Source organism: Streptomyces sp. NPDC049887, from assembly GCF_040656535.1.
Classification (GTDB): Bacteria; Actinomycetota; Actinomycetes; order Streptomycetales; family Streptomycetaceae; genus Streptomyces.
Map to the genome: position 1 here is coordinate 172,235 of NZ_JBFAMM010000008.1, position 45,121 is coordinate 217,355.

Consider the following 45,121-nt stretch of genomic DNA (forward strand, 5'->3'; position numbering starts at 1 on the left):
CTCCACCGACGGCGCCGGCAAGCTGCCGCGGGCCGTGGCGGACAACGTCGCCCAGGGCCTGGAACTCCTGGGTTCCACGACGGGGGTCGACCTCGCCGAGCTGCTGCGGGGCATCACGCAGAAGGGCCCGAAGCAGGAGACCGGCAGGACCGCGGAGAACGGGGCGGTCGAGATCACCGGCTAGCGCGGGCAGTCACCGCGGGCGGGACCGAGGGCCGGGGAGCATCGTGCTCCCCGGCTTTCCCTCACGGCGGTCCTGGTCCTGCGATCGCGGCCCGCCCGCAGGGTCAGCCCGGGGGCACCCGGCCGGGTCCGACGGGATCGCGTACGCCGGGGAGCATCGGCAGCGGCGAGTTCCCCGAACATCTCCCTGCCGAGCCCAGGTCGGGTTCGCTGCGACCAGGTCACCGCGTGGCCTCGGCCACGGCCCGGCCGGGGAGGAGGGCGAGGAGCTGTCGCGTGTGGCCGGGCAGTTCTGCCTCCGCCAGTCCGGTGACGATGTCGCGCAGCGGCATGGGCTGATCCGCCAGGAGGGTGCCGTTGGACAGGAGCCGGGCGGGTGCCGGGGTACTGAGCTCGGCGTCGCTGAGCGCCGCACCTGCGGCGAGTGCGCACAGGGCGGCTGCCTGGCCGCGGATGCGGTCCCGCAGCCCGGCGTTGCCGCCGGCGTGCGCGATGGTTCGCTCGATGGTCCAGGCGTCGAGGGCGATGCGGTTGTCGTACGTCGTGTTGGCCCCCGCTGCGACGCTCGCGACGGCGGCGATCGTGGCGGCGCTGACGAGGGAGACGTGCGCAAGGATCTGGTCGGCGTTCCACTCCCCGTCCGGCGGGGCGGGGCTGGGGTCGTCGGCATTGGCCACGGTGGCGGCGGCGTCGAGCAGTGCCTGGTAGGCGTCCTGGAGCGGGGTCGCGTCCAGCATGTCTTGCACCTTTCCGTGCGGGCGGGCGTCATGCGCAATGAAGACCAGGGGCGCGAAGGAGCGCCTCAGGTGTGGGCGGGGGACATCTCCCAGGGCGCCTGCGGCAGGACCTCGCCGGTCTCCAGCATCGACTTGAGGTTCGCCAGCACGGCCGGCCAGCCGGCCGAGATGCCGCGCAGCATCTCCCGGTCGGGGAGGTTCTCGTGGGTCACGGTGAGACGCACGATGTCCTGATGCGGTTCGACGAGGAAGGTGACGACAGACGGCTCTCTCGGCGATCCGGTATCGGGGGCGTCGTCAAAGGTGACGACCAGCCGGGTCGGGGGCTCGGACTCCAGGACGCGGCCCACCACGTCGATCCGGCCCGACCCGTCGGCTCGCCGGTGTTCCCAGGCTGAGCCAGGCTGCCAGTCGGAGACGTTGGCGTGTCCCCAGTAGCGCGCTGTCAGGTCGGCGTCGGTGAGGGCCTGCCACACCTGCTCCGCACCGGCGCGGATGTAGGTGACGTATACGTAGTCCGGCACCGGTGTGGGTGCGTCCGTCATGGTGTACTCCTCTGCCTGGTGCTTGATGGCGCTGATCGCTTGCAGGCGGGGTCTGTCGAAGCCGGAGATCCAGCGCTCCTCGATCTCGTGGATCGGGGCCGGGTTGAGGTAGTGCAGCCGCTCCCGGCCGCGCCGTACCACGGTGACGAGGTTGGCGCGCACGAGCACGTCCAGGTGCTGCGTCGCCGACTGGCGCGCCATGTCGAGGCGCTCGCACAGTTCGCGGAGCGTCTGCCCGTTGTGCTCGCGCAGCCGGTCGAGCAGGAGCCGCCGGGTGGGATCGGCCAGCGCCTTGAACACCGAGTCCATCGCCGTAGCTTCGAGGCTCACATCAACATTATGCAGGCATTCACCTGCCTATCGTCAAGCGGCGGGCCGGCCCGGCCGAGCGCAGCGAAGGAGCCGTGCGGGCGCCTCATCACCCCCGCACGTCTGCGACGAGGACGCGGTGCACACCGAGGCCCGCACGGCGTGCGCAGCCGCCCGCGAGCGCGATGTTCATACGGCGGGCGGGTGGCGGTCCACGACCACCGCGACGAGGGCGCCCACGAGGACCGCCCAGGCCACCGCACCGGGGCCGGCGTGCCGCCAACCCACGAGACCGAGCACGACCGCCGTCACGGCCCCCGCGGTCACGGCCCGGAGGTTGGAGACGAACGCCCACCGGGCACGGGCGCTCCCCGGGTCCCGCAGCTCCGCCAGGGCGGCCCTGATCACGAATACGGCGGCCACGACGGCGACGGTCAGAAGCGAGGCGGCGCCGTCCACACGGTTCCTCCCTCACATTCCGTCGATGACGTGGAGGGGCAACGCGTGACCGGGCGCGGAGGGTTCCCGCATCCGTGTCGCCGCCCGCTGCCGTCGGTCTCGGGCGCTTCCCGGACCGCAGACCGGCGCCTGCGGAGCCCGGGGACGGCAGGCGGAGTGGTCGTCGTGCGCCGGAGTCCAAGTGCCCGGCGGAAGGCCGGGACCGCCGTTGGTGCGGTCGTCGTTCACCGGGGAGGAGGGCCTCGAAGGGACCCGCCGTTGGGAGCGGACGCGTCCTACCGCATCCGGGGCCCGAGAAGTTCCGCCAGACCACGGCGCGTGGCCGCGACGACCACGCGGTCACCGGGGCGCAGCAGGTGTCCCGGGTGGAGGTCGAAGAGCAGGCCGCCGGCGTGGTGCGTCCCGTCGTCGGGCGGGGCGGCGGAGAGGTCCGGAAGCCGGTCGCCCGGTGCCGTCATGTCCAGGGCGAGCACCCGCCATCTGCCCGGACTGACCGCTTCTGCGATGGTGTGGCCCTCCAGCTGCGGAAGGTCGGCCACTTCGAGTGCGGCGAAGAGGAGCACCCGTCGCTCGACGGAGACGGCCCCGAGCACCTGACGGCCCATCATGGCACCGGCGAAGGCGGGGGCGGAGAGCGACGTCACGCTCCTGCTGCGGGTGAGCGCCCCGGGATGCGCGGCACGCAGCGTCCGGTAGACGGCGGTGGCGAAGTCGTCGTCGTACAGCCGGAGTGCCACCCGGAGGTCGGAGGCGATCGAGCGCGCGTAGAGGGCGGCTTCGAGATTGGTGGTGTCGGAGCTGGTGAGGGCGAGCAGCGCGTGCGCCCGGTGGGTCCTGGCGGCTTCGAGCACGCCCTCCTGCGTGACGTCCCCGATGATCACGGGCACGCGCAGCCGACGGGCGAGGGCCACGCCACGCGCCTCGGGGTCGTTCTCGACGCAGACGACCGGCGTGCCCAGTTCACGCAGCCGGCCGAGGACACGGGTGCCGACCTTGCCGAGGCCCAGCAGGACGACGTGCCCGGTCAGACCGCGTGGGGGACGGCGCAGTGCGGTCGCCGAACGGAAGGAGCTGAGCGCTTCCAGTACGGCGGCGACGAGCAGGGGCAGCAGGAGGAGTCCCACGAGCCCGGTCAGCAGTTGCAGGACCTGGCGGTCGGGCTCCTCGTCGACCGCGGGGTCGTTGATGGAGAAGAGGTCGAGGAGCGTGATGTAGGCGGCGTGGAGCGGGTGGCCGCCCCCGGTGAGCCAGGACGCGACGGCCAGGGCGGTGACGGCCGCGCCGACGCCCGCGAACGACCAGCGCACCCGACGGGAGAAGAGCTCCCGGAACGGCAGTGCGGGGCCGCTCAGACGGCTGCCGGGCCCGGCCTCCGGGCCGGTGACGGCTTCGAGCACGATCCTCCCGCGGCCGGTCGCCGCGGCCACGGCCCCGTCGCCGGGCAGCAGCAGCGGTCCGGCGGAACCGCTGCCGTCGGTTCCCTCCACGCCGGCGGGGTCGCTGCTGGTGGAGGACAGCAGCGCCAGGGTGCACAGACCCCGGTCCGCGGTCCCACCGTGTCCCGGCGGTGGCCTCTCGGCGGTGCGCAGAAGCAGTCCGCCGGCTTGGACGATCTTGCTGGTTCCGGTGACGGCGGTCGCGGCGAGTGCCGGAGCGGCGGTGTCGGCGTCCGAGAGGACGGTGGTGGAGGAGTCGATGTCGTCGGCGTCCATCCCGGGTACGGCGAGGGCGGCCGCCTGGTCGAGCAGCTGCTCCAGGTGCTGGCCGAGCTTGCGGTTGTAGAGGCGGATGACCAGACGCAGGCGGGGGTTCAGCCGGCGGGCGGTGAGCGCGGCGCGGATGTTGGTCTCGTCGTCCTCGTGCACCAGGGCGAGCGCCTGCGCGGTCTCGACCCCGGCGTCCCGGAGCGCGACGTCGTCGGGATCGTCCGTCTCCCTGACGGACACGGACACCTCCTCCGGTCGGCCGGCTCCGTCGTTCACGGCCGCACGACCCGCTCCCGTACGGACGATGCCCGCCGACACCCTGCCGAGGAGGGCGAGGGCCCGGCCGCCGGACGGAGCGTCCGCGTCTGCGGGCGGGCTCGTGGACGAGCGGCTGGGCGGGACGAGGAGCGTCACCTGCTGCCGGTAGACATCGCGGAGTTCGGCGGCGAGCCGATGGGCGAGGGCGTCGTCTCCGCTGACGAGCATGTGGCCCGCGGCGGGCCGCGCCTGGTGAGGAATGGGATGCACATGCCATACATTGCCGTGCCGTTCCCACGCGGCGCACCTCAACACGGCGGCGGATCGGGTCCGTTGGCCTGCCCGGGGCGTCCCCGCGCGGGCCGGACCGTCGAGTGCGGTCGTGACGGAAGTCTTACGTCCTGGCGTGGGAGCGGGCAGGCGGTGGAGGCGCCCCCTAGCGTCGGCGGCATGCGCGTACTCGTCACAGGAGGCGCCGGCTTCATCGGCGCGCAGATCGTCTCGGCACTCATCGCGCGGGGCCACGAACCGGTGGTCCTGGACGCCTTGCTGCCCACCGCGCACCACGGGCCTCCGTCGCCGCCGGAGACCGGGTTCGTGCACGGAGACGTCCGCGACACGACGGTTCTCGCCGCGGTCCTGAACGGCGTGGACGCGATCTGCCACCAGGCGGCCATGGTGGGGCTCGGCAAGGACTTCGCCGATGCCCCGGGCTACGTGAGCTGCAACGACCTGGGGACGGCGACGCTCCTCGCCGCGGCCGCTGAGGCACGGGTGCGCCAGGTGGTGCTGGCGGGTTCGATGGTGGTGTACGGGGAGGGGCGTTACGCATGCCCCCGCCACGGAGAGGTGCGGCCGGGGCCGAGGTCGGCGGCCGATCTGGCGGCGGGCCGCTTCGAGCCGCCGTGCCCGCGGTGCGGCGCCGCACTGACCCCGGGCCTCGTCGACGAGGACGCCCCGTGCGACCCGCGCAACGTGTACGCCGTGACGAAGCTGACGCAGGAGCACCTGACGGCCGCCTGGGCACGTGCGACGGACGGCAGGGCCGTTTCTCTCCGCTACCACAACGTCTACGGGCCGGGGATGCCCCGGGACACCCCGTATGCGGGAGTGGCCTCCTTCTTCCGGTCGGCGCTGGCCCGGGGCGAGGCGCCCCGCGTGTTCGAGGACGGGGCCCAGCGAAGGGACTTCGTCCACGTCCGGGACGTCGCCGAGGCGAACGTCGTGGCCCTGGAGGCGGTCGCGGAACGGGAGGCGGGCGTTCTCACCGCCTACAACACGGGCAGCGGGGACCCCCGCACCGTCGGTGAGATGGCGGCGGCACTGGCGGCCGTGTGCGGCGGGCCCGAGCCGGTCGTCACCGGTGAGTTCAGGCTGGGGGACGTCCGGCACATCACGGCGGACTCACGCAGATTGCGGCGCGACCTCGGCTGGTCGGCCCGCACGGGATTCCGCGCGGGCATGGCCGAGTTCGCCCGCGCGGCGCAGCGCGCACCCGGCGCCGCGCACACCGCCGGCGCTCCGCCGTCCTGACTTCCGAGGCCCGGGAGCGCGAAGGGGCCGGGCGCGGCGGCGAGCAGGGCGGGGTGCGTTGGGGACCGGGCCTCGGCGACACGCCGGGGTGACCGACGTGCGTCGGCTGCCGGCATCCACACGCGGTCCTGCCGGCTGCGGCGCGGGCGACCCGCCCGACAGCGCAACTGCCCCGCCTGCCCGAGGCGGGCCGGGCGATGTGCGGATCCACACCCCGCCCGGCAGGGCCCCCGCGCCCGCGTACGCACGGGCGGACGGCCGGGGCGCGTGCGCCCGCCTCCCGCACGGTCCCCGAACGCCACCGGGGCAGGCCCGCGGCTCCGCCACCGGTCGGCGACGGCGCACGGCAACCGCGCGCCGTCGAGTCCGGCCAGGACGGCGACCCGCTCCGACCTTTCGCGCGGGCGCCGGTCCGGGACCGGCCGCTGCCGGTACGCGGAACACCGCGCCGGGGTCCCGGGACCCCGGCGGGGCCGGATCCGACGCTCACGCGGCCCGGCGACGTCGCGCCGCGGACGCCTCCCGGAACCCGCACCGCGACCGGCCACAAGAACACCACCGCCAGCGACACCGCCGGGCCGCCGCCCCCGACGCGGACACCACCGGCAGCGGCGCGGAACACCCGGTCACGGCATCGCTCCGCTCCGGCCCGCGGGCCGGGGCACCGGGCGGGAAGGGCGGCGGGCGGGGTGCGTTCCGGCGGCACGGTACGGCACCGCTGCTCACGGAGGATGACGTCCGCGTTTCGTAAGGGGTCGATGTCCGCTTTGTTCGCCGCCGATTCGTACGGTGAAAGTCGTGACCACTGACGTCGTACTTCCCTGTCTGAACGAGGCCGGGGCGCTGCCCTGGGTCCTCGAACGCGTTCCCGCCGGATGGCGCGCCATCGTCGTCGACAACGGCTCCACGGACGGTTCCGCCGGAATCGCCGGGGAGTTGGGGGCGACCGTCGTGCGCGAGGAACGGCGCGGCTTCGGGGCGGCCTGCCACGCGGGGCTGCTGGCCGCGGAGGCGGACATCGTGTGCTTCTGCGACTGCGACGCGTCCCTGGATCCCGCACTCCTCGTCCCCTTCGTCCGTGCCGTGGCGGAGGGCGAGGCGGACCTGGTGCTGGGGCGGCGACGGCCCGCCGGCCGGGGTGCCTTCCCGGCGCACGCCCGCGCGGGGAACCTCGCGCTGTCCTGGATGCTGCGCCGGCGGACCGGTCTGAGGCTCCACGATCTGGGCCCGCTCCGGGCGGCGCGCCGCGAGGAGCTGCTGGAGCTGGGTCTGACGGACCGTCGCAGCGGCTATCCGCTGCAGATGGTGGTGCGCGCCGCGGACGCCGGCTGGCGGGTGCGGGAGGAGGACGTGCCCTACCTGCCCAGGACAGGGAAGTCGAAGGTGACCGGAACCTGGCGGGGCACCTGGCAGGCGGTGCACGACATGCGCCGGGTGCTGGGCGAGGCCGGTGGTGCACGGTGACCACACTTCTCGTCATCGCCAAGGAACCGGTACCGGGCCGGGTGAAGACACGGCTGTGCCCTCCCTTCAGCCCGGCGCAGGCGGCGCTGCTCGCCGAGGCCGCGCTCGCCGACACCCTTGCGGTGGTCGCCGGACTTCCCGCGGAGCGGCGCGTGCTCGTCCTGGACGGGACCGCCCGCGACTGGCTGCCGTCGGGCTTCGACGTGGTGCCCCAGGGCACTGGCCGGCTCGACGAGCGGCTGGCCGCGGCGTTCGCCCTGTGTGCGGGTCCGGCGCTGCTGGTCGGGATGGACACCCCGCAGCTCTCGGCGGACCTCCTCGCTCCTGTGCTCGCGCCGCGGGCGTGGCACGAGCACGACGCCTGGTTCGGGCCCGCGGCCGACGGCGGGTTCTGGGCGCTGGGACTGGCCGCACCGGACCCGGAACTGCTGCGCGGAGTACCGATGTCCGTGCCCGGGACCGGGGCCGCGCAGCGTCGCCGGCTGGTCGACGCCGGACTGCGCGTGGGCGACCTGCCGGCCCTGCGCGACGTGGACACCGCGGCGGACGCGCGGCTGGTGGCCCGGGAGGCGGCGGGAAGCCGGTTCGCGGCCGTGTACGCCCGGCTGGTCCCGGCGTCCGCCGTACCGGACCGCGCGGACCGGTCCCGGACGCGGCCCGGCGCCGCGCGGCCCGGAGACGGTCCTTCGCCGGCGGGTCCGCGATGACGTCGACCGCGTGGCGCGCCGACCCCTACACGGACGCGCTGCGCACCGGCCGCGGGCCGCTCTTCCTGCGTCGTCGCGACGGGTGGCTCCTGCCCCTGGAAGTGGAGCGCTGGTGCGAGGGACCCGATCCGGCCGATCTCACCGTGCTGCGGCGCTGCCACGGACCCGTCCTGGACATCGGCTGCGGTCCCGGACGGCTCGTCGTCGCGCTCGGGGCGAGCGGACGCCGCGCCCTCGGCATCGACGTGAGTCCGGAGGCGGTGGCCCGGACCGTCCGGGCGGGCGGAACGGCCCTGCTCCGGTCGGTCTTCGAGCCGGTGCCCGACGAGGGCCGCTGGGGAACGGCTCTGCTGATCGACGGCAACATCGGCATCGGCGGAGACCCGGCCGCGCTCATGCGGCGCGTGTCCGAGGTAACCGCCCCCGGAGCGGTGCTGATAGCCGAGACGTCCGCGGAGGACGCGGACGCCGACGAACGCGTCGAGGTCACCGTCGTCAACGGCAGGGGGGAACGCGGGGCCCCGTTTCCCTGGGCGCGCCTCGGGGCCCGCGCCCTGTGCGAGCACGCGGCGGGCGCCGGCTGGACCCCGGCAGGGCAGTGGACGGCGGCCGGACGCGGCTTCGTCGAGCTGCGCGGCCCCGCTCAGCGTCGCGGGGACTGACGCGCCCGCCTGCCGTCGTCCTCGGTGTGGCGCGGCCTGCGGCGAAGCCACCGGACGAGGAGGACCAGGCAGGCGGCACCGGCGACCGCTCCCAGCACGATCACCAGGTTCCGTCCGTAGGGCAGGGGCAGGGCCGACGGATTGGGCGGGGTGCCGGGGCGGAGCAGCAGCGGCAGTGTGATCAGCACCAGCGAGCCGCCCACGACGAGCGCCCCGCGCACCACCCCCCGGGCGGGCAGGGCGGCGACCAGCATCCCCGCACCGAGGACCAGCGGAGCGAGCACCGCGTCGTGCAGTACGAGCGCTCCCCCCAGCCACACCACGACTCCCCAGGCGTCGCGGGCGGAGAGGACCAGCCCCGTGCCCACGGCCATCAGCACCACCCCCAGACCTCCGGCGGCGTACCGGAGCAGCGCGGGGCCCGGACGCCGGGGCATCACAGGACCTCCAGCCGGGTGACCCATTTCGTCTGCAGCACACCGGGGCGGTTCGGGGCGATGATGCGTGCCGGGAAGCCGTGGTCGGCCGACAGCACCTGGCCGTTGAGGGTCAGGGCCAGGAGGGTCAGCGGGTCGTGGGCGTACTCGCGGCCCATCTCCATCACGCGGTAGGCGCCGCGCACCTCCATCGAGATCACGCGCAGCCCCGCGTCCGGGGCGGCACCCGCGCGCTCCAGGAGGTCCCGGACCCGTACGCCTCCCCAGTGCGCCGAGGCGCTCCATCCCTCCACGCAGGCGATCGGCAGTACGGCCTCGGCCTGCGGAAGTGCCCGCAGCTCGTCCAGGGTGAGCGTGCAGCGGCGCGGCCCCAGCACCTCCAGGCGCCAGTCCCGGACCATCGCGGCGGTGACGCCCGCGGCGGCGGCCGTCCGGTTCACCGGCAGCCCCTGCGGGCCGATCCCGGGATGTCTCGGTGCCAGCAGATCGAGTCTCTTCAGCGGGGTGAACGCCTGACCGACGGTGGTGAGGGTCACGGCGGTGACCGCCGCGCCGACGGCCACGAGCAGCGACCTGCGGTCCGGGGCGTCGGCCGGCGGCAGGGTGAGCGTGCCGGGCGACCTGCGACTCCAGTGGTCCCTGATCTCGGGCGCCTTGACGGCCACGTGCAGCAGCACCGCTCCGGCGAGCAGCCAGGCGACGGCGAAGTGGACCGGTACGAACGAGAACGGCCACGGATACCACTCGGCGATGTTCAGCAGCCCGGTGAACAGCTGGAACACGGCCGCCGCGACCAGGACCCCCACCGAGAGCCGTTCCAGGCCGTGCTTCAGGGAACGCACCGGCGGCCACACCCAGAGCCGCGGGTACACCGCCCAGAGCTTCGCCAGCAGCAGCGGGACGGCCGCCAGGCCGGAGGCGACATGGAGCCCCTGGGTCAGCCGGTAGCCCCACACCGGCCGCGGCGGCAGTTCGTTGGCGAGCCATCCGGGCGGGTGCTGCAGGTAGTGGCTGATGAGGCCGGTGAGGAAGCACACGGCGATCGCCGCGCCGAGCCAGCGGCCGATCGCCGTGGCCGTTCGGGCGTCGTGGAGTCTGCCGGAGAAGGACGGTGGCCGTAGTCGCGGTCTCATGTGTCCATGAGACCGCCGGGACGGCCCGGACGGCGGCTCGGACACCTTACGAAACGCGGACGGCGCATCCGGCGTACCGTTCCGGCGTGCGCAGCGCTGCCAGGCTGGGCGCCATGACCAGCCGACGCACCGCCGTGACCGTCCTGCTCCTCGCCGGCCTCGTCGCCGTGCTCGTCGGCACCGTGCGCGCGGACGACTACCACTCCGCCCCCGGGCGTCTCTCCCTGTGGTACGGGGCCGCCTGGCTGCTCTTCGCGGCGGGTGTGTGGGTGCTGCGGAAGGTCCCGGACCGGACCGCGGTGGTGCTCGTCATGGCCGGCGCGGTCGCCGTCGCCGCGACGGGTCTGGTCGCACCGCCGCGCACCAGCACCGACTCCTACCGCTACGCCTGGGACGGGCGGGTGCAGGCCGCCGGGATCTCTCCGTACGACCACGTGCCCGCTGCCCCCGAACTCCTGCCGCTGCGCGACGCCTGGCTCTTTCCCGAGGGCCGTGCCGCCTGCGCCGGGCCCGACCGTGCGCCCGTGGACGACGGCGTGTGCACCCGGATCAACCGGCCCCGGGTGAACACCGTCTACCCGCCGGTCGCGGAGGGCTACTTCCTCCTGGTGGAGACCCTGTCGCCGGACGGCGCGCGGCACAAGCCGCTGCAGACCGGCGGGGCACTGCTCTCGGTCGCCACCGCGGCCACGCTGCTGCTGTTGCTGCGTCGCCGCGGTGCGCCGTGGCGAGCGGCGTACTGGGCCTGGTGCCCGGCGGTGCCCGTCGAGGCCGTGAACAACGCCCACGTCGACGTCCTCGGCGTGCTCTTCTCCGTCGCCGCCCTGGCCGCCGTCGTCCGGCACAGGGCGGCGGGCGGGGTCCTGCTGGGCGTGGCCGTCGCGACGAAGCTGCTGCCCGCCGTGCTGATCCCGGGCGCGCTGTCCGGTGTGCGGCGGGCCCGGGACGCCCTGGCCGTACTGCTGCCCGCGGCCGGTGTGATCGCCGTGCTCTATCTGCCGTACGTGCTGGTGTCGCGGGGCTCGGTCCTCGGTTTCCTCGGCGGCTACGTCCGGGAGGAGGGTTACGACGACGCCTCCGCCAGGAACCGCTATGCGCTGCTGCGGCTGCTCCTGCCGGACGACTGGACGCTGCCGGTCGTGGCCGCGGCGATGCTGGCCGTCGTGGCGTACGTGGTCCTCCGCGGGGATCCGGAACGGCCGTGGAGCGGTGCCCTGGTGGTCACGGGAACCGCCTTCCTGCTCATGACGCCCGGCTATTCCTGGTACGCGCTGCTCCTCGTCGCCCTGGTCGCCCTCGACGGCCGCTGGGAATGGCTCGGCATCGCCGTCGCCGGAGCGGCGAAGTACGTCACCGGCCCCGCCTTCCCCGGGCACGGCGACACCGTGGGCACCATCGCCTACGCGACTGCTGCGGCCGCCGTCCTCGCCGGGTGGGCGCTGCGCGGGCGGGCCGTACGTGGCCGGCCCTCAGCGACACCTCCGGCCGGCCTTCCGGCCTCCACGGAGCCGTCGGGAGACAACGGCAGGAGCGCCTGACCCGGCGCGCCCCTCCTGACGGGGCGCCGGGCAGCGGTCCGAGCGCGGACACGACGGCGTGACGGCAGGTGCCGGGGACGCCGTGGGGCGGCCCGGCACCTGCCGTGACGGGGAGGAGCCGCGTCAGCTCTTCAGCGGCACGATCGCGGTGGGGGCGTGGCCCGGCTCCGTCGCGATCTCCTCGAACTCGGTGACGTCGCTGATGTCCGCGGTCCGGCTCATCGCGATGTTGGTGATCCGTTCCAGGATCGCCTCGACGACGACCGGCACCCGGTGCTCGGCGGCGAGCTTCCGGGCCTGCTCGAAGGCCGCACCGAGTTCGCTCGGGTCGGTGACGCGGATCGCCTTGCAGCCGAGCCCCTCGGCGACCTTGACGTGGTCGACCCCGTAGACGCCCAGCTCCGGGGAGTTGATGTTCTCGAACTCCAGGTTGACCTGGAAGTCGAGGTCCAGGCCGAGCTGCGCCTGCCGGATCAGGCCCAGGTAGGAGTTGTTCACGAGGACGTGGACGTACGGGATCCTGTGCTGCGCGCCGACCGCCAACTCCTCGATGAGGAACTGGAAGTCGTAGTCGCCGGAGAGGGCGACGACCGGGGTGCCGGGGTCGGCCGTGGCCGCGCCCAGGGCTGCCGGGATGGTCCAGCCCAGCGGGCCCGCCTGACCGCAGTTGATCCAGTGGCGCGGCCGGTAGACGTGCAGCATCTGGGCGCCGGCGATCTGGGAGAGGCCGATGGTGGTGACGTAGCGCGTCTCCGGTCCGAAGGCCTTGTTCATCTCCTCGTAGACGCGTTGCGGCTTCATGGGGATGTCGTCGAAGTGGGTACGCCGCTGGAGGGTGGTCCTGCGCTCCTGTGTGGAGGCGGCCCACGCGGAGCGGTCGGGCAGCCTTCCGGCCGCCTTCAGCTCCTTGGCGACCTCCACGAAGAGCCGCAGCGCGGCCCCGGCGTCGGAGGTGATTCCGTAGTCGGGGGCGAAGATCTTGCCGATCTGGGTGGGCTCGATGTCGACGTGGACGAACTTCCGGCCGCGGGTGTAGACGTCGAGCTTGTAGCCGGTGTGACGGTTGGCCCAGCGGTTGCCGATGCCGAGGACGAAGTCGGACTCCAGGAAGTTCGCGTTGCCGTAGCGGTGGGAGGTCTGCAGGCCGACCATGCCGGCGTTGAGCTCGTGGTCGTCCGGGATCGTGCCCCAGCCCATCAGGGTCGGGACGACCGGGGTGCCGGTGACCTCGGCGAACTCGACCAGCAGAGCGGATGCGTCGGCGTTGATGACGCCGCCGCCGGCGACGATCAGTGGACGCTCCGCCTCCAGGAGGAAGGAGAGCGCCTTCTCGATCTGGGCGCGGGTCGCGGCGGGCTTCCAGACCGGAAGCGGCTCGTACGTCTCGGGGTCGAACTCGATCTCGGTGAGCTGGACGTCGATCGGCAGGTCGATGAGGACCGGGCCGGGGCGGCCGGAACGCATCAGGTGGAAGGCCTGCTGGAAGACACCGGGGACCTGCGCGGCCTCCAGGACGGTGGTGGCGGCCTTGGTGACCGGCTTGGCGATCGACGCGATGTCGACGGCCTGGAAGTCCTCCTTGTGGATCACGTTCGTCGGCGCCTGACCGGTGATGCACAGGATCGGAATCGAGTCACCGATGGCGGAGTAGAGACCGGTGATCATGTCGGTGCCGGCGGGACCCGACGTGCCGATGCAGACACCGATGTTGCCCGGCTCGGCGCGGGTGTAGCCCTCGGCCATGTGCGAGGCGCCCTCGACATGGCGGGCGAGGGTGTGGTCGATACCGCCACCCTCCTTGAGTGCCTTGTAGAAGGGGTTGATCGCCGCGCCCGGCACACCGAATGCGTGGCTGACGCCTTCACGCTTGAGGATCTCAACAGCCGCTCGGGCGGCGGTCATACGGGGCATGGAGTGCTCCTGCTTCGGCCTGGCGGATCGGGCTCTGTCGCGCCACCTGAGAGCGTCGATTCCGTGCTGGTTCCCTGATCGTCTTCCGCAGCCTCGCGGCTTCTTCCGCAATACGGAAGACATCTTCTACTATTCGGAAGTAATGTAGGTGGCGTGCCGGACAGCGTCAAGGGAGGGGCGGGCCGCCGATGGCCGAACTCCCTCCCCATGGGGTCGCGGTTGGTGGACGATGGAGCACGAGGCGTGCCCGGAAGCGCCGAAGGGGGACGGACATGGGAGATCACGTACCGGTGCGCTGCCCGGTGTGCCGCCGCTCGCACACGTTCGCGTCGCCGGTCTATCCCTGTGCCTGCGGGGCGCCACTGGCACCGCCCCTGCTGCACGGGGCACCGGCCGAACCGATCCGCCACCGCACCTGGACCGACGACTGGGTCACCGTGCGCTGCCTGGCGTGCGGGCGACAGGACCAGTGGCCGCAGCCGGAGCTCGGCTGCCCCTGCGGCACGGTGCTGCGGATCCCCGTACGACCGGTGACCGCCACTCCGGAGTCGTCGGAGGGCGCGGCCGCGGCGCACCGGACCACGACCGCCGCGTCGGGCGCCGGCGGCACCTTCGCGGCCTCCGGGACCGGCGGGCCGGGTGGGGTGGGCGACCCGGACGGACCCGGCGCCTCCGGCTCGGGCATCTTCGCCTCCCGGGAGGCCCGGCCCACGGACACGGCCGGTCCGGTCGTCCCGCCCGCCAAGACCCCGCTGCCGTCCGGCTCCGCGGAAGGGACGGCGGAGGACCGCCCCCTCTCCGAGCCGCCGCACACCGCTCCGGCGCCCCGCCCCGCCTTCCGTCCGGTCACGATCCGCACGGCACGCGACGCGGTCACGGCCGCCGCCCTCTATCTGCGCTGGCTGGGGTTCCAACAGGTCGTCCAGCCCGAGGAGCGGACCACGTCCGGCATCGACCTGCGCGCGCGGGGACTGGTCGCCCAGGTGGACCCGACCACCCGGCCCGTCACCCTGCGCGCGGTGGAATGCCTCTGGCTGAACGGGCTGAGCTCCTCGGCCAGGAGCCTCGTCTTCTCGCTCGCCGGCTACTCCGCGGACGCCCGTGCACGCGCGGACGACCTCGGAATCCCCCTGTTCGTCATGGATCTCACGGGCGCGCCCGAGCCGGTGAACGGCCCGGCGAGGGACCTGATCTCCACGGGCGCCTGACCGGGCCGCCCGGAGCCGACGGCCGGGGATTCGGGGCTCAGCGTCCGTACCTCGTACGCAGTTCCACCTTCCGCACCTTCCCGCTGACGGTCATCGGGAAGGTGTCGAGGATCTCCAGCCGCCGGGGGATCTTGTAGTGGGCGAGCCGTTCGTGGCAGAACGCGGTGACGTCCTCCAGCGTCGGCGGATCGGCCGGGTCCCGGGGAATGACGCAGGCCAGGATCTCCTCGCCGTACCTCTCGTCCGGGACGCCGACCACCTGGACGTCCGCGACCTTGGGGTGGCCGTACAGGAACTCCTCGATCTCGCGCGGATAGACGTTCTCCCCACCACGGATGATCATGTCCTTGATCCGTCCGACGATCCGGACGTATCCGTCCTCGCGGATCACGGCGAGGTCTCCCGTGTGCATCCAGCGTCCGGCGTCGACCGCCTCGGCGGTCTTCTCCGGCTCGTTCCAGTAGCCGAGCATCACGCTGTACCCGCGGGTGCACAGCTCCCCCGCCTCGCCCCGGGGAACGGTGACCCCGCTGACCGGGTCGACCACCTTGACCTCGAGGTGCGGGAGCACCCGGCCGACGGTGCCGGTGCGCCGCTCCAGGTCGTCCTCGCGCCGGGTCTGGGTGGACACCGGGGAGGTCTCCGTCATCCCGTAGCAGATCGACACCTCCGCCATGTTCATCTCCGAGACGACCCGTTTCATCACCTCCACCGGGCAGGGGGAGCCGGCCATGATGCCGGTGCGCAGCGAACTCAGGTCGTACGTCGCGAAGTCCGGGAGGTTCAGTTCGGCGATGAACATCGTGGGGACGCCGTAGAGCGAGGTGCAGCGCTCCTGCTGCACCGCGCGAAGCGTTGCGGCCGGGTCGAAGGAGGGCGCCGGGATGACGATGCAGGCACCGTGCGTGGTGGCCCCGAGGTTGCCCATGACCATGCCGAAGCAGTGGTACAGCGGCACGGGAAGGCACACCCGGTCCTGCTCGGTGTAGGCGATCATCTCGCCCACGAAGTAGCCGTTGTTGAGGATGTTGTGGTGGGAGAGGGTCGCCCCCTTCGGGAATCCGGTGGTGCCCGAGGTGTACTGGATGTTGACCGGGTCGTCGCAGGACAACTCCGCTGCGCGGACGTCCAGTTCGTCCGGCCCGACGGCGGACGCCGACGACACCAGTGCGGTCCAGCTGTCGTCGCCGACGTAGTGCACCGACCGCAGCGCCGGGCAGTTGCCGCGGACCTCCTCGACGATCGCGCGGTAGTCGCTCGACTTGTGGGAGAGCGAGGCGACCAGCAGGGAGATCCCCGACTGGTTCAGCACGTACTCCACCTCGTGGGCGCGGTACGCGGGGTTGATGTTCACCATGATCGCGCCGATGCGTGCCGTGGCGTACTGGACGAGCACCCATTCCGGGCAGTTCACCGCCCAGATGCCGACCCGGTCGCCCTTGGCGACCCCGCGTGCGAGCAGGGCCCGGGCCAGCTCGTCGACGTCCGCGCCGAACTCCGCGTATGTCCAGCGGCGTCCGGACGGGACATCGACCAGCGCCTCCCGCTCCGGGTGCGCCTCGATCACCCGGGCCAGGCTGCGGCCGATCGTGTCGCCCAGCAGCGGGAGGGCACCCGTGCCGTGCGTGTAGGACAGGGTCATCGGAAGTCCCCCTCGTCGTACTCGGCCGTGGAGCCCTGGGCGGTGCGCTCACGGAGCTCGATTCTGCGGATCTTCCCGGAGACGGTCTTCGGCAGCTCGGCGAACTCCAGCCGCCTGACGCGCTTGTACGGCGCGAGCACGGCCCGGCAGTGCTCGAAGATCTGCCGTGCGGTGCCGGCGTCCGGCTCCCAGCCCTCGGCCAGCACCACGTACGCCTTGGGGACGGCGAGCCGCAGCGGGTCGGGCGCGGGCACGACCGCGGCCTCGGCCACCGCGTCGTGCTCCAGGAGGGCGCTCTCCAGCTCGAACGGCGAGATCTTGTAGTCGGACGCCTTGAACACGTCGTCGGTGCGGCCGACGTAGGTGATGTAGCCGTCTGCGTCGCGCGCACCGATGTCACCGGTGCGGTAGTACCCGCCTGCCATCACCTCGGCCGTGCGGTCGGGGTCCCCCCGGTAGCCGGTCATCAGCCCCACCGGGTCGGCCGAGAGGTCCAGCGCGATCTCCCCCTCCTCCGCGCCGGGCTTTCCGCTGACGGGGTCGAGGAGTTCGACCCGGTACCCGGGGCTGGGGCGGCCCATCGAGCCGGCCTTCAGCATCTGTCCGGGGCTGTTGGAGACCTGGACGGCCGTCTCGGTCTGCCCGAAGCCGTCGCGGATGGTCACGCCCCAGGCCCGCCGCACGGCCTCGATGACCTCGGGATTGAGCGGTTCACCTGCGGCGACGACCTCGCGCGGCGGGGTGCGCAGCTGGGTCAGGTCCGCCTGGATCAGCATCCGCCACACCGTCGGGGGCGCGCAGAAGCTGGTCACACCCGAGCGGTCCATCTCCGCCATCAGCCGGCCGGCGTCGAAGCGGGCGTAGTTGTGGATGAACACGGTCGCCTCCGCGTTCCACGGGGCGAAGAGATTGGACCAGGCGTGCTTGGCCCAACCGGGCGAGGAGATGTTCAGATGGACGTCCCCGGGCTTCAGCCCGATCCAGTACATGGTGGCCAGATGGCCGACCGGATAGGACACGTGCGTGTGCTCGACGAGCTTGGGCCGGGCCGTCGTACCGGAGGTGAAGTAGAGCATCAGGGGCTCGTCCGCCCGGGTGGGACCGTCGGGCGCGAAGCTCGCCGGCGCCGCGCAGGCGTCCTCGTACGGCAGCCAGCCCGCGGCGCCGCCGCCGACGGCGATCCTGGTGTAGGTGCCCGGCACCTCGTCGAACTTCGCCGTGTCGTCGGTGCGCGCGATGACGTGCCGCACCCGGCCGCGCTCGATGCGGTCCCGCAGGTCGGCGGGGCCGAGGAGCGGGGTGGCGGGGATGACGACCGCCCTGAGCTTCATCGCCGCGAGGGCGGTCTCCCACAGCTCGGCCTGGTTGCCGAGCATCACCAGGACGCGGTCGCCGGCGCCGACGCCCTGCTGCCTCAGCCAGTTCGCGGCCCGGTCCGAACGGGTCCGCACCGCGTCGAAGGAGAGCACGGTCGCGGTCCCGTCCTCCTCGGCGATGTGCAGTGCCGGGCGGACGTTGCCGTCGGCGATCACGTCGAACCAGTCCAGGGCCCAGTTGAACCGCTCGAAACGGGGCCAGGCGAAGCCCTCGTACGCCGCCGCGTAGTCCTCCCGGTGCCGGAGCAGGAAGTCCCGCGCCGCCCGGAACCTCGCCGTCTCGTCGCCTGACGTCATGTGTCCTCCTTGTTGCGGGACCGCCCACAGGCATCGTGTAATCAGTGACGCAGGTCTCACTACCCCCGTACGGGGGTGCTCCTCCCCCCTCGTGGGGGTGGTGTGCCATCGGGAGGACCGGAACCCATGACATCGGCGAGCTCGGCCGCACCGCGGCCGGACGCGGTGGAGATACAGGCCGCCCTGCTGCGCCTCCGCCGTTCAACCGGCCTGCAGATGGCGTTCGGCGGGCTGCTGCAGGAGCCGTTCAGGATGCGGATAGCGGAGCTGAACGGCGCGGTGACCGGAGCGCTGCGCGGGTTGGCCGTCCGGTCCGGCAGCGGTCTCGGCGGCAAGGCCATCGCCCTCTCCCGCCCGTGTGCGGTGACCGACTACCGCGAGGCCCGGCACATCAGCCACGAGTACGACGTACCGGTGGCGGCCGAGGGCCTGCGCTCGGTGCTCGCGGTGCCAGTCGTCGTACGCCGCAAGGTGCGCGGCGTGCTGTACGGGGCTGTGCGGCAACCGCTCGCCCTGGGCGACCGCACGCTGGACGCGGCGGTCGCGGCCGCGCGGGATGTGGAGCAGAACCTGGTGGTGCGCGACGAGGTCGAGCGGCTGGTGGCCCTGCAGCGTGCGCCGGAGCCCGACGGGCGCGCTCCACTGCGCGAGGAGGTGCGCGAGATCCACTCGGAGCTGCGCACGCTCGCTCCGAGGGTCATGGACCCCGGACTCCGTGCGCAGTTGCTCTCCCTGTGCGACCGGCTCACGGCGGCGGGCCCGGGCGCGCCCGTCCACGACACGGGCGTCGCCCTGGCGCCGCGCGAACTGGATGTGCTCGCCTGCGTGGCGACGGGTTCCACCAACGCGGCCGCCGCCGACCGTCTGGGACTGCGCCCGGAGACGGTCAAGGCCTATCTCCGGTCCGCGATGCGCAAGCTGGGCACGCACAACCGCCTGGAGGCGGTGGTGGCGGCGAGGCGCGCAGGGCTGCTGCCGTGACGTCGGCCCAGGGAACGCCGAGGTGGGGGACACCGCTTGCGCCGCACGCGCAGGGCACCCGGCGCACGCACCGCGGTGGTGTTCGCCGCCGAACGGCGCCCGACCGGCGCCCTCGGCGCGAAGACTCCGGGGCAGGCCGGCGCGGCACGCGTCCGCTTCCTGCCGTACGGCCCGCCGAACGCCCCCCGCACTCCCGGCGGTGACACGGCGGTGACCGGGGTGTCCCCCGCCGCCCGCCCGGGTGACGTCGCACCCGGCGGCATCGGGCCCCGCGCGCCTCAGTCCGTGAACTCGCCGAAGCGCACGTCGTGGTCGGCCCCCGGAGCGACGATCACCAGCAGGCGTCCCGCCTCCGCGGCCACGGCCGTGCGCTGCGCCGAGGTGAGGCGGACGAAGCTCCGCACGGTGAGCGTCCCGGCACCGCCGGCCTCGGCATCACGTTCCCGCTTCCGTTCGCCGCTCCATCCCCGCCCCCCGGTCCGCCAGATCCCGGCCACGCGACCGTCGACCAGGAGGACGCTGCGGGCCTGGTTGCCCTTCCACGTACGGTCCTTGAAGCCCGGCGGGACGAAGCGGGAACGGTCCGCGTGCGAGAGCAGGAGGTTGTCGAACTCGGGGAGCAGCCGTGGCGGTGCGGGGGTGTCCGGGTCGGGCCGGGGACCTTCCGGGAGGTCGAAGAGTTCGACACCCTTGTCGTCCCGGAAGGCGGCGAGTTCGGGGCGCAGCCGCTCGAACGCCCCCCGCAGCCGGGTCAGCCCGGACCAGGTCTGCATGTCCTTGACGGAGGCGGGTCCGAAGGCGGCGAGATAGCGCCGTACGACCGCCTCGGGCTCGGGAGCCGGGGCGAGCGGCCGGCCGAACCACCGCTCCGCGGTGGTGAGTGTGACCTGTCCGCTCTGGCCCCACAGCCCGCGCGGGGTCGTCTGCACCAGCGGCAGCATGCAGCGCACGGCGGTGGTGAGCGCGAGCGGATCGGCGCCCGGCCACTGCCCGAGCAGCGCGTCGCGGAGTTCCCCGAGCGGCCTGGGCCGTTCCTCCAGCAGTTCCCTGCCCACGGCGGCGAGCCGGTCCGGGTCGACCCCGCCGAGGCGCTTCGCGAACATCCGCAGTTCCCGCTCGGGACCGCCGGGCTGCACGAAGGGCCGCAGGCCGAGGCAGTCGCGCGCACTGTGGGTGTGGAGGGTGGAACGCATCGTGACCATGCGGGCGACGGTGCGGGACTCCATGAGCCCCGACAGCTCCTGCGGGCGGAAGCCGTGCAGCCGGGCGGCGAGGGCGTGGTACGGGGGTGTGACGTTCTGCGCCTGGAGGCCGATCAGATGCTCTACGGCCGCCTCGGCGGTCATTCGGTCCCCGGGGTCGCGGCGCAGCAGCAACTGGCGGTCCAGGGTGGCGCGGCCGAGGGCGCGGAGGTCGAGCACGGGCGGTGTCTTCGGGGCCATACCGGGACGCTACTCACCCTTGCGGTCACCGGGCGTCCGCGTCGAAGGTCCCGGGTGCGGGAGGGTGCCGACGAGTCCGGTTTCCGGGCCGGGCCGAGCGGGGCACGCCGCAGCGGCCCCGGGCGCGGACGCAGTGGCGGTCCGCCATGCCGCCGCCGGTGAGCCCGGATATCCTGCCCGTGCCGGTCAGGAACGCATGTACACGGCGTGAACGCGGGTAGAGGGGCGGGTACGCAGAAGCGCGGCGTGCGCCTCGCTCGCCTCGCTCGCACGGGAGGTGACCCAGGATGCCCCGACGAGCCCGTTCCGCCCCGGCCCCGAAGCGGCAGTCGTGGCGCCGCCGGGTCTCCCCCACCGCTTCCCCGCCGCGGCCCCCGGAGCCCGCGGCGCCGGCGCCGGCCGAACGGGCACCCGAGGAGCAGGACCGGCGCAGCATCGTCCAGGCAGTGCTCTACCGGGACGGGCGCCGGGTGTCGTCGCCGTCGTCGCTCGCCGAGACCTTCCGCCTGCTGAGGGACGACCCGGCAGGGATGGCCTGGATCGGCCTCCACCGGCCGACCGATGCGGAACTACGGGCCCTGGCGGAGGAGTTCGACCTGCACGAGCTGGCCGTCGAGGACGCCATGGAGGCCCACCAGCGGCCCAAGCTGGAGCGGTACGGGGAGACCCTCTTCGTCGTCCTGCGCGCCGCCCGCTACCTCGACGCACTGGAAGAGGTCGACTTCGGCGAGCTGCACGTCTTCGTCGGCCGCGACTTCGTGATCACGGTCCGGCACGGGGCGGCGCCGGACCTCTCGGCGGTCCGCCGCCGCATGGAGGCCGATCCCGAACTGCTCGCCCTCGGCCCCGAGGCGGTGCTGTACGCCATACTCGACGCGGTCGTGGACGGGTACGCGCCCGTCGTCGCCGGTGTGCAGAACGACATCGACGAGATCGAGACGGAGGTCTTCGGCGGCGACCCCGCGGTGTCCCGCCGCATCTACGAACTGTCCCGTGAGATGGTCGAGTTCCAGCGTGCGACCCGGCCGCTGGTCGGCATGCTGCACGGCCTGATGGCGGGTTTCGCGAAGTACGGCACGGACGAGGAGCTCCAGCGCTACCTCCGCGACGTCGCCGACCACGTCACCCACATCAGCGAGCGCGTCGACGGCTTCCGCCAGGCCCTGGCGGACATCCTGACGGTCAACGCGACACTGGTGACGCAGCAGCAGAACGCGGAGATGCGGGCGCTGGCGGAGGCGGGCTTCGAGCAGAACGAGGAGATCAAGAAGATCTCCGCGTGGGCAGCCATCCTGTTCGCACCTACGTTGGTGGGCACCATCTACGGCATGAACTTCCAGAACATGCCCGAGCTGAACTGGGGGTTCGGCTACCCCTTCGCGATCCTGCTGATGGCAGCGGTGTGCCTGACCCTCTACTTCGTCTTCAAGCGGCGGGACTGGCTGTAGGAGCCGGGCCGGACATGCGGATCGGATTCGCGTTCCGATTTTCATGAGAAGGCCGTTCCGGCCCTCTGGGGGTGATCCGGGGAGAATGCGCCGGGGACGGACGGGGAATGGGGGCGGCGGGAGTCGTCACGGTGTCCGCGGGTTCGGCGGGTTCGGCGCTCCCAGCCGGGGCGCGCCGCGCTTGTGGGGGCGCAATCCGTACCTCCTGCTGTGCGTGGGTCATCACGATTCGGCGGAGGTCTCGCCCCAATGCGTGACCGACTGCTTAGCATGTGGATTCCTTGAAGGTGCGCCGCCGCCGCACGCCGATCGCGGACCGGTGGAGCACCCGCGTCTGCGACCCACGCAGCACAAGACATGGCGACCCGCCGTGGTGTCCCAGCACGTCCCGTCCGTCTGGAGGGCCCATGCACACCAGTTCCGTCCGTGGCTCGGTCCGCCCCCGCGTCTCCACCGTCGGTCCGCTGCCCCGAGCCGCCGCCGAGCCCCTGCCGCTCCAGCTGTTGGACCACGCCTGCCGGCGCCTTCTCGGGCGGGGCACCTCCTTCACCGACTCCGTGGTGCACCAGATCCGCACCGAGGTGCCGTACTACGCCGACCCCGTGCTCTCGCCGCCCGACCTCATGCAGTCCGCGGACACCGGCATCCGCTTCGCGCTGGAGGCCGCCCTCGACCCGGGACGCATCGTGGACATCGAGCGCTACACCCGTGAGCTCGGCACACGCCGTGCCGAGGAGGGCCGGCCCCTCGACGAGGTGATGCACGCCTTCCGGGTGGCCGGCTCGGAGGTCTGGAGCGGGATCGTCGGCGTCGTGGAGCGGGACCGGCTCGGCGACCAGCGCCATCTCGTGCACGTGGCGGAGCTGGTGTGGAAGATGAACGACCGGGACGCCGTCCTGGTCGCCGACGCCTACCGGCAGGTCGCCAAGGGCGTGGCCAGCCGGCACGACGAGCGGGTGCGTCTGATCCTCGCCGCCGTCCTGGAGAGCCGTAGCGACCCGGCGTTCATCCAGGACGCGGCGTCGATCCTCGATCTGCCGCCCGACGGACGCTTCGCGGTGGCGGAGCTGCGGGCCACGCCGCCCTTCGGCCGAACCCCCGACGCCGTTCCGGAGATCCGTGGCATGCGCGTCCTGCGCCACGTCGGCGCACAGCGCGACGTGCTCGTCGCCCACCTCGGCGACCGCCCACTCGACGCGCTCACCTCCGCCCTCGACGCCGGGCCCGGCATGCGCATCGGCATCAGCCCCGTCGTCCACGGCCTGAAGAACCTGCCCCGGGCGCGGGACATGGCCGGACTCGCCCTGCGCACCTGCCGCGGGGACGGGGAGGTCGCCCAGCTCGACGCCCGTCTACCCGACGGTCTGCTGGTCTCACGGCCCGACCTGTCCGCCGAGCTGGCCCTGCGGGTACTCCGGCCGCTGTACGAACTGGAGCCCGCCGACCGCGAAACGCTGATCGACACGCTCGGGGTGTGGATCGAGAAGGGTGGCTCCGCGGTCCAGGCGGCACGGCACATGCTGTGCCACCGCAACACGGTGCTGAACCGGCTGCGCCGCTTCGAGCAGATCACGGGTCTCGAACTGTCCCGCCCCCGCGACCTCGTACGGCTCACGCTCGCCTTCGACACGCTCCAACTGCTCGGGCCGGCTGCCGTCCTCGGCTGCGGGGACGCCTGGGACCGCGCCCCGGAGAGCTGAAGCCGCACGGCGGTCACGCCCGTCCGGCACGAGCAGTCCGCACGGGAGTGCGGCCGCCCGGCACGAGCAAGGCTCCACGACAGTGAGCAACTCCCCGCACAGGCAAGGCTCCACGACACCGGGCAACTCCCGGCACCGGAAAGGGCCGCACGGTGGTACGCCCCTCCCGGCACGCCTGTCACCACGGCCGGATTCCTTACCGCGAATGGCCGAATGGGCATCAGCACAGTCGCACCCCTGCCGCGTTGGGAGCGGACAACGGGGTGCCCGAAGCACATGGACTGACCGGTCGGTACGTGCTCTGGTGAGCCCTCGTCAAGGGGCGATGCCCGGCCAGGCATCGCCCGAGCGAAGCGATGCGCGCGCATCCCTGCCCGCCAGGAGAGCTCCATGGCCCATCAGCACGCCCATCCCCACAACCCCCGGTTCCGTCAAAGACCCCGGCCCCACCGGCCGAGCAGATCCTTCGCGCTCGTCAACGGACTGACCTTCGTGGTCCATCTCCTGCTTGCCTGCGCCGCAGAGGACCTGCTGGTCACCCGTGTCGCCGGAGAGATCAGCCTCGGCGTCGTCGCCCTTCTCGCGCAGGGCTCGCTCCTGTTGTGGACGGCGGCGCGTTACGACCGCGCCGCCCACGAGGAGGCCGCGTACGAGTCGGCGGAGGGGCACTGATGCTTCCTCGGATCCTGCTCGCGGCAGGGGGTCCCGGCACCCTCGACCTGGACACGGACATCCGCGCCTGGGTTCTCGTCGGCTTCCTCACCTTCATCGTCCCGATCCTGCTCATCTGCGTGCTCAACGGACCCGAGCGGGACCGGGTCGACGACTTCTACACGGCGGGCCGCAGGCTGGGGCCCTTCCAGGGCGCCCTCGTCCTCACCGGCGTCTACCTCTCCGCCGCGACCGTGCTCGGCACGACGGGAACCGTCGCGGTCTTCGGCTTCGACGGTCTGTTCATCGCCCTGTGCACCGTGCTGTCGCTCGGCGTCCTGCTCCTGCTGTCCGGCCCGCTCCGGGAACGCGGCAGCTACACCCTCGGCGACACGTTCGCTCTGCGGGCCCCGGGGCCCTCGGCCAGGGTCGCGGTCGCAGTCGTCACGCTGAGCGCGTGCGTCCCGTATCTGATCGTGCAGCTCTCCGGCGCGGGCAGAACCACCGCCATGCTGCTCGGACTGTCCGGTCCCGGCGCCGAGCAGACCGCCATCGTCATGATCGGCGCCCTCGTCGTCTGCGCCACGGCCTTCGGCGGTATGCGCGGCATGATCGCGATCCAGGTGATCAAGACGGTGATCCTGCTCGCCATGGCCGTGGCCGTGGCGGCGGTGCTGCTCCACCGCTTCCAGTGGAGCCCCGACTCCCTCATCGAGGCCGCCGGGCGGGGCAGCGGCCGTCCCGAGGGCTATATGCGTCCGGGCCTGCGGTTCACTGCCGGCGGCCCGGTCGCGGGGACCCTCGACTTCATCGGTCTGATGATCACCATCGTGCTGGGCGTCGCATGCATGCCCCATGTCGCCACCCAGCTCAACACCGCGCCCGACAGCGCCGCGGCACGCCGTACGGTCCGCCACACCATCGCCATCGTCGGTGCCGTCTGCCTGCTCACCACCGTGCTGGGTTTCGGGGCCGCGGCGCTGATCGGCGCCCGTAGGATCCTCGCCGCCGACCCCGGGGCCACCAGCAGCCTGCTGATGCTCACCGGCGATCTGGCGGGCGGTTCGTCGGCGCAGACGGGCGGGGCATGGCTCGTCGTACTGGTCTCCTGCGCGGTGTTCCTCACCACGCTGGCGGTCGTCGCGAGCGTGACTCTGGCGGCCGCGGGCTCGGTCGCCCACGACCTCCTCACCAACGTCGTCCGCCGCGGGCGCACGACCGAGGGGCGGGAAGTGGCCGCGGCCCGTGTCGCGTCCGCCTCGGTCGGAGTGCTGAGTATCTGCCTCGCGGTGTGGGTGCAGGGCTGGAACACGGGCTTCCTGTCCACGATCTCCCTGGCGGTGGCGAGCTCCTGCCTGCTCCCGGCGCTGGTGTACTCGCTGTTCTGGCGCGGCTTCACGCACCGGGGGCTGCTGTGGACGCTGTACGGGGGACTCGGCTGCGCGCTCGGACTCCAGGTCGTGAGCCCCGTCTTCTCCGGCAGCCCGACGGCACTGTTCCCCGAGTGGGACATCGCCTGGTTCCCGCTGCAGACGGTCGCCCTGGTGTCGCTGCCCGTCGCGTTCCTGCTCGGCTGGCTGGGGAGCGTCACGGGACAGCGGCGTGCGGCCGCGCTGCCGGAGCAGCCCGTCAGTGCGTGACGCACGAACGCGGCGGCCGGTGGAGCGCCCTCACACGCTCCACCGGCCGCCGCCCCGTGCCGCGTTCAGCCTGCGGCGACGTCGTCGGCACTTCGGCGCGGGCGCCGCATCCCACGCGGCCACCGGTCGGTGTCGTTCGCAGGCAAGGCGTAGTGGTCCCGTACCCCACCGTGGGGAAGGAACGGGAACCGCCCGTCCTCCCGTCCTTTCGTCACCGCGCCGGTTCACGCCCCCGGCGCCGATCAGGCGACCGTGTCGGGGGCCGGACCCACCAGTTCCTCCAGGACGTCCTCCATGGTGACGAAGCCGATGACGGTGCCCTTGCTGCCGGTGACTGCGGCGAGATGGGTGCCCCCGCCCCGCATGGCGGTCATGGTGTCGTCGAGGGGGGTGTCGATGGCGACCTTGATGATGGGGTGGAGGGCCGTGCGCGGGAACGGCTTCGTGCGGTCGGCGGCGCCGAGCGCGTCCTTGATGTGCAGGTAGCCCAGGATCGCACCGCCCTCCGCGACCACCGGAAGGCGGGAGAACCGGTTGGCGACGGAGGCCCGCTCCAGGCCCTGGGGGGTGATTCCGGCGCCGACGGTGAGCATCTTGTTGAGCGGCACCATGACCTCGCCGACCGGCCGGGTGCCCAGTTCCAGCGCATCCTGCAGTCGCTCGCCGTCCTCCGGTTCGAGGAGCCCGGCCTCGCTGGAGTCCTTGACGAGGCGGGCCAGTTCGTCGTCGGTGAAGACCGAGGCGACCTCGTCCTTCGGCTCGACCCTGAGCAGTCGCAGGAGTGCGTTGGCGAAGGCGTTGATGCCGAAGACCACCGGTCGCAGGGCCCGGGTCAGCGCCACCAGCGGGGGACCGAGGAGCAGCGCGGTCGGCGCCGGGGCGGCGAGGGCGATGTTCTTCGGGACCATCTCGCCGAAGAGCATGTGCAGATACGTCGCCAGTGTCAGAGCGATGACGAACGCGATCGGGTGGATCAGCGCATCCGGCACGCCGATGGCGTGGAACGGGGGCTCCAGCAGATGGGCGATGGCCGGTTCGGCGACGGCACCCAGCACCAGCGACGACACGGTGATGCCGAGCTGGGCGGTGGCCATCATCGCGGACAGGTGCTGGATGCCCCAGAGAGTGGTCCGGGCACGCCTGTTGCCCTTGACCGCGGCCGGTTCGATCTGGCTGCGGCGCACGGAGATCAGGGCGAACTCGGCTCCGACGAAGAAGGCGTTGGTGACGAGGGTGAACGCACCGATCAGCAGCTGGAGGGTGGTCATCGGGTCTCCTCCACGATGTCCGCCACGGCGGCGGGGGCGGTGATGCGGACACGGTCGGCGCGGTGGTGCTCGGTGTGGAGCACGGCGAGCCGCCAGCCGTCGACGTCGAGGCGGTCGGCGGTGGTCGGGATGCGCTCCAGCCGCATGGCGATCAGTCCCGCCAGGGTCTCGTACGGGCCGTCGGGCGCGGCGAAGCCGATCTCCCGGAGCTGGTCGATACGGACGCTGCCGTCGGCGTGCCACACCGGACGACCGTCGAGCGCGGGCTCGGCGGGCGCCAGGTCGGGCGTCTCGTGGGGGTCGTGCTCGTCGCGGACCTCGCCGACGACCTCCTCGACGATGTCCTCGACGGTGGCGACACCGGCGGTGCCCCCGTACTCGTCGATGACCACGGCCATGGTGCGGGCCCTGCGCAGCCGGTTGAGGAGCTTGTCCACGGGCAGCGAGTGCGGCACCAGCAGGGGCGCGGTGGCCAGGTCGGCTATCGGCGTGAGCGGCCGCTTGTCCTCGTCGAGGGCGAGGACGTCGCGGATGTGCACGGTGCCGATGACCTCGTCGAGGCTGTCCCGGTAAACCGGGAAGCGGGACAGACCGGTGGCGAGGGTGAGGTTGACCGCGTCGGCCGCCGTGGCGTGCACTTCGAGGGCGCGGACGTCGACGCGGGGCGTCATGACGTTCTCCGCCGTCAGCTCCCCCAGGTGCAGGGTGCGGACGAACAGTTCGGCCGAGTCGGCCTCGATGGCACCCTCCCGGGCCGAGTGCCGCGCGAGCGCGATCAGTTCCTCCGGGGTACGGGCCGACGCCAGCTCCTCGGCGGGCTCGAGCCCGATTCGGCGCACGATCCGGTTCGCGGTGTTGTTCAGGTGGTGGATCAGTGGGCCGAAGGCGGCGGTGAAGCCGCGCTGCGGCCCGGCCACGACCCTGGCCACGGCGAGCGGGCGCGAGATCGCCCAGTTCTTCGGCACGAGCTCGCCGACCACCATCAGGACGACGGTCGAGATCGCGACGCCGAGCAGCGTCGACACGGTCGGGACGGCGCCGGGGGGCAGCCCCACCGCCTCGAGCGGGCCGCGCAGCAGGGCCGAGACGGACGGTTCCGCGAGCATGCCGATCACCAGCGAGGTCACCGTGATGCCCAGCTGGGCACCGGACAGCTGGAGGGTGAGGCGCTTCACGGCCTTGAGGGCGCTCTCGGCGCCCCGGTCGCCGTCCCGGGCCGCACGCTCCAGCTCACCGCGTTCGACGGTGGTGAGGGAGAACTCGGCCGCGACGAAGACGGCGCAGGCGAGCGTGAGCGCCAGGGCGACGAACAGCAGGAGCACTTCGGTCACCGTGCCACCTCCCGGCCCTCGGAGAACGGCGGGCGGGACGGGGCACGGCTGGGACTGGGAGGTTCACCCATTGCGGGTCTGCTGCTCCTTCGTGGCTCGGTGGACCGGCATCGGCCCTGTTGGGGTCATGGTCGGGACAGTGTCCGCCGAACCATGGTAAAGGAGGGGTAAAGCAGCTGGCCATTCCCTTTGCACTGGCCATCCATGGGGCGTTTTCGGCCGTTTTGGTGCCGCTCCCCGTGTGCGAGGGCCGTGGCGGGCGCTCCCCTCCTATGCTTCTACATGCGTGTAGATAACGCCAGGGCGGTACGGGATGTTCCCGCGTTACGGGATGTTCCCGGGGACGAGGAGCGATGCCCACGGGCCCACCCCGTACGTCCGCGCGGCATCCGCCGCGTCGTCCCACAGGAACCCGCACACGAAGGAGTGGACGCCACGATGGTGTTCAAGCGACTGCTCGGCTCGATCGGTGTCGGAGGCCCGGCCGTCGACACGGTCCTCGCCCCCGGAGCCGTCCCGCCCGGCGGCAGCCTCACCGGCGAGGTCCGGCTCGAGGGCGGGGACACCGCCTTCGAGATCGAGCACATCACCCTCGAGTTCGTCGCCCGCGTCGAAGCCGAGTACGCGGAAGCCGGCGGAGGGGAGCAGCAGGCGGAGGTCGCCTTCGATCGGTTCACGCTGGGCGGGGGGTTCCGGCTCGACCCGGGCGTGCGGCACGTCGTCCCCTTCGCCGTGACGGTGCCCTGGGAGACGCCGTTGACCGAGCTGCACGGGCAGGCGCTCGGCGTCGTGCTCGGTGTGCGCACGGAGCTCGGCGTGGCCGGCGCCCGGGACAAGGGCGATCTGGACCTGCTGGCCGTGCGGCCGCTCCCGGTGCAGGAAGCGGTACTGGAGGCGTTCGGGCAGCTCGGTTTCGGCTTCCGGTCCGCCGACCTCGAGTACGGGCACATCGCGGGGACGGGGCAGCGACTGCCCTTCTACCAGGAGATCGAACTCACCCCTCCCCCGCACCACGCCCACGCGGTCGACGAGGTCGAGGTGACCTTCCTCGCCGGACCGGACCGTGTGGAGGTGGTCCTGGAGGCGGACAGGCGGGGAGCGTCGTCGGCGGTCGGCCGTGACGCGCTGACCCGTTTCGACGTCGCCCACGAAGAGGCCGGCGACACGGACTGGGACGCCAGGGTCGGCGCCTGGCTGCACTATCTGCTGGAGCACCGCTCCGGCCCCGCCGCACACGGGCCGCACGACGGCCACGCCGCCCACGGCCCCGTCACCGGCGGTGGGCACGAGGACCACCACCACGCCGGTCGTCACGGCCACCACCACGGCGGGCACCACGGGCCCGGCACGGGCGCCGCCGTGGCCGTCGGCGCGGCGGGCCTGGCCGTCGGCGCGGGCATCGTCGGCGCGGAGGTCGTGGACGAGATCGGCGACGCCTTCGAGGACGAGGGCCCGGACGGGAGCGACGCGGGGGGCGAGGAGGACTGACCGCCCGGCCGGCCGTCCCGTGCCCGCTCCACGGGACGGCCTTACAGCGGCGTCGCGGCCTTCAGCACCAGGAACAGCGCCACCGCCGAGTTCGCCGACGACAGCGCGGACACCGCCGTCCCCGCGGCGGCGGTCCAGAGCGCCACACCCGCGGCGGTGAAGGCGGGCGGCCAGGTCCCGGCGGGCGGCACGGGACCCAGCAGGGCGGCGACCCGCCGCGGCACGGGTCCCGTCGCGAAACCGGCCGGGACCGGGAACGGGGCGCCCCGGGACACCAGGGCCGCCTTGCCGACCGCCCTGGCCGTCACGCGCCGGTCACCGATCGCCCCGGCGGCCTCCTCGTCCGCCCAGCGCTCCGCGCAGTAGGCGACGGCGGTGCGCAGGGGCCGCAGGAACGGATTGGCACGGGAGGCCAGCCGGACCGCGAGGAGATGGCGGTGGTGACCCGCGGCCAGATGCGCGCGTTCGTGCGCGAACAGGGCACGGCGCTCACGCGAGTCGAGACGGGCCAGCATGCCGGTGGACACCACGATCCGGCCCCGCACCGGGCCCCGGCCGCCGGGCAGGGCGTAGGCGTACGGCGAGTCGTCGGGCAGCACCGCGACGGGGGACGGCGGCAGCCCCTCCAGGGCGCGTTCCGCCCGGCGCCGGACGCGGTGGTGCCGCCACACCGTGCGGACCGCGGCCGCAGCCACGGCGGCCAGCGCGGGGATGGCGGCCTTGCCGACGACCTCGTCGTACGGGACCGCCTCGCGCACCTCGGGGTCGGACCAGGTGTCCGGCAGCGGGTTGCCCGGCAGCTGCGCGGTACCCACCACCATGATGAGGGCGAGGCAGAGGGTGCTGCACAGCGCCATCAGCGCACCGACCCCGGCCAGGAGACGCGTGGCCGTGCGGGGGTGCAGATGCTGCTCGGCGAGGCGCGCGATCGGCCAGGCCGTCAGGGGCAGCACCAGCGGCAGGAAGACGAAGACGCCCACCCGGTCACTCCTCGGGATCGTCGTCCGTGTGGCCGAGCAGTTCGCGCAGCACCTGCTCGTCCTCGGGGGACAGGGAGGTGACGAAGCTGGTGAGCACCGCCTCCCGGTCCCGTTCGCCGTCGAGGACGCGGCGCATGCGCAACGCGGCGAGCCCCGCCTGGTCGGCGGTCGCCTCCCAGGCGAACGAACGGCCTTCCCGCTGCCTGGTGACGGCGTCCTTGGCCTGCAGCCGGGACAGGATGGTCATGACGGTGGTGTACGCGAGCCGACCGGGCAGGCGCTCCTGCACCCAGGCGGCCGTGACGGGTCCCGGCGCGGTCCTCAGCACCGACAGCACCTGCGCCTCGAGCTCGCCCTGTCCGCGTCTGCGTCCGCCGCCCGCGGGGAGCGAGCCGGCTGTACCCCGGTTGCCCAACTCCGTCTCCCTCCCGCCTCGTCGGCGTCCTCGCGGCCTCATGGTACTGATTCGCGGCGAGCCGGGCGCGCCACCGCACAGCAACTTCTACACTGCTGTAGATTTCGAGTGTTCGCAGTTCCGTCGCCCGCGTGCCGCCGCACCCGGGCACACACACGTGAGGAGAACCGATGGGCGTGAGCCTCGCCAAGGGCGGGAACGTGTCACTGAGCAAGGAGGCCCCGGGGCTGAGCGCGGTCCTGGTCGGACTCGGCTGGGACGTCCGCACGACCACCGGCACCGACTTCGACCTCGACGCCAGCGCGCTGCTCCTGGGCGACTCGGGCAAGGTCGCCTCGAACGGGCACTTCGTCTTCTACAACAACCTCACCAGCCCCGACGGGTCCGTCCAGCACACCGGCGACAATCTCACCGGCGAGGGCGAGGGCGACGACGAGCAGATCAAGGTGGACCTCGCCGCCGTGCCCGCCGACGTCTCCAGGATCGTCTTCCCGGTGTCCATCCACGACGCCGAGGCCCGCAGCCAGAGCTTCGGCCAGGTCCGCAACGCCTTCATCCGCGTCGTCAACCAGGCCGGCGGGGCCGAACTGGCCCGCTACGACCTCTCCGAGGACGCCTCCACCGAGACCGCCATGGTGTTCGGGGAGCTGTACCGCAACGGCGACGAGTGGAAGTTCCGCGCCGTGGGCCAGGGTTACGCCTCAGGGCTGAGCGGCATCGTCTCCGACTTCGGCGTGGCGGTCTGACGCGAAACGCCCCGCCGCCCCGGGGTGAACGGCATGATGCCGTTCACCCCGGGGCGGCGCCTTTCGCGGCGCCCCCGGGAGTCCCGTCAGGCGACGAGGGTGACGCCGCTGTCGTCCCGGGACGGGGCGGTCTCCTGCGACGGCCCGGGGAGCGGGCCGCCGGTGGCGGGCGGGGGCACCTTCCCCGCTGCCGCCGCCCCCTCCAGCAGCGCGTCGGCCCGTTCGAGAGCGTCCTCGACGGTGCTCGTGGCCGTCATCACGCACAACGTGTAGCTCACGTCGTCCAGAGCACGACGGTTCTCGTCGTTCCTCGGTGCGGCAATGCGCAGGTCCGCGTAACGCGCCAGGAGGCTCCGAAGCGCCTTGGGGTCCGGCATCAACACAGCGTCCACTCCTTCTTCTGATGTGCTCACCATGTGCCCCGAAATCACCACCGCATGCACGGCATTTCAGGCGTCCCTCACACGACGTCACAAGCTCGCCCGTATGTCCGTACGGTCGGCGACACCGCGTTCCCGGCGGCGTTAGAGTGCCGGGGCCCACCCCCCGAACGGACGTCCCACAGGAAGACCGAGCCCTTCGTGAACGACATCCACGAGTCCCCCGGCTCCGTCGGCGAGCGCCGTCTCCAGCAACTCCTCGGCACCGCCGAACAGGCAGACCGCTTCTACGACCGCCAGGTGCAGGCACACCTCACCGGGCGGATGGCGGGCTTCGTCGCCCGGCAGACGATGATGTTCCTGTCGACGGCGGACGCCGGCGGCGCCTGCGACATCACCTTCCGGGCCGGGCCGCCCGGCTTCGTCACCGTGCTCGACGACCGCACGCTGACCTACCCCGAGTACCGGGGCAACGGCGTCCTCGCCAGCGCCGGGAACATCACCGAGAACCCCCGTGTCGGCCTGCTCTTCGTCGACTTCACCCACGACCACGTCGGCCTGCACGTCAACGGGACGGCACAGCTCCGGGCGGACGAGGAGCAGCGGCGGGCGTGCCCCGGTCTGCCCGTGGACACCGCTCCGGGGCGCCGGCCCGAGTTCTGGGTGCACATCACGGTGGAGGAGGCGTACGTCCACTGCTCCAAGCACATCCCGCACCTGGAGCCGGCGCCCCGCCCCCGCCAGCGGGCCGACCGGCCGCGTGACGGCGACTACTTCGTCGCGCCCGAGCGGCTCGGGGCCCCGGCGTACGGGCCGGTTCCGCCCGCCCGGCCCCCCGGCGTCCCGCACCCCGGCGCCCCGGTGTGAGGCGCCGGGCACCGCGGGAACCCGGTCACCGCGCCCGCGCCTTGACGAGCTCGGCCTCGAACTGCGCGCCCGCCAGCAGGGCGAGGTTGGAGACCCACAGCCAGACCAGGAACACGATGAACCCGGTCAGCGGCCCGTACAGCCGGTCGTAGGTGCCGACGTGGGCCGTGTACGAGGTGAAAACGGCGGAGGCGGCGAGCCAGAGCAGGACGGCGAGTCCGCCTCCGAGCACCCGCCGCCGCTTCCCCCGGGCCGGCACCGGTCCCGAGCGGAAGAGCAGCAGCACCATCGTGGCCGCCAGGCACAGCAGCAGGGGCCACTTGAGTACGTCCCAGGTGACGACCGCCGCCCCGTCGAGGCCCAGCGCCCCGCCGAGCGCCACGGCCAGCTCACCGCTGAGGGTGAGCACCAGCGCGCTGGAGACGAGGGCGGCCAGCAGGGCGCACGCCGTGACGACCGCGCGGGGCACGGTCCGCCAGGCGGACCGTGCGTCCTCGACCCCGTGCATGGCGTGCAGGGCCCGGCGGAAGACGGCCAGGTAGCTGGAGGCGGACCAGAGCGAGCCCAGGAAGCCGATCACGGCGACCAGCCGCACCTGGGACTGCCGCCCCGTCAGCTCCCGCAGCGTTTCCTCCAGCAGCGGCCGGGTCCGGGCGGGCACGAGCGCGGCCGCCCGCTCGATCAGGGCGCCTGTCTGCGAGGCGTCGGCGAGCCCGATGAGCGACACGGTGACCAGCAGCATGGGGATCAGTGCCAGTACGGCGTAGTACGTCAGTGCCGCGGCCCAGTCCATGACGTCGTCGTTCCAGACGGACACGGGCGTCCGGCGCAGGGCGGTGAGCAGATCGCCCCGCGGGGGCAGCACCCCGGACGGGGTTCCGTCCGGCGCGGACCCGCCGGTACGCGACCGGTCACCGTGCATGTCGTCTCCTGTCGCGAGGGGGTGCCCCGGCCCGGGTGCCCGTGGGCGGCGGGTCGCGCGGGGCGGGCGGCCGCACGGACGCGGCCCCGGACACCTGCCCGCATCTCTCCGGGCCATCCGTCCCGCGCAGCCGTGATCGAGCGGGTGTGCCGTGGCCCCGGGTGCCCGTTGCCGGTAAAAAGATATGGTTGCGGTGGCGGGGGCGGGCTCTGCCTCTGGATCTGCGGCGCTGCCACGGCCCCGCGAGAAGAGGGTGACCGATTCGGGGTGTCGGAAGGTATGGACGCGAACCACTCTGCTTCCGGGCCGCGCCGGCGCGACGACCCGGCGGTGGGCCATGAGTTCGTCGAGCTCCTCGAGGCACTGTGGGCACGGGGCCGTGAGGTGCCCTACGCGCCGGTCTCCGCGTCGCAGCTCCGCGTCCTCTACACCCTCGACCGCGACGAGGGGATCAATCTCCGGACCCTGGGGGAGCTGCTGGGCTCGGCTCCGCCCTCCGTCAGCCGGCTCTGCGACCGGCTCGAGGCGCTCGGCTTCGTCCGCCGGCTCCCCAGCCAGGTCAGCAGGCGCGAGCTGGAGCTTCACCTGACCAGTCACGGCCGGACCTACCTGCGGGAGCTGCGCAGCCGCAGGGACGCGTCGCTTCTCGAGGTGATCGCCACGATGCCCCCGGCCGCGGCCAGGTCCCTCCTCCTGGGCCTGTCGGGCTTCCGGGACGCGCTCGGCGAGACGGGTTCCGCACCGGGGCTGCGCCCGGCCGACGACGCACGTTCCGCCTGACCCGCCCGCCGGGCGCCGTGCGGACGGTCCCGCGAGCGGCGGTCTTCACGCCCACTGCACCGGATCGTTTCCCGACGGGCACAGGAATCCTCGGCCGGTCGGGTAGTCGGGGGGAGGGATATGGTTGCCCCCGTACCCGCCTCGTGCCCGCGCGTCGACGCCGGCCGCCGAAGTCCCGGCCACCGGTATCCGTCCGGCGCCGGCGCGTGCGAGGCGGGGGCGCGGCACCGGGTCCGCGGCACCGGGTCCGCGGCATCGGCGGAGCACGTCTGATTTGGAGTGTCACGGCATGAGCACGAGTCCGGCTCCACGCCCGCGGCGGGCGGCCGATACGGCACGAGCGGCCTGCGACGTCATCGAGATGCTCGAGATCCTGTGGGAGCGGGGCAGGGACACCGCCTCGGCCGTCTCCGCCTCACAGCTCCGGGTGCTGTACAGCCTGGAGCGCGCCGACGGGATCAACCTGCGCACTCTCGGCGACGTCCTGGGCTCGGCGCCGTCGTCGGTCAGCAGGCTGTGCGACCGGCTGGAGGCCATGGGGCTCGTGGAGCGCACCCCCAGCCCGGTGAGCCGCAGGGAGCTGACGATCCGTCTGACCGGCCACGGCCGCGCCTACCTCTCGGAGTTGCGCTCCCAGCGCGAGGAGGTCCTGCTGGCGGCGATCGAGGCGATGGCCCCCGCGTCCCGTGCCGCGCTGCTCGAGGGACTTCACGGATTCCGCGAGGCCGTGGCGGTGGCGGACGAGACCCGCAGCCCCGGTTCGGGGGGCGCGGGCCCGGACGGCGGTTCCGCGAGGCATGCGTAGGGCGTGTCGCGAAAGTCCCTCCTGGCCCGTGACGCCCCGCACCCACTCCCCCGTAGCCCCCGTAGCCCTTCGGCACGGGAGGTACCCCCACGCTGCGCTGTCGGAGTCGTCCGTACGTCCGGTACGAGACTGATCCTCCGCCTTGCGATCGCACGCGCCGGACGCCGCAGGCCCCGCGGAACCGCTTTCGCGACACGCCCCAGCGGCCCACTGCACTCGGCACCGCGCGGGCCGTCGCGTCCCACCCGGTCAGCCCGCGGTGTGCGCCCCACCGCCGGAACCGCTCCCCCGTCCGTACCAGTCGAGGCAGACCACCAGGGCGTCGTCGTCGAGGGGCTTGTCCCCGCGGTGGCCGGCGAGCTCGCGCAGCACGGCCCCCGGGACCTGGGTGGGCGGGAGCAGGCTAGTGGCGAGCAGCGTACGGGCGAGGGTCCGCAGGCCGTAGGACTCGCCCGCGGGCGACACCGCGTCGTAGACGCCGTCGCTGCCGAAGACCAGACGGTCGCCGGGAAGCACGGTGAACCGCTCCGGTACGTACACCGTCTCCTCGAACATGCCGAGCGGCAGCTGCGCGTCGAACGGGATCGGCTCCACCTCGCGGTCGCGGAGCCGCCAGAGCCGCGGCGATCCCGCGTCGATGACCTCGACCTCGCCCGTGCTGAAGGCGAAGCGCAGCAGCAGCACGGACACGTACGCCCGACCCCGGTAGTGGGCCCAGACGGCCTGGTCGGCGAGGGCGGCCTGGTCGGCGAGGCCGAGGCCGGCGCGGCGGGCGTTGCGCAGGGCGTTGACGGCGAGATTGCTGAGCAGGGCCGCCTCGATGCCGTCGCCCATGCCGTTGGTGACGGCCATGGTGAGGTGGTCGGACGACACGGACCAGTCGTAGTTGTCGCCGAAGATCCCGTAGGCCGGTTCCAGCTGGGCGCCGAGCGCGAACTCCTCCCGTGCGCAGGCGTGGCCGGGGAGCAACTGCCACTGCATCTCGGCCGCGAGGGTCAGCCGTGCCGCACGGCGGGCCAGGACGTAGAGGTCCGTGTCGCGCTCCGCGACGAGGATCTCGTGGCCGAGCGCCTCGCAGGCCAGCCGGAGATCCGGGAGGTCGCCCTCGGTGAAGGCGTCCGCGGCCATCCGCACCGTCAGCACGCCGAGCCGGTCACCGCGCACGGTGACCGGCAGGTGCACCGCGACCCGGCCGCCGCCGTCCTCGGTGACGCAGGGCTCCTGGGAACCGAAGACCCGGCCCTCGGGGGTGCCGTGGATCGGGACCGGTTCCGACGCGCCGGCGCCGGGGTCGACGGCCTGCAGTGAGCGCAGTCCGTAGTCGGCCAGCCGGAGCTCCACGCCGGCGGCGCCGTACTGCTCGTCGAGAGCGGCGCCCACCACGTCGAGCAGGGTGTGGGGAGCGGCACCGCGCAGGGCCTGCTCGAGGGCAGCGAACTTGTCCACGTCATCCGATTCTCGTCGTGCCGGCAGTACAAGCCCAGCATGCCGTCAGTGTGCACGCATCCACGGACTCCGAGGGCACGGACGCCGGGCACGAGCACGTGATTCTACGAATCGAAAGCAACATTTGTCACGCGACAATGATGTACGGGCGGCAACTCAGCCCGGGGAGGTGTGCGAGCGGCGACACGGGGCACACGTGCTCCGGTCAGCACGGGTGTGCGACCCACACCGCGCGGCGCCCGCCACGGACGCGCCGGCCGAACGAACCATGCGAAAGCGGAGGCATGTCCACCATGGAACAGAACCTGGACGTCGAGGTCGAGATCCACGACCCCGGTACGGCGCTGGTGACGATCCGCGGCGAACTGGACGTCGACACGGCCACGCTCCTCCACCACCACCTGGCGAACCAGGCCCTCCACGGCCGCCGCCACCTCGTACTGGACCTGTCGGCCGTGGACTTCATGGACTCCTCCGGACTGAACGTGCTGATACGGGCCACCCGCGAGACCCGGGCGACGGGCGGCGATCTGCACCTGGCGGCGCCCACGCCGCCCGTCGCCAAGCTGTTCGACCTCACGGGCCTGAGCCTGACCACGGCGGTCCACGAGGACGTCGAGGCGGCGCTCGCCGCCGTGGAGCGGGCGGAGGCACGGCCGTGACGGACGCGGCTGCCTGAGGGACGACGCGGGCCGGGAGGGCTCCGCGTCACGACCCCACGGCCCCGGCGCGCCGGGGCACCACGTCCGGCGCGAGGCGGTCGCGGGAGCCGCGGCGTCACGGGCGGTCCTCGACCCCCCGGGCCGGGGGTGGTGGGGAGGGCGTACCGCGGGGCGGGTGGTCACCGGACCCTGAGGGCCGGTCGACGGAGGGCGCCCCGAGCCTCACGCCGCCCTCCCCCTGGCCGGGGGCGTCCCGGCCCGCCCGGCCGGATGCGCGTTCCGCCCCGCCATGTCCCGGACTCCCCCGTTCCCGGACCGGCCTTCCGTCCGCCGGCTGCGCCCCGGGGGCGGCGGACGAACCGCGCCGGAGCCGCCTGGTCCACCGCGGGCGTCCCGGCCGCGCCCCGCCCTCCCGGCCCCGCGGCGTTCCCTCCGACCGTCGGCGATGGACGCCGACCGCCGCTCTATAGGCTGAGCGCGTGGCGAGTACGAACGAGACGGGGCCGGCGGACACCGCCGCCACCTCCACCTCAGGCGGCGCGGCCGCGCGGGCCGCGGGCCACGACCTACGGGCGTTCGCGGTGCAGTTGCGCCGTATGAACGGCGAGATGAACCGGCTGATCCACGGGTTCGCCGCCACCCAGGGGCTGCACGCCACCGACGTCCAGGCGCTCGCCGCGATCCTGGACTCCGACACCCCCCTGACCCCCGGGCGCCTGCGGGAGCACCTCGGCCTGACATCGGGCGCCGTGACGGCCTGCCTCGACCGGCTGGAACGGGCCGGCCACATCCGCAGGTCCCGCGACAGCAAGGACCGCCGGGTCGTCCATCTGCACTACGCGGCACACGGCAGGTCCGCGGCCCGGGCGCACTTCCTGCCGCTCGCCGAGGCGACGGCGCGCGCCCAGGAGGGCTTCACCGGCGACGAACTGGACGTCGTCCTGCGCTTCCTGAGCGCGATGAACGAGGAACTGGACCGGCTCTCCGGCCGCCGCTGACCCCGGCGGCGACTCCGCGCGACCTCGTCGGGTCGCGGGGCATCCGGCGACGGCCCGTCCGCCGAAGAGGAAACCGGCACGGCGCCGCACCGTCACGACCGGCCTCCCCGGACGGATCCGGGGGGTGGTCCCCGCCACGGACCCGGCGCATGCCAGACTATTTCAATCATTGAGATAGTCGATGAGTGAAACACTTCGTCGGGGTGAAGTACCGGATGAGACAACCGCAGACGACCGGGAGTGCCATGTCCCCCTCCTCGCGACCGGCCCGCAGGCTGGTGCCGCTGCTCCTGCTGGCCGTCTGGCTCGTCTGCGGCGCCGCCCTCGGCCCGTACGCCGGGAAGCTCGGCGAGGTCGCCACCAACGACCAGGCGGCCTTCCTGCCCCGCAGCGCCGAGTCCACGCGGGCCGTCGACGCCCAGGAGCCGTTCCGGAAGGACGAGAGTCTCCCGGCCGTCGTCGTCTGGACCCTCGAGGGCGGCGGAGGCGTGGACCCGGCGGCGCGGCGGTCGGCGACCGAGGCGCTCGCCTCGCTCGAGGGGACACCCGGGACCACGGGCGCCGCCTCCCCCGCCCTGCCCGCCGAGGACGGCCGGGCGCTCCAGGGCGTCGTCCAGTTGCGTCCCGACCTGGGCGGCGAACTCCCCGGCGTCCTGGCGGCGGTGCGCGAGGCGGCGGACCGGGTGCCCGGCACGACGGTCCACATCGCCGGGCCGGCCGCGACGCAGGCCGATCTGTCCGAGGCGTTCGCGGGGATCGACGGACTGCTGCTCGGCGTCGCCCTCGCCACCGTGCTGCTGATCCTGCTGCTGGTGTACCGCAGCCTGCTGCTGCCGCTGGTGGTGATCGCCGGCGCGGTCCTCGCCCTCGGCCTGGCCTGCGCCGTCGTCTACGCTCTCGCCGACCGGGACGTGGTGCGGGTCGACGGCCAGGTGCAGGGCATCCTCTCGATCCTGGTCATCGGCGCCGCCACCGACTACGCGCTGCTGCTGACGGCCCGCTACCGGGAGGAACTGGCCGGGAACGCGGACCGGTTCGCGGCCATGCGGGCGGCACTGCGGCGTTCCACCGGTCCCGTCGTGGCGAGTGCGGCCACCGTCGCCCTCGGGCTCCTCGCGCTCCTCTTCAGCGATCTGACCAACAACCGCGCCCTCGGGCCGGTCGGCGCCATCGGAATCGTCTGCGCCGTGCTCAGCGCCCTCACCTTCCTGCCGGCCGCACTGGTCCTGCTCGGGCGGGCCGCGTACTGGCCCGCGCGGCCCAAGCAGCCGGCCGGCGACGGCACTTCGGCCGGGGGCGTCTGGTCCCGCGTGGCGGCTCTGGTGGACCGCGCCCCGCGCAAGGTCTGGGCGGCCACTCTGGCCGGACTGCTGGCGTGCGCCGCGTTCGCCCCCGGCCTCGTCTCGAAGGGGGTGCCCCTGGACGAGATCTTCGTGAACGACGCCCCCTCGGTCACCGCGCAGGCCGTTCTCGGCGAGCACTTCCCCGGCGGCTCGGGCAACCCGGCCGTCGTCATCGCCGATGCCCGCCGGGTCGGGGCCGTGACGGACGCCGCCGCCGCGACGGACGGTGTGGACTCCGCGGCTCCCGCGACCGCCTCCGGGCGCCCCGGCGCGGGAGAGCCGCTGGTGGCGGACGGGAAGGTCCGCATCGACGTCACCCTGAACGACGCCGCCGACAGCGACGAGGCCAAGGACACGGTGGTGCGGCTGCGCGACGCGGTGCACGCCGTACCCGGCGCGGACGCCCTCGTCGGCGGATACACGGCGCAGCAGTACGACACGCAGCGGACGGCCGAACGCGACCGCCTGGTCATCGTGCCCGTGGTCCTCGTGGTCATCCTGCTCATCCTGGTCGCGCTGCTCCGGTCCGTGGTGGTGCCGGTGCTGCTCGTCGCCACCGTCGCCCTCAACTTCCTCGCGACGCTGGGCGTCTCGGCGCTGGTGTTCCAGGGCGTGTTCGGCTTCTCGGGCACCGACGCCTCGGTACCGCTGTACGGCTTCGTGTTCCTGGTGGCCCTCGGCGTGGACTACAACATCTTCCTGATGTCCCGTGTCCGCGAGGAGTCCCTGCCGCACGGGACGCGCGAGGGTGTTCTGCGCGGTCTCACCGCGACCGGCGGGGTCATCACCTCCGCGGGCGTGGTGCTCGCCGCGACCTTCGCCGCGCTCGCCGTGATCCCGCTGGCGTTCCTGGTCCAGATCGCGTTCATCGTCGCCTTCGGAGTCCTGCTCGACACCCTCGTCGTACGGTCCCTGCTCGTCCCCGCACTCGTCAGGGACATCGGCCGCTCGGCCTGGTGGCCCGGACGGCTGAGCCGCGAGCAGGCACGCGAGCAGCCGTCCCGGGTGCCGGCGGACATCGCCTGAGCCGCACCCTGGGCCATGGCCGGGGTCCCGAGCGGACACCATCCGGTGTCCCTGTGTGCGAGACGTGCCCCCGGGCAGTCGGCCCTGCGTGTCGCGCTCGTGGCGACCGCGGGCGCCCGTGCGGAATGGAGCGTGCGAAGACGAGCCCGACGGCGGACAGCCCACGCAACCCTTCACCCGGGCGGCACGGGGACGCGACAGCGGCCCCGGCGCACCCCGGGCCCGTCGGGTGCCGCACCACCCGGGTAACCGCCCCGGACGGACCGGACCGGCTGGACGACATCCCGGACCTCACCGAGGTCGCACCGGCCGACGCCCGCGCACTGTCCGGACCGCTGTTCGAGCGGCTGGACACGCTGGAGGAGGGCACACCCGAGCACTCGTACGTCCGCAACACTCTGGTCGAACTCGATCTGACCCTGGTGCGCCATGCCGCCGCGCGTCTGCACGTCCGCCGCGAATCCCTGGAGGACGTCCTGCAGATCCTCGACCCGGCGGAGGTGGACCGTGGGCTGCGGGCGGCGAACGGGTACCGGGCCGCTTCGCTCGACGTCCCCGTCGACGACGGCGAACCGGCGGACGCCCTCGCCGACCACATCCGCTTCGACGACCGGGATCCGGAGCGCGTGGAGGAGCTGACGGCGCTCGGTCCGCTCGTGGCGGCGCTGCCCGAGCGCGACCGGACGATCCTCAGCCTGCGGTTCGTCCACGACATGAGCCAGGCCCGGATCGGCGCCGAGCCGGGGATCTGCCGCCGAGCCGGGGATCTGCCAGATGCAGGTGTCCCGGCTGCTGCGGCGCTCGCTGTCCCGGCTGCGCGCGGAGCTGACGCGGGACTGAGCGAACCGGCCGCTCCGGGCCCGCACCGGATCGGCGCCGGGCCCGCCCGCCGTACCGATCCCCGCCGTGCGGACCGCGTGCGGCGGGGCCCACCTCGCCCCGCGCCCCTGAAGCCCACGGGCGCGCGGCCGCGCCCGAACCCGCCGCCACCGGACTGCGCGGCAGGCCCTACGGGACCGCCGCGCACGCCCCGGGGCCGGGGGCGGCCGGCACCGGCCCGTCCTCGCGGGGGACGGGCACGGCGTGCGTGAGGGCGTCACGGGGCTGGAGCAGCGCGTCGGAGACGTCCAGCAGGGAGAGTCCGTCCCTCGCACCGGCGGCCTGGAGCATCGACAGCGCCTCGGCGACGGGACAGCCCTCGCGCGCCGCCAGATAACCGGCCGCCTGGTGGATGCGCTCCCACCGGGCCGCCCGGGTGTCGGTGGCCCAGACCGGGCAGTCGCACTCGTCACTACCGTGCACGGGGCGCCAGCGCAGCAGCGCGTCGAGCGCGAGGGCCGCGGCGTGCTGCCCCTCGGCGACATGAGCGTCCGTCACTTCGGTGCGCACGGTGTAGTACAGGCAGATCACGCCGACCGGCGCGTGCTGGACGTACATGGGGAGCGCCAGCACCTGCCGGACGTCGGCGAGCCCGTCGTGGAGCGGCGATCCCGTGTGGCACGGAGCGCCGCGCAGGTCCCGGACGTGGACCGGCCGCATGCGCAGGGCGGCGCTGACGGACGGCCCGTCGCCCAGGGTGAACTGCGCGGCCTCGCCGCGAAGGGCAGGTTCGTCGGTGGCGTGGAGCAGCCTCCACTGCTCCACACGTGGCAGGAACGACAGGGCCGCCCGCTGGGCGCCTAGCGCCTGGGTGAAGGCGGCGCACAACCGCTGCGGCAGGGTCCGGCGGCCGACTGCCGCGGCGACCGAGACGTCATGGACGATCGACGGTGGTTCCTCCAGCATGTTCAATTCCCTTCAGCCGTGGCTGCCGTGAGGCAGCAGCCCCGCGGGCGCGTCCAGGACGCCTGGTCCGGACGCCCCCGGGGGTGCCCGTTCGTCTACCACGCTCCCGGACGCCTCATGTGCGTTCCGCCCCGTTCCGTCCCGCACCGGACACATTCCGGCGGGGCGGACGGCGGCCGAGCGACAGCCGGACGGCCCGCGGGCGGTGACGCCGCTTCCGCAACCCACCCTGGGCCGTTCGGGTCATGCCGGACCGGCCGCGGCGATTACCGTCCGCCGTCACGGGTAGCCGATTGATCACGTTCAGTGGTCGCACTGTTCCGGCGAGGGTCGGCAGGACGGCCACGGCAAGGAGCGCGCGATGAAGAGCGGACTGGAAGCGTTGCTGGACCAGGTGCGGGAACGGGGCCGCTACGTCAGGCGGCAGGAGGCCGCCAGGGCCGTCGAGAGCGTCCTGGACGTCCTGGGCGCCCATCTCGTGGGCGACGACCGCAGCGATCTCGCCCGGCTGCTGCCCCACAGTTGCGGCCCGCTGCTGACGGGCGGCCCACCCGCGAGCGAACCCCTCACCCCGCGCGGCTTCGTCGCAGCGGTCGCGGCCCGCGACCACGGCGACTTCGGCGAGGCGCGGCGCGCCGTCACAGCCGTGCTCGGCATCGTCGCCGAGGTGGCGGACGACGCCCTGCTGCGCCGCATTCTGACCCAGCTCCCCCCGGGGCACGCGGGGTTGTTCGGCCGTACGGAGCCGGTATGACCGGGGCGGGAGTGACGGGTGGACCCTCGGCGGACGCGGTTCGCGAAACCGCCGGCCCGATCGGCGAAAGAGATCGGCGAAAGAAGGGGAATGCACTCCGGTATCCCGGGTATGCGGACCGAGCACGGGGGTTGGAGACACGGACGACAGGGGTGGATGGCATGGCAGCCGTGACCGCAGTGACAACCGCGGCACCGGAGACGACGTCGGCGACCGGGGCGATCGGCATCACGCCCATCGCGGACCCCTCCAAGGTGGCCCCCCAGGACGCACGCGACCTCTCCCGTCAGTTCTTCGCCCGGCTGGCGCAGCTCGAGGAGGGCACGCACGAGTACCAGTACGTGCGCAACACCCTCATCGAGATGAACCTGTCGCTGGTCAGGTACGCGGCGGGTCGCTTCCGCAGCCGGGGCGCGGACGAGATGGAGGACATCGTCCAGGTCGGCACGATCGGTCTGATCAAGGCCATCGACCGGTTCGACCTGTCCCGCGAGGTCGAGTTCACCACCTTCGCCGTGCCCTGCATCGTCGGTGAGATCAAGCGCTTCTTCCGGGACACCAGCTGGGCCGTGCACGTCCCCCGGCGGCTCCAGGAGGCCCGGGTCGAGCTGGCCAAGGCCACCGAGGAGCTGCGGAGCCGGCTCGGCCGGACCCCCACGGTGAGGGAGCTCTCCGAGCTGATGTCGCTCTCCGAGGAGGACGTCATCGAGGCCCGCAAGGCCTCCAACGCCTACAACTCCGCTTCCCTGGACGCCGCCCTCACGGGCGACAACACCCAGGACAGCGAGGCGGCCCTGGCCGACTTCATCGGCGAGGAGGAGGCGGCCCTCGAACTGATCGAGGACTTCCACTCCCTGGCCCCCCTGATCGCCGAGCTCGAGGAGCGCGATCGCCGGATCCTGCACCTCCGCTTCGTGGAGGAGCTGACACAGGCGCAGATCGGCGAGCAACTGGGCATCTCCCAGATGCATGTCTCGCGGCTGCTCACCCGCATCATCAAGCGGCTCCGCGCCGGTCTGCTGGAGACCGGCACCGGCTGAGCCGCCGTGACGCGGACAGCGGACAGCGGACAGCGCACACACGAACGGCGGTGGTTCCCCGGCCTGCCCGGGCGCCACCCCCCGTCGGGGCGGGGGGGTGCGGTGGGGCGTGGGGGCG

41 protein-coding genes (1 of these 41 only partly in view) are annotated in these 45,121 nt (G+C 73.2%); 23 read left to right on the forward strand and 18 right to left on the reverse strand.

Translation table 11 applies throughout. The annotated features are described in order from the left end of the window. Positions 1–184: the 3' end of an SPFH domain-containing protein gene (locus AB0J10_RS12915; protein ID WP_363060798.1), read on the forward strand. It extends 1,241 nt beyond the left edge of the window; only the last 184 of its 1,425 coding nucleotides appear in the window; its start codon lies beyond the left edge, outside the window; its stop codon occupies positions 182–184. A gap of 220 nt (positions 185–404) precedes the next feature. Here the strand turns inward: AB0J10_RS12915 and AB0J10_RS12920 are convergent, their stop codons facing one another. The 4 genes from AB0J10_RS12920 to AB0J10_RS12935 form a co-directional block, all read right to left on the reverse strand. After that, positions 405–920: a hypothetical protein gene (locus tag AB0J10_RS12920; RefSeq protein WP_363060800.1), complete on the reverse strand. Its 516-nt coding sequence runs from the start codon at positions 918–920 to the stop codon at positions 405–407. A gap of 65 nt (positions 921–985) precedes the next feature. Next, complete coding sequence (locus tag AB0J10_RS12925; RefSeq protein ID WP_363060957.1) at positions 986–1,774, reverse strand: metalloregulator ArsR/SmtB family transcription factor; 789 nt, start codon at positions 1,772–1,774, stop codon at positions 986–988. Positions 1,775–1,963: 189 nt separating this feature from the next. After that, complete coding sequence (locus AB0J10_RS12930; protein ID WP_363060802.1) at positions 1,964–2,233, reverse strand: hypothetical protein; 270 nt, start codon at positions 2,231–2,233, stop codon at positions 1,964–1,966. A gap of 275 nt (positions 2,234–2,508) precedes the next feature. Continuing rightward, positions 2,509–4,425 carry an NAD-binding protein gene (locus tag AB0J10_RS12935; RefSeq protein WP_363060959.1) on the reverse strand — a complete coding sequence of 639 codons (1,917 nt, stop codon included), beginning with the start codon at positions 4,423–4,425 and terminating at the stop codon, positions 2,509–2,511. 222 nt (positions 4,426–4,647) lie between these two features. On the opposite strand from AB0J10_RS12935, the gene AB0J10_RS12940 reads away from it, so the two are divergent. The 4 genes from AB0J10_RS12940 (at position 4,648) to AB0J10_RS12955 (ending at position 8,563) form a co-directional block, all read left to right on the forward strand. Then, positions 4,648–5,730 carry an NAD-dependent epimerase/dehydratase family protein gene (locus tag AB0J10_RS12940; protein ID WP_363060804.1) on the forward strand — a complete coding sequence of 361 codons (1,083 nt, stop codon included), beginning with the start codon at positions 4,648–4,650 and terminating at the stop codon, positions 5,728–5,730. A gap of 798 nt (positions 5,731–6,528) precedes the next feature. Next, complete coding sequence (locus tag AB0J10_RS12945; protein ID WP_363060806.1) at positions 6,529–7,194, forward strand: glycosyltransferase family 2 protein; 666 nt, start codon at positions 6,529–6,531, stop codon at positions 7,192–7,194. Then, a complete protein-coding gene (locus AB0J10_RS12950) occupies positions 7,191–7,901 on the forward strand; it encodes a DUF2064 domain-containing protein (protein WP_363060808.1) in 711 nt (236 codons plus the stop codon). Before AB0J10_RS12945 ends, AB0J10_RS12950 begins: the two co-directional genes overlap by 4 nt. After that, on the forward strand, positions 7,898–8,563 hold the full coding sequence (locus AB0J10_RS12955; protein ID WP_363060810.1) for a methyltransferase domain-containing protein: 666 nt from the start codon (positions 7,898–7,900) through the stop codon (positions 8,561–8,563). Before AB0J10_RS12950 ends, AB0J10_RS12955 begins: the two co-directional genes overlap by 4 nt. Here the strand turns inward: AB0J10_RS12955 and AB0J10_RS12960 are convergent. Then, entirely contained in the window at positions 8,545–9,000 is a 456-nt protein-coding gene (locus AB0J10_RS12960) for a hypothetical protein (RefSeq protein WP_363060812.1), read from the reverse strand. The genes AB0J10_RS12955 and AB0J10_RS12960 overlap by 19 nt on opposite strands. Further along, positions 9,000–10,133, reverse strand: coding sequence for a molybdopterin-dependent oxidoreductase (locus tag AB0J10_RS12965; RefSeq protein WP_363060814.1), 1,134 nt, complete (start codon positions 10,131–10,133; stop codon positions 9,000–9,002). Before AB0J10_RS12965 ends, AB0J10_RS12960 begins: the two co-directional genes overlap by 1 nt. Before the next feature lie 113 nt (positions 10,134–10,246). Between AB0J10_RS12965 and AB0J10_RS12970 the strand changes: the two genes are divergently transcribed. Further along, entirely contained in the window at positions 10,247–11,671 is a 1,425-nt protein-coding gene (locus AB0J10_RS12970; RefSeq protein WP_363060816.1) for a glycosyltransferase 87 family protein, read from the forward strand. Positions 11,672–11,794: 123 nt separating this feature from the next. Here AB0J10_RS12970 and gcl read toward each other — a convergent pair whose 3' ends face one another. Further along, positions 11,795–13,582, reverse strand: a complete 1,788-nt coding sequence (gene gcl / locus AB0J10_RS12975; protein WP_363060818.1) for a glyoxylate carboligase — start codon at positions 13,580–13,582, stop codon at positions 11,795–11,797. A gap of 272 nt (positions 13,583–13,854) precedes the next feature. On the opposite strand from gcl, the gene AB0J10_RS12980 reads away from it, so the two are divergent. Next, positions 13,855–14,790 (forward strand): hypothetical protein, encoded by a 936-nt coding sequence (locus tag AB0J10_RS12980; RefSeq protein WP_363060820.1) that lies wholly within the window; start codon positions 13,855–13,857, stop codon positions 14,788–14,790. 37 nt (positions 14,791–14,827) lie between these two features. Here the strand turns inward: AB0J10_RS12980 and AB0J10_RS12985 are convergent, their stop codons facing one another. Both AB0J10_RS12985 and AB0J10_RS12990 read right to left on the reverse strand, forming a co-directional pair. After that, positions 14,828–16,432 carry an AMP-binding protein gene (locus AB0J10_RS12985; RefSeq protein WP_363060822.1) on the reverse strand — a complete coding sequence of 535 codons (1,605 nt, stop codon included), beginning with the start codon at positions 16,430–16,432 and terminating at the stop codon, positions 14,828–14,830. After that, positions 16,429–18,105, reverse strand: coding sequence for an AMP-binding protein (locus AB0J10_RS12990; RefSeq protein WP_363060824.1), 1,677 nt, complete (start codon positions 18,103–18,105; stop codon positions 16,429–16,431). The genes AB0J10_RS12985 and AB0J10_RS12990 overlap by 4 nt, the downstream gene beginning before the upstream one ends. A gap of 126 nt (positions 18,106–18,231) precedes the next feature. Between AB0J10_RS12990 and AB0J10_RS12995 the strand changes: the two genes are divergently transcribed. Continuing rightward, complete coding sequence (locus AB0J10_RS12995) at positions 18,232–19,086, forward strand: LuxR C-terminal-related transcriptional regulator (protein WP_363060826.1); 855 nt, start codon at positions 18,232–18,234, stop codon at positions 19,084–19,086. Positions 19,087–19,364: 278 nt separating this feature from the next. Here AB0J10_RS12995 and AB0J10_RS13000 read toward each other — a convergent pair whose 3' ends face one another. After that, complete coding sequence (locus tag AB0J10_RS13000) at positions 19,365–20,528, reverse strand: winged helix DNA-binding domain-containing protein (protein WP_363060828.1); 1,164 nt, start codon at positions 20,526–20,528, stop codon at positions 19,365–19,367. 287 nt (positions 20,529–20,815) lie between these two features. Between AB0J10_RS13000 and AB0J10_RS13005 the strand changes: the two genes are divergently transcribed. The 4 genes from AB0J10_RS13005 (at position 20,816) to AB0J10_RS13020 (ending at position 25,967) form a co-directional block, all read left to right on the forward strand. Then, positions 20,816–21,976 (forward strand): magnesium and cobalt transport protein CorA, encoded by a 1,161-nt coding sequence (locus tag AB0J10_RS13005; RefSeq protein WP_363060830.1) that lies wholly within the window; start codon positions 20,816–20,818, stop codon positions 21,974–21,976. Positions 21,977–22,383: 407 nt separating this feature from the next. Then, on the forward strand, positions 22,384–23,676 hold the full coding sequence (locus AB0J10_RS13010; protein ID WP_363060832.1) for a helix-turn-helix domain-containing protein: 1,293 nt from the start codon (positions 22,384–22,386) through the stop codon (positions 23,674–23,676). A gap of 390 nt (positions 23,677–24,066) precedes the next feature. Next, positions 24,067–24,348 (forward strand): hypothetical protein, encoded by a 282-nt coding sequence (locus AB0J10_RS13015; protein WP_363060834.1) that lies wholly within the window; start codon positions 24,067–24,069, stop codon positions 24,346–24,348. Further along, positions 24,348–25,967, forward strand: coding sequence for a cation acetate symporter (locus AB0J10_RS13020; protein WP_363060836.1), 1,620 nt, complete (start codon positions 24,348–24,350; stop codon positions 25,965–25,967). Before AB0J10_RS13015 ends, AB0J10_RS13020 begins: the two co-directional genes overlap by 1 nt. Before the next feature lie 242 nt (positions 25,968–26,209). Here the strand turns inward: AB0J10_RS13020 and AB0J10_RS13025 are convergent, their stop codons facing one another. After that, a complete protein-coding gene (locus AB0J10_RS13025) occupies positions 26,210–27,235 on the reverse strand; it encodes a hemolysin family protein (protein ID WP_363060838.1) in 1,026 nt (341 codons plus the stop codon). Beyond that, positions 27,232–28,566, reverse strand: a complete 1,335-nt coding sequence (locus tag AB0J10_RS13030) for a hemolysin family protein (protein WP_363060840.1) — start codon at positions 28,564–28,566, stop codon at positions 27,232–27,234. Before AB0J10_RS13030 ends, AB0J10_RS13025 begins: the two co-directional genes overlap by 4 nt. Before the next feature lie 438 nt (positions 28,567–29,004). On the opposite strand from AB0J10_RS13030, the gene AB0J10_RS13035 reads away from it, so the two are divergent. Beyond that, on the forward strand, positions 29,005–30,054 hold the full coding sequence (locus AB0J10_RS13035; RefSeq protein ID WP_363060842.1) for a sporulation protein: 1,050 nt from the start codon (positions 29,005–29,007) through the stop codon (positions 30,052–30,054). Positions 30,055–30,095: 41 nt separating this feature from the next. Here AB0J10_RS13035 and AB0J10_RS13040 read toward each other — a convergent pair whose 3' ends face one another. Both AB0J10_RS13040 and AB0J10_RS13045 read right to left on the reverse strand, forming a co-directional pair. After that, positions 30,096–31,034, reverse strand: a complete 939-nt coding sequence (locus tag AB0J10_RS13040) for a M56 family metallopeptidase (protein WP_363060844.1) — start codon at positions 31,032–31,034, stop codon at positions 30,096–30,098. 4 nt (positions 31,035–31,038) lie between these two features. Continuing rightward, complete coding sequence (locus tag AB0J10_RS13045; RefSeq protein WP_363060846.1) at positions 31,039–31,449, reverse strand: BlaI/MecI/CopY family transcriptional regulator; 411 nt, start codon at positions 31,447–31,449, stop codon at positions 31,039–31,041. A 170-nt stretch (positions 31,450–31,619) separates the two neighbouring features. On the opposite strand from AB0J10_RS13045, the gene AB0J10_RS13050 reads away from it, so the two are divergent. Further along, positions 31,620–32,195, forward strand: a complete 576-nt coding sequence (locus AB0J10_RS13050; protein WP_363060848.1) for a TerD family protein — start codon at positions 31,620–31,622, stop codon at positions 32,193–32,195. An 86-nt stretch (positions 32,196–32,281) separates the two neighbouring features. Here the strand turns inward: AB0J10_RS13050 and AB0J10_RS13055 are convergent, their stop codons facing one another. After that, positions 32,282–32,572 (reverse strand): DUF5133 domain-containing protein, encoded by a 291-nt coding sequence (locus AB0J10_RS13055; protein WP_363060850.1) that lies wholly within the window; start codon positions 32,570–32,572, stop codon positions 32,282–32,284. Positions 32,573–32,776: 204 nt separating this feature from the next. Here AB0J10_RS13055 and AB0J10_RS13060 point away from each other — a divergent pair, with 204 nt between their 5' ends. Then, on the forward strand, positions 32,777–33,442 hold the full coding sequence (locus AB0J10_RS13060) for a pyridoxamine 5'-phosphate oxidase family protein (protein WP_363060852.1): 666 nt from the start codon (positions 32,777–32,779) through the stop codon (positions 33,440–33,442). Positions 33,443–33,467: 25 nt separating this feature from the next. On the opposite strand, the gene AB0J10_RS13065 is transcribed toward AB0J10_RS13060, so the two are convergent. Beyond that, positions 33,468–34,364 carry a YihY/virulence factor BrkB family protein gene (locus AB0J10_RS13065; RefSeq protein ID WP_363060854.1) on the reverse strand — a complete coding sequence of 299 codons (897 nt, stop codon included), beginning with the start codon at positions 34,362–34,364 and terminating at the stop codon, positions 33,468–33,470. 279 nt (positions 34,365–34,643) lie between these two features. Between AB0J10_RS13065 and AB0J10_RS13070 the strand changes: the two genes are divergently transcribed. Together AB0J10_RS13070 and AB0J10_RS13075 are read left to right on the forward strand one after the other, a co-directional pair. Then, a complete protein-coding gene (locus AB0J10_RS13070; RefSeq protein ID WP_363060856.1) occupies positions 34,644–35,144 on the forward strand; it encodes a MarR family transcriptional regulator in 501 nt (166 codons plus the stop codon). Positions 35,145–35,433: 289 nt separating this feature from the next. Beyond that, positions 35,434–35,949 (forward strand): MarR family transcriptional regulator, encoded by a 516-nt coding sequence (locus AB0J10_RS13075; protein ID WP_363060858.1) that lies wholly within the window; start codon positions 35,434–35,436, stop codon positions 35,947–35,949. Positions 35,950–36,198: 249 nt separating this feature from the next. On the opposite strand, the gene AB0J10_RS13080 is transcribed toward AB0J10_RS13075, so the two are convergent. Then, entirely contained in the window at positions 36,199–37,395 is a 1,197-nt protein-coding gene (locus AB0J10_RS13080) for a PP2C family protein-serine/threonine phosphatase (RefSeq protein WP_363060860.1), read from the reverse strand. Positions 37,396–37,679: 284 nt separating this feature from the next. Here AB0J10_RS13080 and AB0J10_RS13085 point away from each other — a divergent pair, with 284 nt between their 5' ends. The 4 genes from AB0J10_RS13085 to AB0J10_RS13100 all read left to right on the forward strand — a co-directional run bounded on the left by AB0J10_RS13085 (position 37,680) and on the right by AB0J10_RS13100 (position 42,515). Continuing rightward, the gene (locus AB0J10_RS13085) at positions 37,680–38,057 is read left to right on the forward strand and encodes an STAS domain-containing protein (protein ID WP_363060862.1); all 378 of its coding nucleotides are present in this window, start codon (positions 37,680–37,682) and stop codon (positions 38,055–38,057) included. A 479-nt stretch (positions 38,058–38,536) separates the two neighbouring features. Continuing rightward, positions 38,537–39,055 (forward strand): MarR family winged helix-turn-helix transcriptional regulator, encoded by a 519-nt coding sequence (locus AB0J10_RS13090; RefSeq protein ID WP_363060864.1) that lies wholly within the window; start codon positions 38,537–38,539, stop codon positions 39,053–39,055. A gap of 245 nt (positions 39,056–39,300) precedes the next feature. After that, positions 39,301–41,424: an MMPL family transporter gene (locus AB0J10_RS13095; protein ID WP_363060961.1), complete on the forward strand. Its 2,124-nt coding sequence runs from the start codon at positions 39,301–39,303 to the stop codon at positions 41,422–41,424. Positions 41,425–41,549: 125 nt separating this feature from the next. After that, positions 41,550–42,515 (forward strand): sigma factor-like helix-turn-helix DNA-binding protein, encoded by a 966-nt coding sequence (locus AB0J10_RS13100; protein WP_363060866.1) that lies wholly within the window; start codon positions 41,550–41,552, stop codon positions 42,513–42,515. On the opposite strand, the gene AB0J10_RS13105 is transcribed toward AB0J10_RS13100, so the two are convergent. Further along, positions 42,433–43,209 carry a GAF domain-containing protein gene (locus AB0J10_RS13105; RefSeq protein WP_363060868.1) on the reverse strand — a complete coding sequence of 259 codons (777 nt, stop codon included), beginning with the start codon at positions 43,207–43,209 and terminating at the stop codon, positions 42,433–42,435. The two genes, AB0J10_RS13100 and AB0J10_RS13105, sit on opposite strands and share 83 nt — an antisense overlap. Before the next feature lie 361 nt (positions 43,210–43,570). Between AB0J10_RS13105 and AB0J10_RS13110 the strand changes: the two genes are divergently transcribed. Together AB0J10_RS13110 and AB0J10_RS13115 are read left to right on the forward strand one after the other, a co-directional pair. Beyond that, the gene (locus tag AB0J10_RS13110; RefSeq protein WP_363060870.1) at positions 43,571–43,963 is read left to right on the forward strand and encodes a DUF2267 domain-containing protein; all 393 of its coding nucleotides are present in this window, start codon (positions 43,571–43,573) and stop codon (positions 43,961–43,963) included. A 161-nt stretch (positions 43,964–44,124) separates the two neighbouring features. Continuing rightward, a complete protein-coding gene (locus AB0J10_RS13115; RefSeq protein ID WP_269727693.1) occupies positions 44,125–45,003 on the forward strand; it encodes an RNA polymerase sigma factor SigF in 879 nt (292 codons plus the stop codon). The last annotated feature ends 118 nt before the right edge of the window (positions 45,004–45,121 follow it).

What these genes read in the sequence shown, in the direction of transcription:
- AB0J10_RS12920 (WP_363060800.1), bottom strand. Translation starts at nt 920, where the DNA reads ATGCTGGACGCGACCCCGCTCCAGGACGCCTACCAGGCACTGCTCGAC.
- AB0J10_RS12925 (WP_363060957.1), bottom strand. Translation starts at nt 1,774, where the DNA reads ATGGACTCGGTGTTCAAGGCGCTGGCCGATCCCACCCGGCGGCTCCTG.
- AB0J10_RS12935 (WP_363060959.1), bottom strand. Translation starts at nt 4,425, where the DNA reads ATGCTCGTCAGCGGAGACGACGCCCTCGCCCATCGGCTCGCCGCCGAA.
- AB0J10_RS12940 (WP_363060804.1), top strand. Translation starts at nt 4,648, where the DNA reads ATGCGCGTACTCGTCACAGGAGGCGCCGGCTTCATCGGCGCGCAGATC.
- AB0J10_RS12955 (WP_363060810.1), top strand. Translation starts at nt 7,898, where the DNA reads ATGACGTCGACCGCGTGGCGCGCCGACCCCTACACGGACGCGCTGCGC.
- AB0J10_RS12960 (WP_363060812.1), bottom strand. Translation starts at nt 9,000, where the DNA reads ATGCCCCGGCGTCCGGGCCCCGCGCTGCTCCGGTACGCCGCCGGAGGT.
- AB0J10_RS12965 (WP_363060814.1), bottom strand. Translation starts at nt 10,133, where the DNA reads ATGAGACCGCGACTACGGCCACCGTCCTTCTCCGGCAGACTCCACGAC.
- AB0J10_RS12970 (WP_363060816.1), top strand. Translation starts at nt 10,247, where the DNA reads ATGACCAGCCGACGCACCGCCGTGACCGTCCTGCTCCTCGCCGGCCTC.
- gcl (WP_363060818.1), bottom strand. Translation starts at nt 13,582, where the DNA reads ATGCCCCGTATGACCGCCGCCCGAGCGGCTGTTGAGATCCTCAAGCGT.
- AB0J10_RS12980 (WP_363060820.1), top strand. Translation starts at nt 13,855, where the DNA reads ATGGGAGATCACGTACCGGTGCGCTGCCCGGTGTGCCGCCGCTCGCAC.
- AB0J10_RS12985 (WP_363060822.1), bottom strand. Translation starts at nt 16,432, where the DNA reads ATGACCCTGTCCTACACGCACGGCACGGGTGCCCTCCCGCTGCTGGGC.
- AB0J10_RS12990 (WP_363060824.1), bottom strand. Translation starts at nt 18,105, where the DNA reads ATGACGTCAGGCGACGAGACGGCGAGGTTCCGGGCGGCGCGGGACTTC.
- AB0J10_RS12995 (WP_363060826.1), top strand. Translation starts at nt 18,232, where the DNA reads ATGACATCGGCGAGCTCGGCCGCACCGCGGCCGGACGCGGTGGAGATA.
- AB0J10_RS13000 (WP_363060828.1), bottom strand. Translation starts at nt 20,528, where the DNA reads ATGGCCCCGAAGACACCGCCCGTGCTCGACCTCCGCGCCCTCGGCCGC.
- AB0J10_RS13005 (WP_363060830.1), top strand. Translation starts at nt 20,816, where the DNA reads ATGCCCCGACGAGCCCGTTCCGCCCCGGCCCCGAAGCGGCAGTCGTGG.
- AB0J10_RS13010 (WP_363060832.1), top strand. Translation starts at nt 22,384, where the DNA reads ATGCACACCAGTTCCGTCCGTGGCTCGGTCCGCCCCCGCGTCTCCACC.
- AB0J10_RS13015 (WP_363060834.1), top strand. Translation starts at nt 24,067, where the DNA reads ATGGCCCATCAGCACGCCCATCCCCACAACCCCCGGTTCCGTCAAAGA.
- AB0J10_RS13020 (WP_363060836.1), top strand. Translation starts at nt 24,348, where the DNA reads ATGCTTCCTCGGATCCTGCTCGCGGCAGGGGGTCCCGGCACCCTCGAC.
- AB0J10_RS13025 (WP_363060838.1), bottom strand. Translation starts at nt 27,235, where the DNA reads ATGACCACCCTCCAGCTGCTGATCGGTGCGTTCACCCTCGTCACCAAC.
- AB0J10_RS13035 (WP_363060842.1), top strand. Translation starts at nt 29,005, where the DNA reads ATGGTGTTCAAGCGACTGCTCGGCTCGATCGGTGTCGGAGGCCCGGCC.
- AB0J10_RS13050 (WP_363060848.1), top strand. Translation starts at nt 31,620, where the DNA reads ATGGGCGTGAGCCTCGCCAAGGGCGGGAACGTGTCACTGAGCAAGGAG.
- AB0J10_RS13055 (WP_363060850.1), bottom strand. Translation starts at nt 32,572, where the DNA reads ATGCCGGACCCCAAGGCGCTTCGGAGCCTCCTGGCGCGTTACGCGGAC.
- AB0J10_RS13065 (WP_363060854.1), bottom strand. Translation starts at nt 34,364, where the DNA reads ATGCACGGTGACCGGTCGCGTACCGGCGGGTCCGCGCCGGACGGAACC.
- AB0J10_RS13070 (WP_363060856.1), top strand. Translation starts at nt 34,644, where the DNA reads ATGGACGCGAACCACTCTGCTTCCGGGCCGCGCCGGCGCGACGACCCG.
- AB0J10_RS13075 (WP_363060858.1), top strand. Translation starts at nt 35,434, where the DNA reads ATGAGCACGAGTCCGGCTCCACGCCCGCGGCGGGCGGCCGATACGGCA.
- AB0J10_RS13085 (WP_363060862.1), top strand. Translation starts at nt 37,680, where the DNA reads ATGTCCACCATGGAACAGAACCTGGACGTCGAGGTCGAGATCCACGAC.
- AB0J10_RS13095 (WP_363060961.1), top strand. Translation starts at nt 39,301, where the DNA reads ATGTCCCCCTCCTCGCGACCGGCCCGCAGGCTGGTGCCGCTGCTCCTG.
- AB0J10_RS13100 (WP_363060866.1), top strand. Translation starts at nt 41,550, where the DNA reads ATGGAGCGTGCGAAGACGAGCCCGACGGCGGACAGCCCACGCAACCCT.
- AB0J10_RS13105 (WP_363060868.1), bottom strand. Translation starts at nt 43,209, where the DNA reads ATGCTGGAGGAACCACCGTCGATCGTCCATGACGTCTCGGTCGCCGCG.
- AB0J10_RS13110 (WP_363060870.1), top strand. Translation starts at nt 43,571, where the DNA reads ATGAAGAGCGGACTGGAAGCGTTGCTGGACCAGGTGCGGGAACGGGGC.
- AB0J10_RS13115 (WP_269727693.1), top strand. Translation starts at nt 44,125, where the DNA reads ATGGCAGCCGTGACCGCAGTGACAACCGCGGCACCGGAGACGACGTCG.